Source organism: Klebsiella pneumoniae subsp. pneumoniae HS11286 (assembly GCF_000240185.1).
GTDB classification, from domain to species: domain Bacteria; phylum Pseudomonadota; class Gammaproteobacteria; order Enterobacterales; family Enterobacteriaceae; genus Klebsiella; species Klebsiella pneumoniae.
This window is the reverse complement of the sequence record NC_016845.1, coordinates 4,708,007-4,762,581: the sequence shown is the minus strand read 5'-3', so window position 1 is coordinate 4,762,581 and position 54,575 is coordinate 4,708,007. Positions and strand designations below refer to the sequence as shown.

Here is a 54,575-nt window from a genome sequence, read left to right as displayed (position 1 = left end):
GCCTTTTACCGGCTTGCCGTTATCCTGCATCTGATAGAAAGTAGCCGGGTTACCGAAACCTTCGATCACCTCTTTGCCTTTCTCGTTGCCCGGACGGGTGACCACCACTTTATCAGCGTTAATCTTGATCGTCCCCTGGGTCACGACCACGTTACCGGTGAAGGTGACGACATTGCCCTGCATGTCCAGCGACTGCTGATCGGACTCGATATGGATCGGCTGATCGGTATCGCCCGTCTTGGCGAGGGCCGGCAGGCTGGCGGCCAGTAACGCGCCGGCGAGCGCAATCTTAAGGCTGAGTTTGTTTGTTCTGAATTTCATAAGAGGTTCTCACCTTTTCAATCAGCTCGGCATTTTTGCTGCGAAGGTTTCCACGCATTTTCAGGCCGCTGGAATTAAATGTGGTGCCGTATAACGTCACCATGTCATCGGAGGTAACGTCCTGCGTTACCAGATTTATCTGGGCGTTATCCGTCGTAATTTTGCGCAGTTGAGAATCTGGAGCGAGCGCATTCACCTCAACGTGCCCGTAAAGATAGAGCATCCGGTCATTCGTCAGCTTCGCTTTGTCTGCTCTGACCGACCAGGTAGGCACCTTGTTAGTATCAAAGGTGGTCATCACCGGTTTGGTAAACCAGGAGACCTCCTGATCGGAAAAATATTCCACGTGCTCGGCAATCAGCCGATAGCTCAGGGCGCCTTCCGGACTGTATACCACGGTGTCGGTATGTTCGCTTTTATACGTAGGGTCGTTAGGATTGACCTCCGGCTGGGCCGTGTCGTCCGTATTCGCCAGATTCAGGCCGATAAGGATCAGCGCGAGCAGCGACAGTAAAATGATAACCCAACGTCTGGTTTTACTCATATTGATTGCCCTTTGGCCTCATCCAGCTTGCCCTGCGCCAATAGTAACAAATCGCAGACTTCGCGTACCGCGCCGCGTCCGCCGTTAATTCGCGTGACATAATTCGCCCGCGGTAGCAGCAGCGGATGCGCATCGGCGACGGCGACGCTAAGGCCCACTTCGGCCATCACCGGCCAGTCAATAAGATCGTCGCCGATGTAGGCGACTTCTTCCGGCCGCACGTGCAGTTTGTCCGTCAGATCGCGGAACGCCAGCAGCTTGTCCGACTGCCCCTGGTACAAATGCGTAATGCCCAGCGTCTGACAGCGATCTTCTACCAGTTTAGCTTTTCGCCCGGTAATAATCGCCACTTCAATACCCGAGGTCAGCGCGCAGCGGATACCATAGCCATCGCGGACGTTAAACGCTTTCAGCTCCTCGCCGTGATTACCCATATAGATAAGCCCGTCGGATAATACACCGTCGACATCAAGGATCAGTAGACGGATCTTCGCCGCGCGATCGACAAACGCCTGGCTTACCGGCCCGTAGCAGGTCGCTAACTGAGCATCAGCATTATTCATTATTTTTTCCTTACTTACACTACGCCCGCGCGCAGCAGATCGTGCATATGTACCACACCCAGCAGATGGTCGCCATCGGCAACCAGCACGCAGGTGATATGACGGGATTGCATCAGGTTTAACGCATCCACCGCCAGAGTGCCGGGGCGGATGCGGATACCTCCCCGGGTCATGACGTCGGCAATGCTGGCATCGCGCATATCAACGCCGGTATCGAAGACCCGGCGCAGGTCACCGTCGGTAAAAATACCGATGATGTTCATATCGTCATCGCAGATAGCGGTCATGCCTAAATTTTTACGCGTGATTTCCAGCAGCGCATCGCGCAGGGTCGCCTGCAGGCCGACGTGCGGGATTTCATCACCGGTATGCATAATATCATTGACCCGCAGCAACAGCTTACGGCCGAGTGCGCCGCCCGGATGCGACAGGGCGAAATCCTCAGCGGTAAAGCCGCGGGCTTCCAGCAGGGCGACGGCGAGGGCATCACCCATCACCAGCGCGGCGGTGGTGCTCGACGTGGGCGCCAGTCCTAACGGGCAGGCCTCCTTCGGCACTTTCACGCACAGATGGATATCCGCCGCGCGCGCCATGCTGCTCTCCGGCCGGCTGGTGATACAGATAAGCTTCACCTGCTGGCGCTTGAGGACCGGGATCAGCGCGAGGATTTCATTCGATTCGCCGGAGTTCGACAGCGCAATTACCACATCCTGCGGCGTGACCATACCTAAATCACCGTGCGCCGCTTCGCCGGGGTGGACAAAAAATGCCGAGGTGCCGGTACTGGCGAAGGTTGCCGCCATTTTGCGGCCGATGTGGCCGGATTTGCCCATCCCCATCACCACGACTTTCCCGCCGCAGCGGAAAATCGTTTCGCAGGCATGGGTAAAGTCTTCATTTATGTATTGATCGAGCTGGGCCAGACCTTCACGTTCAATTTCCAGCACCTGACGGCCTGCCTGTTGAAAGTCAAAATCCGTGGGCAAATCTATTTGCGACATGATGTTATCCCGAATCATTCAACGAAGAGCGGTGCTGTCCAAAACAGCATCGCCAACCAAACCACAAAGCCGCCGACCAGCAGCGCGCCAACCAGTCGTCCCGGCTGCTGCTGACGGCGCCAGCACAGCACTGCGAAGATCAGGCTGACCAGCAGCATCACGCCATAATCGCGAGTGAAGGCTTCGGTCGCAAAGCTCCCCGGCGCGATCAGCGCCGGTAAACCCAGCACCAGTGCGATATTAAGGATATTGGCGCCGATGATATTGCCGATGGCAATATCATCTTCCCCTTTCCGCGCCCCGGCGATGGCGGTGGCCAGCTCCGGCAGGCTGGTGCCTATCGCCACCACCGTCAGGCCGACGGTCAGTTCGCTGATGGCGAAATAGTTTGCCAGCACTGTACTGTTATCCACCACCATGCGGGTCGCCATCGGCATGACGATCATCGCTACCCCTAACCAGAGCAGGGCGACCGGCAGCGACCCTTCGCGTGGCAGCTCCGCCAGCTGTTCGCGGGTCAGGCTATCGCTTCCCTGGCGCTCCGCCAGGCGAGCGATTTTGATGGTGAACAGCAGCCACAGAAGCGCTAACGCCAGTAAAAATAGCCCGTCGAGACGGGTCAGTTGTCCATCGTAGAGCACCAGTCCCGCCAGCACGCTGACCAGCAACATTAGCGGTAATTCGCGGCGCAGAATATCAGAATGCACGGTAAATGGCCTGAGTAAGGCGGCGAGACCGAGGATCAATAAGATATTGGTGATATTAGATCCGAGCGCGGTGCCGACCGCCAGATCGGTCTGCCCGTGCAGCGAGGCCGCGGTGGCGACCATGATCTCAGGCAGGCTGGTGCCGATACTGACCACTGTCATGCCGATGATCAGCGGCGGGATCCCCAACATACGACACAGGATGGAGGCGGCATAGACCAGACGATCGGCGCTGTAGACAACCAGCAATAAACCAATAATTAACAGAGCCGTCGCTAAGAGCATCTAAAGTCCTTTCTTCAGGTATAATCGTCGCCTCGCTGGGTTATCCCTACGCAGCGTAACGAATTCTTAATTTTGACTTTATGTGTGCCAAAAGTAAAACAAATGCCAGCTTTCGCTAACCTGTGCAGGTAAGATTCTGTAAAAATGTTGTGATTGTGGCGCAAGAAAGGGCCATGCTTGCCCGTCAGGTGTTTAGTAAGGATGATTTTATGAGCCAAACTCAGGCGAATTTAGTTGAAGTGCGCGGTATCCGCTTTTCACGCGGCGATCGTGTGATCTTCGACGACATCTCGCTGTCGGTGCCGCGCGGTAAAATTACTGCGATCATGGGACCTTCGGGGATCGGCAAGACTACCCTGTTACGCCTGATCGGCGGCCAGATCCCGCCGGACAGGGGAGAGATCCTGTTTGATGGCGAGAACGTGCCGCAGATGACGCGTTCGCGTCTTTATACGGTGCGTAAGCGGATGAGCATGCTGTTCCAGTCCGGCGCGCTGTTCACCGATCTCAATGTCTTTGACAACGTTGCCTATCCGCTGCGCGAACATACGCATTTGCCGCCTGCGCTGCTGCATACGACGGTGATGATGAAGCTGGAAGCGGTGGGGCTACGCGGTGCGGCGAAGTTAATGCCTTCTGAGCTTTCCGGTGGGATGGCGCGCCGCGCCGCCCTGGCGAGAGCCATTGCCCTGGAGCCGGATCTGATTATGTTCGACGAACCGTTCGTCGGGCAGGATCCCATCACTATGGGCGTGCTGGTGAAGCTGATTTCTGAACTCAACAGCACGCTGGGTGTCACTTGCATCGTGGTTTCGCACGATGTGCCCGAGGTGCTTAGCATCGCGGACTACGCGTATATCGTGGCGGATAAAAAGATTGTCGCCCACGGTAGCGCCCAGTCGCTACGGGAGAATACCGATCCTCGGGTTCGTCAGTTCATTGATGGTATTGCCGACGGTCCGGTGCCGTTCCGTTATCCTGCTGGCGACTATCACCATGATTTATTAGGCATAGGGAGTTGAGCGACTCATGCTGTTTAATGCGCTGGCCGCGCTAGGTCATCGCGGTATTAAAACCACCGCGACGTTTGGACGCGCCGGATTAATGCTTTTCAACGCCGTTGTCGGCAAACCAGAGTTTCGCAAGCACGCGCCGCTGCTGGTTCGTCAACTCTATAACGTCGGCGTCCTGTCGATGCTGATTATCATTGTATCGGGCTTGTTTATCGGTATGGTGCTCGGGCTGCAGGGGTATCTGGTGTTAACCACCTACAGCGCAGAGACCAGTCTTGGCATGCTGGTGGCGCTGTCGCTGCTGCGTGAGCTGGGGCCGGTGGTCGCCGCGCTGCTGTTTGCCGGCCGCGCCGGGTCGGCGCTGACCGCCGAGATTGGCCTGATGCGGGCCACGGAACAGCTCTCCAGTATGGAGATGATGGCGGTGGATCCGCTGCGTCGCGTCATTTCCCCACGCTTCTGGGCCGGTGTCATTTCGCTGCCGCTGCTGACGATTATCTTCGTCGCGGTAGGGATCTGGGGCGGTGCGCTGGTGGGGGTGAGCTGGAAAGGCATTGACGGTGGTTTTTTCTGGACCGCGATGCAAAATGCCGTCGACTGGCGAATGGATCTGGTGAACTGCCTGATTAAGAGTCTGGTGTTCGCTATTACGGTAACCTGGATTGCGTTATTTAATGGTTATGACGCTATCCCCACTTCCGCCGGGATTAGCCGGGCGACAACGCGTACCGTGGTGCATGCGTCGCTGGCGGTTCTGGGGCTGGATTTTGTGCTGACTGCGCTGATGTTTGGGAATTGAGTTCATGCAAACGAAAAAAACTGAAATCTGGGTAGGGGTGTTCTTACTGGTGGCGCTGCTGGCGGCGCTGTTTGTCTGCCTGAAGGCGGCGAACGTCACCTCGCTACGCACCGAGCCGACTTATCGCCTTTATGCGACTTTCGATAACATCGGCGGCCTGAAGGCGCGCTCGCCGGTGCGCATCGGCGGCGTGGTAGTGGGGCGGGTAGCGGACATTACGCTCGATCCGAAAACCTATCTGCCACGCGTGGAGCTCGATATCGATGAGCGCTACAACCATATCCCGGATACCAGTTCGTTGGCGATCCGCACCTCTGGCCTGCTGGGCGAGCAGTACCTGGCGCTGAACGTCGGTTTTGAAGACCCGGACCTCGGGACGACTATCCTTAAAGACGGCGGCACTATCCAGGACACCAAGTCCGCCATGGTGCTGGAAGATCTGATTGGTCAGTTCCTTTATAACAGTAAGGGCGGCGACAATCAGAATTCTGGCAATGATAAGGCCGAGGCAGAAGGTCATACTGACGCGACGCCGGCAGCCGGCACGACGCATTAATTTCAGGAGAAATACGATATGTTTAAACGCTTACTCATGGTCGCCATGCTGGTGATTGCCCCGCTGACCGCCGTCCAGGCCGCAGATCAGTCCAATCCGTATAAGCTGATGAATGAAGCGGCGCAGAAAACCTTCGATCGCCTGAAGAATGAACAGCCGAAGATTAAAGCTAATCCTAACTATCTGCGCGACATCGTCGACCAGGAGTTATTGCCGTATGTACAGGTGAAATATGCCGGCGCGCTGGTGCTGGGCCGCTATTACAAAGAAGCGACCCCTGCGCAGCGTGAGGCCTATTTTGCCGCCTTCCGTGAATACCTGAAGCAGGCCTACGGTCAGGCGCTGGCGATGTACCATGGGCAGACTTACCAGATTGCTCCGGAGCAGCCGCTGGGCAGCGCAACCATCGTTCCGATCCGCGTCACTATCATCGACCCGAACGGTCGTCCGCCGGTACGTCTTGACTTCCAGTGGCGTAAAAATACCCAGACCGGCAACTGGCAGGCCTACGATATGATCGCGGAAGGGGTGAGCATGATCACCACCAAACAGAATGAGTGGAGCGATCTGCTGCGCACCAAGGGCGTTGATGGCCTGACCGCGCAGCTGAAAGCGATCTCTGCGCAGCCGATCACCCTGGAACAGAAAAAATAATGAGCGGGCAGCTGAGCTGGACTAGCGAGGGCGAGACGCTGGCGCTGCACGGGGAGCTGGATCAGGATCTGCTGGTCCCGCTCTGGGAGGCGCGCGCCCAGGCGACGGCGGGAACGGCGATCATCGATCTCAGTCAGACCACGCGCGTGGACACTGCGGGCCTGGCGCTGTTAGTGCATTTTGTGGCGCTGATTCGCCGTCAGGGCCGGGAAGCGCAGCTGGTCGGCAAGAGCGAAAACCTGCAAACGCTGATCGGTCTTTACAACCTGCCTGCCGATCTGATCTCATAATCTTTTCAGTGCCTTAGCACTGAAGCTATTCCGAAAGCCCTGGCAATCTTTTCGCCGGGGCTTTTTGCTTGTTTAAGACCGCGCCACTTTCCTCTAAGATGTTGGGCTGTTTTCACTATCAGATAAATTTGAGCCCATGGAAAATCATGAAATTCAGACCGTGCTGATGAACGCACTCCCCCTCCAGGAAGTCCACGTCTCTGGCGATGGCAGCCACTTTCAGGTTATTGCTGTGGGTGAGATGTTCGATGGCATGAGTCGGGTGAAAAAGCAGCAGAGCATCTACGCGCCGCTGATGGAATATATTGCCGACAACCGCATCCATGCGCTGTCGATCAAGGCCTTTACTCCGCAGGAGTGGGCGCGAGACCGCAAACTCAATGGCTTCTAAGCTGTGGGGGATCCCCTGCAGCGTATGTGAATTTTTAATAGAGAACAGAATCAATGGATAAATTCCGTGTTCAGGGGCCGACTCGCCTTCAGGGTGAAGTCACCATCTCCGGGGCAAAAAACGCCGCCCTGCCAATCCTCTTTTCCGCGCTGCTTGCCGAAGAGCCGGTAGAGATCCAAAACGTACCTAAGCTGAAAGACATCGATACCACCATGAAGCTGCTGAGCCAGCTGGGCGCGAAGGTCGAGCGCAATGGTTCGGTATGGATTGACGCCGGCCCGGTCGATGTATTCTGTGCTCCGTACGATCTGGTGAAAACCATGCGCGCCTCTATCTGGGCGCTGGGCCCGTTGGTGGCGCGTTTCGGTCAGGGTCAAGTTTCTCTGCCTGGCGGCTGCGCTATCGGCGCGCGTCCGGTCGATCTGCATATTAGTGGTCTGGAGCAGCTAGGCGCCGAGATCAAACTGGAAGAAGGTTATGTCAAAGCCTCGGTCAGCGGTCGCCTGAAAGGCGCGCATATTGTGATGGATAAGGTGAGCGTCGGCGCCACCGTAACCATCATGAGCGCAGCGACGCTTGCGGAGGGAACGACGATTATTGAAAACGCCGCTCGCGAGCCGGAGATTGTCGATACCGCCAACTTCCTGAACGCGCTGGGCGCAAAAATCACAGGCCAGGGTAGCGATCGCATTACCATCGAAGGCGTGCAGCGCCTGGGCGGCGGCGTCTACCGTGTGCTGCCTGACCGTATTGAAACCGGGACTTTCCTGGTGGCCGCGGCGATTTCCGGCGGCAAGATCCTCTGCCGTAACGCGCAGCCGGATACCCTGGATGCCGTACTGGCGAAGCTGCGCGACGCCGGGGCTGACATCGAAACGGGCGAAGACTGGATCAGCCTCGATATGCACGGCAACCGTCCGAAAGCGGTCAACGTGCGTACCGCGCCGCACCCGGGCTTCCCGACCGATATGCAGGCCCAGTTCACGCTGCTTAACCTGGTAGCGGAAGGGACCGGCGTGATCACCGAAACGATCTTTGAAAACCGCTTCATGCACATTCCGGAGCTGATCCGTATGGGCGCGCACGCGGAGATCGAGAGCAATACCGCTATCTGTCACGGCGTTAAGCAGCTTTCTGGCGCGCAGGTGATGGCGACCGATTTGCGCGCGTCGGCGAGCCTGGTGCTGGCCGGCTGTATCGCTGAAGGGACCACCATCGTCGATCGCATCTATCATATCGATCGCGGCTATGAGCGTATCGAAGATAAACTGCAGGCCCTGGGCGCCAATATTCAACGCGTGAAGGGCGAGTAACCGCGTCCTGACAGCGCCCCGGGACGTTGTTCCGGGGCGCTGTCGAGCAATCACATCACTTGTCGATCTTCTTCTGACGCATCATCTGCGTTCTGTCGATAAACTCATGAGTCACCGGGTCGTGGTAGCGTGACGGCCAGATGACCCACGGCTGCGTTTCCAGCGCTGTGGCGATAATCAATTCGCCTTTCGGCCAGGGGCGGGTCAGGGCGTTCGCCAGCGTTGAAGAACTTAGTCCGTGCCGTCGCGACTCTGCCGCCAGCGATGTTCCCCGTTTACGTAATCCCGCAACAATATCTGCGGGATGCCAGTCGATGAACTTATCCATAAATTCTCCTGGTGTTAAAGGTCCAGATCGTCCCACATGGGCGATAGAGACACTATACCCGCGTACTATGTAGGGTTCTAACAAGTTCTGTTAAAGCGCCGGAATATTCAGAATCTATCAAGATATTCGGAAGTTTAGGGAGAGAAATGGCATTTTACTGGAACTTTCCCGCGCGTCGCGCGGGAAAGGAGGGGGGATTAATGATCGCGCTGGACTGCAATATGCGCCAGCCCAATCAAGGCTTCGCGCCAGGGCGTGTCCGGGAGGATCTGCAGCGCGGCAATGGCTTTGTCAGCTTCGTCTTCGGCACGCTTCTGCGTCCATTCCAGCGAACCGCAGGTCGCCATCGTTTCCAGCACAGCATCCAGTAGATGGCGGCCGTTGCCTTGCTCGATCGCACCGCGGATCATCGCTGATTGATCGGGTGTGCCATGGTGCATGGCGTGCAGCAGCGGTAGCGTGGGTTTACCTTCGTTCAGGTCGTCACCGACGTTTTTACCGAGCCGCTCGCCGTCAGAGCTATAATCGAGTAAATCGTCGATTAGCTGGAAAGCGGTGCCGAGATAGCGGCCATAATCCTGCAACGCGCGCTCTTCTTCCGCAGTGCAGTCGGCCAGCAGTCCCGCACACTGCGAGGCAGCTTCAAACAGGCGCGCCGTCTTACTGTAGATAACGCGCATGTAGTTCTCTTCGGTGATATCCGGGTCATTGACGTTCATCAGCTGCAGCACTTCGCCTTCGGCAATGACGTTCACCGCTTCCGACATGACCTCAAGGATCTTCAGCGAGCCCAGCTGGGTCATCATCTGAAAGGCGCGGGTATAGATAAAATCGCCGACCAGCACGCTGGCGGCATTGCCAAACGCCGCATTGGCCGTGGCTTTGCCGCGACGCATATCAGACTCATCGACGACGTCGTCATGCAGCAGGGTGGCGGTATGAATAAATTCAATCAGCGCGGCAATGGTGACATGCGCGCTCCCCTGATAGCCCACCGCGCGTGCGGCGAGCACAGCAATCATCGGGCGAATGCGTTTGCCGCCGCCGCTGACGATGTAATAGCCTAACTGATTGATAAGCTGAACATCGGAGTTGAGTTGCTCAAGAATCGTCGCATTGACACCCGCCATATCTTGCGCGGTTAACTCATTGATTTTTTCTAAATTCATCGCAAAAGCCGGGCCAAATGTCCTGTTACCATGAATCCAGGTGGGATCACAGAAGGATTAAGACAGAATTAAAAGAAGATATGATTGTACTGAAAAATTGCCGTAGATAAACGTTGTCGTGAAAGTTGTGTTTTTTTTCTGCATTGATCGCTAATCGCTCTTGTCAAAGGCTCGCGTTTTGCGTAATATTCGCGCCCTATTGTGAATATTTATAGCGCACTCTGAATCACATAAAGAGGTGCGCGGAAGCGGAGTTTTATATGTACGCGGTTTTCCAAAGTGGTGGTAAACAACACCGAGTAAGCGAAGGTCAGACCGTTCGCCTGGAAAAGCTGGACATCGCAACTGGCGAAGCTGTTGAATTCGCTGAAGTGCTGATGATCGCAAACGGTGAAGAAATCAAGATCGGCGTTCCTTTCGTTGAGGGCGGCGTAATCAAAGCTGAAGTTGTTGCTCACGGTCGTGGCGAGAAAGTTAAAATCGTTAAGTTTCGTCGTCGTAAACACTATCGTAAGCAGCAGGGCCATCGTCAGTGGTTCACTGATGTGAAAATCACTGGCATCAGCGCCTAAGACCTGAGGAGTAGATTTAAATGGCACATAAAAAGGCTGGCGGCTCGACTCGTAACGGTCGCGATTCAGAAGCTAAACGTCTGGGCGTAAAACGTTTCGGCGGTGAAGCAGTTCTGGCAGGTAGCATCATCGTTCGTCAACGTGGTACTAAATTCCACGCTGGTACCAACGTTGGTTGCGGCCGTGACCACACTCTGTTCGCTTTGACTGACGGTAAAGTCAAGTTCGAAGTTAAAGGCCCGAAAAACCGTAAATTCATCAGCATCGTTGCTGAATAAGTTTTTCGCGTCCCGGTAACGGATGAAAGCCCCGCAACACGTTGCGGGGCTTTTTACATTCGTCTACCGGAAAATTTTTGCAGGGAAACAGGCATGAAGCAGCAGGCTGGGATTGGCATTATTCTGGCGCTTACCACCGCAATGTGTTGGGGAGCGTTGCCGATTGCAATGAAACAGGTTCTCGAGGTGATGGCGCCGCCTACGGTGGTCTTTTATCGCTTCCTGATGGCCAGCATTGGGCTTGGCGCGATCCTCGCGATCAAAGGCAAACTGCCGCCGATGCGAATTTTTCGCAAGCCGCGCTGGCTGGTGTTATTAGCGATTGCCACCGGCGGTCTGTTCGGTAACTTCATCCTGTTTAGTTCTTCCCTGCAATACCTCAGCCCCACGGCTTCTCAGGTCATCGGCCAGCTATCGCCGGTGGGGATGATGGTGGCTAGCGTCGTAATTCTGAAAGAGCGCATGCGCGGCACCCAGGTGGTGGGCGCGTTGATGCTGCTCTGCGGGCTGGTGATGTTCTTCAATACCAGTCTGATTGAAATCTTTACCCGCCTGACGGACTACACGTGGGGGGTAATTTTCGGCGTTGCTGCCGCTACGGTGTGGGTAAGCTACGGCGTCGCGCAAAAGGTGTTATTGCGCCGTCTGGCATCACAGCAGATACTATTTTTGCTGTACACTTTGTGTACGATTGCATTACTGCCGCTTGCTGAGCCCGGAGTGATTTCCCGGTTAAGCAGTTGGCAATTGGCATGCCTGATTTTTTGCGGGCTGAATACCCTGGTCGGCTACGGGGCGCTGGCGGAAGCCATGGCGCGCTGGCAGGCGGCGCAGGTCAGCGCGTTAATCACCTTGACGCCACTGTTTACGCTACTGTTTTCTGATTTATTATCAATGGCCTGGCCCGATGTTTTCGCCAGACCGATGTTAAACCTGATTGGTTATCTCGGTGCGTTTGTCGTGGTTGCGGGCGCGATGTATTCCGCCATCGGTCATCGTCTTTGGGGACGTTGGCGTAAGCGAGAGGCGGTAGTACCGCTGCCCCGCTCAGGCGAATGATTTACGGAGAGTAAAATGAAGTTTGTAGATGAAGCAACGATCCTGGTCGTAGCAGGTGACGGCGGCAATGGTTGCGTAAGCTTCCGCCGCGAAAAGTATATTCCGAAAGGCGGTCCGGACGGCGGCGATGGCGGTGATGGCGGCGATGTCTGGCTGGAAGCGGACGAGAACCTGAACACCCTGATCGACTACCGTTTTGAAAAATCGTTCCGCGCCGAACGTGGGCAGAATGGTCAAAGCCGCGACTGTACCGGTAAGCGCGGTAAAGACGTGACGGTAAAAGTGCCGGTCGGCACCCGGGTTATCGATCAGGGCACCGGCGAGACCATGGGCGATATGACCAAACACGGTCAGCGTCTGATGGTGGCGAAAGGCGGCTGGCACGGTTTGGGCAACACCCGTTTCAAATCGTCCGTTAACCGTACGCCGCGTCAGAAAACCATGGGTACCCCGGGTGATAAACGCGACCTGCAGCTGGAGCTGATGCTGTTGGCCGATGTCGGGATGCTGGGCATGCCGAACGCCGGCAAATCCACCTTCATCCGTGCGGTCTCCGCCGCCAAGCCGAAAGTGGCTGACTATCCGTTTACCACCCTGGTGCCAAGCCTGGGCGTGGTGCGTATGGACAATGAAAAGAGCTTCGTAGTTGCCGATATCCCGGGGCTGATTGAAGGCGCAGCGGAAGGGGCAGGCCTCGGTATCCGCTTCCTCAAGCACCTCGAGCGCTGCCGCGTACTGCTGCACCTCATCGATATCGATCCGATCGACGGCTCCGATCCGGTTGAGAATGCGCGCATTATCATCGGCGAGCTGGAGAAATACAGCGAGAAGCTAGCCTCCAAACCACGCTGGTTAGTTTTCAACAAGATTGACCTGATGGACAAGGCCGAAGCCGAAGCCAAAGCCAAAGCGATTGCCGAAGCGCTGGGTTGGGAAGAGAAATTCTACCTGATCTCCGCGGCCAGCCAGCAGGGCGTGAAAGAGCTATGCTGGGACGTGATGACCTTCATCATCGAAAACCCGATCGTGCAGGCGGAAGAAGAGCAGAAGCCGGAGAAAGTCGAGTTTATGTGGGACGACTATCACCGTCAGCAGCTTGAAGAGGCCGAAGCCGAAGCAGAAGATGACGAAGACTGGGATGACGACTGGGATGAGGACGACGAAGAAGGCGTCGAATTCATCTACAAACGCTAATCCTGACTTCTCTGGATCAAAAAGGGCCGCATCTGATGCGGCCCTTTTGTTTTAATTGTTCTGGTACAAATCTTTATACAAGCGGCTTTCAAAGCGGACCAGTGGGATGCGGCGATTGCGCTGATCAGCTGGCTCCACGGCGTATCCGGAGAGATATTGCACGAAGGCCATCTTTTGTCCGCTGGCGGTAGTGATGAAGCCTGCGAGGTTATAAACCCCCTGGAGCGACCCGGTTTTCGCCGAAACTTTACCATCGACGCCCGCCTGATGAAGACCGGCGCGATACTGCAGCGATCCGTCATGGCCCGCCAGCGGCAGCATGGAGATGAAGTTGAGCTCGGTATCGTGCTGGGCGATATACTGCAGCACCTGCATCATGGTCGCCGGGGCGATCAGGTTGTGGCGCGACAGGCCAGAGCCGTCGGCGATGATAGTGTTGCCGAGATCGACCCCAGCCTGTTGACGCAGGATCTGCCGTACGGCATCGGAGCCCGCCCGCCAGGTGCCAGGTACGCCGAACCGGGCGTGGCCGATGGTGCGAAAGACGGTGTCGGCAATCATGTTGTCTGACTTCTTCAGCATGATCCGCAGCAGATCGTGCAGCGGAGCCGACTGGCTGGTTGCCAGCACGGTGCCGGGCTCATTGGCCAGCGTCTGGCGGAGCAGCGTGCCGCTGTAGGTGATTCCCGCCTGGGCCAGCTCCGCTTTGAGGATCGCTCCGGCATAGCTGGCGCCATCCTGAATGGCGAAGGCCAGAGGCAGCGGCTCGCTACGCTGCGGCAGGCAGCCGGTGAGAGTATAGCGATTGAGATCGCCCGGCACCACGTCGAGCTCGCAATACTGGGCTTCCGATGAGCCACGCGCTAGCGTTCGCACCTGGCTGAACATGGTGACCGGATAATAGGATGCAACGCGAATGAAGGCGACATCGCCCGGTTTCTGCGCGCTATACAGCGAGACAGAGAAGCAGTTACGGTCGACAATCGCCGCCGCCGGCGGGGCGCTGAAGCACTGCGTCAGGTCGTTCCACGGCCAGCCGGGCGCTTTGTCATGGCTGGCGAAGACCGAGGTATCGATGAGCACATTGCCTTCGATACGCTGCACGCCGGCTTTTTTCAGCGTCGCCACCATATTGCGAATATCCTGCCGTTTAAGCGTCGGATCGCCGCCGAAGCGCGCAATCAGGTCGCCTTTCAGCACGCCGCCGTCAAGGGAACCTTTGGTTTCCAGCGTGGTGGTAAAGCGAAAATCGGGCCCCAGTTGCAGCAGTGCCGCCAGCGCGGTGATGACCTTTTGCGTACTGGCCGGGAGCGCCATTTGCTGGCTGTGATAGTCGATTTCCGGCGTCGATGCGCCGACCTTTTGCGCCATAAAGGCAAGGTTCGCACCGGCGGGAAGCTGGTTGATGTACTCGTCAATATTCGCCGCCTGAGCGCTAAGCGCTATACCGGCGGTCAATCCGATGATAAATCTGGGAAATCGCATAATCTCGCGCTAACAACCTGAAGCCAGGCCGTCATACTACGGTGCAACGCCCAGTAAAGTAAACGATGACCCATAATGAACTTCGGGGTAAAATACCCATCAAATGAAAAATTGCTGCTGACCTGGGGAGTGTTTCCCGGGTCGGTTTCTTTTTGCTCGTGTCCTGCCCGTGGGCAGGACAGGTGGCGGAGCGGAGCTATCCGTTCCCTGAAGGAATGATAAAGAGGTATAACTAATGCAAGCGATTCCGATGACCTTACGTGGCGCTGAAAAACTGCGCGAAGAACTGGATTATCTGAAGTCTGTGCGTCGTCCTGAAATCATTGCCGCTATTGCTGAGGCCCGTGAACACGGCGATCTGAAAGAGAATGCCGAGTATCACGCCGCGCGTGAGCAGCAGGGTTTCTGCGAAGGGCGTATCAAGGATATCGAAGCGAAGCTGTCTAATGCGCAGGTTATCGATATCACCAAAATGCCGAACAACGGCCGGGTGATTTTTGGTTCTACCGTCAGCGTGCTGAACCTCGATACCGACGAGGAACAGACCTACCGCATCGTGGGCGATGACGAAGCTGATTTTAAGCAGAATCTGATCTCCGTGAACTCGCCGATCGCCCGCGGTCTGATCGGCAAAGAGCAGGATGACGTCGTGACTATCCGTACCCCGGGTGGGGAAGTGGAATACGAAATTACCAAGGTTGAATACCTGTAAGGCGTATTTCCCGCTACGATGTTTATAGATTGTAAAGAAAGGAAAAAGGCCGCATAGCGGCCTTTTATCAACGTCAGGAGCATGGCATTTTGCTCGCCTGGCCGCAGAAATCCCTCGTTTTACACAAAGTTGTGTCGAGATTCAGGATATTCTTAGCGTGGCAGCGAGATTTTACGCTCTGGTGTTGGGCGGTACAGAACCAGCGTTTTACCGATGACCTGTACGTTACAGGCGCCGGTTTCGCGTACGATGGCTTCCACGATCAAGGCTTTTGTTTCGCGATCTTCTGAGGCGATCTTCACCTTGATGAGTTCATGGTGCCCTAACGCTTGTTCGATCTCGGCCAGTACCCCTTCGGTCAAACCATTGTTGCCAAGCATAACTACCGGCTTGAGCGGATGTGCCAGACCTTTCAGGTGCTGTTTTTGTTTAGTACTCAGATTCATCGTATTTTTTTGCTTACGTTGGGATTGAAAACGGGTCATTCTACCGCCATCTCCCATATATCGCCAAACTACCGCGTCGATTTTTACGCAGTAAAGTACGATGAACCCGAACGGGAATGTTAAATGACAGGTAAAAAGCGTTCTGCCAGCTCAAGCCGCTGGCTTCAGGAACACTTTAGCGATAAATATGTTCAACAGGCACAGAAAAAGGGGTTACGTTCCCGTGCCTGGTTTAAACTTGATGAAATACAGCAAAGTGACAAAATTTTTAAGCCGGGGATGACGGTAGTCGACCTCGGTGCTGCTCCCGGTGGCTGGTCGCAGTATGCGGTCACGCAGATCGGCAACAGCGGCCGCATCATCGCTTGCGATCTTTTACCAATGGATCCAATCGTTGGTGTGGACTTCCTTCAGGGCGATTTTCGTGATGAATTAGTCCTGAAAGCGTTACTTGAGCGAGTGGGCGACAGTAAAGTCCAAGTTGTCATGTCCGATATGGCGCCGAATATGTGCGGAACACCGGCGGTGGATATTCCCCGGGCTATGTATCTGGTAGAACTGGCGCTTGAAATGTCTCGTGATGTATTAGCGCCAGGTGGTAGTTTTGTAGTGAAGGTGTTCCAGGGCGAAGGCTTCGATGAGTATCTTCGAGAAATTCGCTCCCTGTTTACGAAGGTCAAAGTTCGTAAGCCGGACTCTTCCCGCGCTCGTTCGCGTGAAGTGTATATTGTAGCGACCGGGCGTAAACCATAACCGGCAGATTTCAAACGAAAGTTTGAAAGAAACTGGATATAGAGTATCCTGACGCTGTTTTTAACACAGTTGTAATAAGAGGTTAATCCCTTGAGTGACATGGCGAAAAACCTAATACTCTGGCTGGTCATTGCCGTTGTGCTGATGTCAGTATTCCAGAGCTTTGGGCCCAGCGAGTCGAATGGCCGCAAGGTGGATTATTCTACCTTCCTGCAAGAGGTCAATCAGGACCAGGTTCGCGAAGCGCGTATCAACGGACGTGAGATCAACGTTACCAAGAAAGATAGTAACCGTTACACGACTTACATTCCGGTTAACGATCCGAAGCTGCTCGATAACCTGTTGACTAAAAACGTCAAAGTTGTTGGCGAACCACCAGAAGAGCCGAGCCTGCTGGCTTCCATCTTCATCTCCTGGTTCCCAATGCTGCTGCTGATCGGCGTCTGGATCTTCTTTATGCGGCAAATGCAGGGCGGCGGCGGGAAGGGCGCGATGTCCTTCGGCAAAAGCAAAGCCCGTATGTTGACGGAAGACCAGATCAAAACCACTTTTGCAGACGTTGCCGGGTGTGACGAAGCGAAAGAGGAAGTCGGCGAGCTGGTAGAATACCTGCGTGAGCCGAGCCGCTTCCAGAAACTGGGCGGTAAAATCCCGAAAGGCGTCCTGATGGTCGGCCCTCCGGGTACCGGTAAAACGCTGCTGGCGAAAGCGATCGCTGGTGAAGCGAAGGTACCGTTCTTTACCATTTCCGGTTCTGACTTCGTCGAAATGTTCGTCGGTGTGGGCGCTTCTCGTGTGCGTGACATGTTCGAACAGGCTAAGAAAGCCGCGCCTTGCATCATCTTCATCGATGAAATCGACGCCGTCGGCCGCCAGCGTGGCGCAGGCCTGGGCGGTGGTCACGATGAACGTGAGCAGACCCTGAACCAGATGCTGGTTGAGATGGACGGCTTCGAAGGTAACGAAGGTATCATCGTTATCGCGGCGACTAACCGTCCGGACGTTCTTGACCCCGCGCTGTTGCGTCCGGGCCGTTTTGACCGCCAGGTGGTGGTTGGCCTGCCGGATGTTCGCGGTCGTGAGCAGATCCTGAAAGTGCATATGCGTCGCGTTCCGCTGGCGCCGGATATCGATGCGGCAATCATTGCGCGCGGTACCCCGGGCTTCTCCGGTGCGGATCTGGCCAACCTGGTCAACGAAGCGGCGCTGTTTGCTGCCCGCGGTAACAAACGCGTTGTGTCGATGGTTGAGTTCGAGAAAGCGAAAGACAAAATCATGATGGGTGCGGAACGTCGCTCCATGGTGATGACGGAAGCGCAGAAAGAGTCTACTGCTTATCATGAAGCGGGCCACGCGATTATTGGTCGCCTGGTGCCGGAGCACGATCCGGTGCACAAAGTGACGATTATCCCGCGCGGTCGTGCGCTGGGTGTGACCTTCTTCCTGCCGGAAGGCGATGCAATCAGCGCCAGCCGTCAGAAACTGGAAAGCCAGATCTCCACCCTGTACGGCGGTCGTCTGGCGGAAGAGATTATCTACGGTCCGGAACATGTTTCTACCGGTGCGTCCAACGATATTAAAGTGGCGACGAACCTGGCGCGTAACATGGTGACCCAGTGGGGCTTCTCCGACAAACTCGGTCCGCTGCTGTATGCGGAAGAAGAGGGTGAAGTCTTCCTCGGCCGTAGCGTCGCGAAAGCGAAGCATATGTCCGATGAAACCGCGCGTATCATCGACCAGGAAGTGAAATCGCTGATTGAGCGTAACTACGGTCGTGCTCGCCAGCTGCTGAACGACAACATGGACATTCTGCACGCGATGAAAGATGCGCTCATGAAGTATGAGACCATCGATGCGCCGCAGATTGACGACCTGATGGCTCGTCGCGAAGTTCGTCCGCCAGCGGGTTGGGAAGAACCAGGTTCTTCTAACAACTCTGACAACAATGGCACGCCTCGTGCGCCGCGTCCGGTTGATGAACCGCGTACGCCGAACCCGGGCAACACCATGTCAGAGCAGCTGGGCGACAAGTAAGCTACCGCTGTTGATGCTTGTTTAACCTTAAAACCCCGGGCGTCCGCTCCGGGGTTTTTCTTTTTTAACCTCTTCAGTCTCAGGGATTTTGTGATGAAACTTGTAGCCCAGGGCTCAACCCTCGATCTCTCTCACCCTCACGTGATGGGTATTCTAAATGTGACGCCTGACTCCTTCTCCGATGGCGGCGCCCATAATTCGCTGATTGAGGCGGTGAAGCATGCCAATCTGATGATCAACGCCGGCGCGACCATCATTGATATCGGCGGTGAATCGACGCGGCCAGGGGCGGCTGAGGTTAGTGTGGAAGAGGAGCTTGCGCGGGTGATACCGGTGGTTGAAGCCATTGCCCAGCGCTTTGAGGTATGGATCTCAGTGGATACCTCCAAGGCGGAGGTTATTCGCCAATCGGCCAGGGCCGGGGCGCATATCATCAACGATATTCGTTCGCTGACCGAGCCCGGCGCGCTGCAGGCCGCCGCGGAAACCGGACTGCCGGTGTGTCTGATGCATATGCAGGGACAACCAAAAACCATGCAGGAGGCGCCGAAGTATGAGGACGTCTTCGCCGATGTTGAGCGTTTTTTTAATGAGCACATTGTGCGCTGCGAACAGGCAGGGATCGCAAAAGAAAAATTGCTGCTCGACCCGGGATTCGGTTTCGGTAAAAATCTCTCCCACAATTACCAACTGTTGGCCAGGCTTGGGGAGTTTCATCACTTTGGTCTGCCGCTGCTGGTCGGTATGTCACGTAAGTCGATGGTAGGTCAGTTGCTGAACGTCGGGCCGTCGGAGCGGCTGAACGGCAGCCTGGCGTGTGCCGTCATTGCAGCAATGCAGGGCGCGCAGATTATCCGCGTCCATGATGTCAAAGAAACGGTAGAAGCGCTGCGCGTGGTGGAAGCCACCCTCGCCGCTAAGGGAAAAAAACGTTATGAGTAACCGCAAGTATTTTGGCACCGATGGTATTCGTGGCCGCGTCGGCGATGCGCCGATCACTCCGGAGTTTGTGCTCAAGCTGGGCTGGGCGGCGGGCAAAGTGTTAGCGCGTCACGGTTCGCGTAAAATTATCATCGGCAAGGATACCCGTATTTCGGGCTATATGCTGGAATCGGCGCTGGAAGCTGGACTGGCGGCAGCGGGGCTCTCTGCGTCGTTCACCGGGCCTATGCCGACACCGGCCATCGCCTACCTGACGCGCGCCTTCCGCGCCGAGGCGGGGATTGTTATCTCTGCTTCACATAACCCTTTCTACGACAACGGCATTAAATTCTTCTCCATTGAGGGCACCAAACTGCCGGATGATGTCGAAGAGGCGATTGAAGCCGAAATGGAGAAAGAGCTCACCTGCGTGGATTCGGCTGAGCTGGGCAAAGCCAGCCGTATCGTCGATGCGGCGGGGCGCTACATTGAATTTTGTAAGGGTACCTTTCCCAACGAACTGAGCCTGGGAACGCTGAAAGTGGTGGTGGATTGCGCGCACGGCGCGACCTATCACATCGCCCCTAATGTCTTCCGCGAGCTGGGAGCCCAGGTTATCGCGATGGGCTGCGAGCCAGACGGTCTCAACATCAACGAAGAGGTCGGCGCCACTGACGTGCGGGCGCTGCAGGCGCGCGTGCTGGCGGAAAAAGCCGATCTGGGTATTGCCTACGACGGCGATGGCGATCGGGTGATTATGGTTGACCACGAAGGCAATAAAGTCGATGGCGACCAGATCCTCTATATCATAGCCCGGGAAGGATTGCGTCAGGGGCAGCTGCGCGGCGGCGCCGTCGGCACGCTGATGAGTAATATGGGGCTGGAGCTGGCGCTCAAGCAGTTAGGCATCCCGTTTGCCCGCGCGAAGGTCGGTGACCGCTATGTACTGGAGATGCTCCAGGAAAAAGGCTGGCGCATCGGTGCGGAAAACTCCGGCCATGTGATCCTGCTGGATAAAACCACCACCGGCGATGGCATTGTCGCCAGCCTGCAGGTGGTCGCGGCGATGGTCCGCAACCACATGAGCCTGCATGACCTGTGCAGCGGGATGAAAATGTTCCCTCAGCTGCTGGTGAATGTCCGCTTTACCGAGGGCAGCGGTAACCCGCTGGAGAATGAGCATGTCAAAGCGGTGACCGCGGAAGTGGAGGCGGCGTTAGGAAAACGCGGCCGTGTCCTGCTGCGTAAATCGGGTACGGAGCCGCTGATCCGCGTGATGGTGGAAGGCGAGCATGAAGATCAGGTGCACGAGTTTGCGCACCGCATCGCTGAGGCGGTAAAAAGCGTTTAGCTTTGCCGGCTAAGTGGTTAAAAAGGCGGCGCTTGCCGCCTTTTTTATGATCGAAAATTGGCTTTTTGCTGTTTTTTTCTGCAGTTGATACAATGTGTCGAAATTGCCCTTGCGAAGGTCATTCGCTTTGGTTAGTATTCACACCCGCTTCAGTGGGAAACGTTAAAACGTCCCGCTTTATTGGTCGAAGCACTTGGTATGCGGCGAATCCGCAAGGAACAGGTTGATTATGTACGAAGCTCTTTTGGTTGTTTTCCTTATTGTAGCGATTGGCCTTGTAGGTCTGGTTATGCTGCAGCAAGGTAAAGGCGCTGATATGGGAGCCTCCTTCGGTGCAGGCGCTTCCGGCACACTGTTTGGGTCCAGCGGTTCTGGCAACTTTATGACCCGTATGACCGGCATCCTGGCTGCGCTGTTCTTCATCATCAGTCTGGCGCTGGGTAATATCAACAGCAACAAGACCAGTAAAGGAAGTGAGTGGGATAATCTGAGCGCGCCGAAAACGGAGCAAACTCAGCCAACTGCGCCGGCTCAGCCGACCAGCGATATCCCGCACTAAGTATTCTGTACCGAGGTGGTGGAATTGGTAGACACGCTACCTTGAGGTGGTAGTGCCCTAACGGGCTTGTGGGTTCGAGTCCCATCCTCGGTACCAATATTCCAGAAAAAAGACGCTGAAAAGCGTCTTTTTTTGTTTTTGTCCCCGCTGGACATTTATTTATAAACATCTCTTCGCTGGTTGCCTCCTTTTACTGTCGTTAAAGTCGCCTCGTCAAATTAACAGAGGTGAAGTGACACAATGAACAAGATCGGGTTGCTTATCGTCGCCGGCGTGCTCGGTTTAGCTGGGTGCAGTTCAACATCGCCCTCCCAAACGGTGGAGACGATTAATGCGCTAACCGTACCGGTATCGCCCAGTGAGTCTGGGACTACAGCGAATCATGCCCAGGCGGTGAGGCGCTATTTCCAGGACAATACGGCACTGATTAGTCGCCTTAACCATTCGTTGAAAAGTCATTATCTGCAGGACGTGGAGCGCCGCGATGTGTTCGACAGACACAGCGAGGCGTATAAGGTGTATGGCGCCCTGACCCGCCTGGAGCAGATGGCGTCCATGAATGAGGTTTACCGCAAAGAGAATAATATTGCAGGCCTACAAGAGATCAACCGCGTACTGAAAAGCGTGCCGCTGACCAGCTGAGAATGAAACAGGGACTGCCGACCGGCAATCCCTGTGAAGAGTTAAAAGCGGAAGTTAACCCCGGCGTAAGCGCCGTCGGCCAGCGTGTTATCGCGATTGCCATCTTTCCCTGCCATATCAATATAGCGATAGCCAGCTTCGATATTCAGAGAGGGGAGCACGTTAAGGCGTACCCCGGCATTGGCCTCCACATAATCCTCAACGCCGCTGGACATTGAGTCCGGTGAGTAATAGCCCTCGCCGAAAAGCGTGAAATACTGACCAAGGGGGAGTTCAGCGCCACCACCGGCGGCGATGGCGTAACCTTCATCACCATCTTTTGGGTTCAGATAGACCGCCTTACCGCCCAGGGTCATCAGAAAAGGGCCAAGGTTAAAGTTATAACCCATTCCCAGTCCTACACTATCTCCGTCGTTGTCGCTATGAGCCCACTGAGAACTGAACGTCATACCCGGTTCCCCGGCGCCAAAGCTGGCGGACAGATTGGTAAACTCGGCGCCAGCTTCTCCATGCAGGTTAACGGCTGCGCAGGCAGCGCTGCTGGCTCCCAAAGCGATCGTTACGGCAACCATTTTTGCAGCAATAGACTTCATTATTAAATTCCTTCAGATAAAAAAAAGCCCGATATGGGCGTTCGGGCATAATTAACGGGTTCGTGCATCTCATTGTTATGGTCGCGGCAGGCGAGGGGGCAACTCTCGCTACCGCCGCACACGTCTGGCCGATTTCCGCTGGCATATCCTGAGCCGGTGCAGGCCCGGCGGTTAACGCCGTTTGTGGTCGTCTGCTGGCGAACTCAGGAATAGATTGTCTTCCGGGAAACCCAGGCGCTTAGCATAAAATTTTTGTTCTTTTAGCGGTAACGGTTATTGGTTTAAATTTAAACATCTTCCCCGCTGCAGCAAATAACAATAAATGATAGGAGGAGTGCAGGTCAGAATTTTTCAGGAAGTGAGACGATATTTTGTAAATAACCGCCGCGGGCAAAGGCAATATAACCGCCTTTCTTTAATGCTGACAATACATTGAGAATACTGCTACGCGACAGAAGGGTCCTGTCCTGAATATACTCAAGAATAGATACTCGCTGTCGGGTCTCTTCGCTTAATAGCATCATCTCCAGCAGCTGGTTACGGATGACCGAATAGGTACGCTGCTGCAGGACCAGATCGTCACGATACACCATATACGAGGTATGATAAGCCAACAGGCTGGTCACCTCTTCCCACAGGTTATGCTGACGAAAAAGCGCCGAAGCCAGGTCGTGGTCGATCCGTAGCAGTTCGCATGATACCTCGGCTCGCAGGCTGTGGCTGCGGCTGGGCTGCAGCATTTCCGCCACGCCGAAAAGATGCGGCTCATAGACGGTCACCATCAGTAGCCTGTCGGAATTACGAATAATCGACAGCTCGCCTTTTTTAAAAATAAAGAGCTGGGTTTTGCCTTTATATTCCCATGTCAGTCTTTTTCTGGCGATCGCGTTAACGGGGGTCGCGTGTGGCTCAAGTACATCGATCAGCCGGTCAATGGTCTTTTGCGGCCTGATCGGCGGTTTAATATTCATGATGTGTATCACCAGATATGAATTAATCAATTGAGGCTATTATAGTCAACAGTTTTGCTGGTCTGGCGATAAGGAAAAAATGCGTCATGGCATTTTTTTTACGTTGGTGGGTCATTCAAAATAAAAAGCCGGCGGTGAGCCGCCGGCGGAAAGCAACATTGTCAGGCGATTATTTACCTTTGTTTTCCAGATTTTCAACCTGCGGTAAACCGGTTGCCGAGGAGGCGCTCAGCAGGCCAGACTGGGCATAGCCGAACAGCTTCTCGCGGGTATCGGTGATGTCCAGATTACGCATGGTCAGCTGGCCGATACGGTCTTCGGCAGTAAACATGGAATCGCCTTTTTCCATGGTCAGACGCTCCGCTTTATAGGTCAGGTTGTCTGATACCGTATTAAGGATCGAGTAGTCGTTACCGCGACGCAGTTCGAGGGTGACTTCGCCGGTGATCTGGCTGGCGACCCAGCGCTGCAGCGAATCACGCAGCATCAGCGCCTGGGAATCAAACCAGCGGCCCTGATACAGCAGGCGGCCCAACTGGCGACCGTGGGCGTGATATTGCTCAATCGTATCTTCGTTATGGATACCGGTCAGCAAACGCTCGTAGGCAATATGCAGCAGCGCCATCCCCGGAGCTTCATAAATGCCGCGGCTTTTCGCTTCGATAATCCGGTTTTCAATCTGGTCGCTCATGCCCAGGCCGTGACGACCGCCGATGCGGTTGGCTTCCAGCATCATCTCGACGTCATCGGCAAAGGTTTTACCATTCAGCGCCACCGGATGGCCCTGCTCAAAGCGTACGGTGACCTCTTCCGCAGGGATCTTCACGTTTTCGTCCCAGAACTTCACGCCCATAATCGGGTTGACGATCTTGACGCTGGAGTTCAGGAATTCGAGATCTTTCGCTTCATGGGTCGCGCCGAGCATATTGGAGTCGGTGGAGTAGGCTTTCTCGACCGACATCTTGTAATCAAAGCCGCAGGCGATCATAAATTCGGACATTTCGTGACGACCGCCGAGCTCATTGATAAAGTCGCTGTCCAGCCACGGTTTGTAAATCTGCAGTTCAGCGTTGGTCAGCAGGCCGTAACGATAGAAACGTTCAATATCGTTGCCTTTATAGGTGCTGCCATCGCCCCAAATGTTAACGCCGTCTTCTTTCATCGCCGCCACCAGCATGGTGCCGGTGACCGCGCGGCCTAGCGGCGTGGTGTTGAAGTAGGTCAACCCACCGGTGGTGTTATGGAAAGCGCCACACTGAATCGCGGCGATCCCTTCTGCGACCAGCTGTTTGCGGCAGTCGATCAGACGGGCGCCTTCAGCGCCGTACTCTTTCGCGCGGCGCGGGATAGCATCGTAGTCGTCTTCGTCCGGTTGACCCAGGTTAGCGGTATATGCATAAGGCACGGCGCCTTTTTTGCGCATCCATAACAGCGCGGCGCTGGTATCCAGTCCACCAGAGAAAGCGATACCAATACGTTGACCAACCGGGAGATGCTTGAGAATCGTCGTCATAAAATAAAACCCTGCTCGATAGACTGTGGTGAGTTCGACCCAACAACCTTAACTGCATTTTTATGCATTAATTGTGAGTATTCATTTAACCATCTTTTACTGGCGACAGGAAGTGCTTCATCATCTTTTTGCTAAAAAAGCCTGAAATACCAGCACAAACGGCAATCGGGGGCGCTAAAAAGCATGTTGACAAAATATACTAATCGCCGTTACAATTCATCCCGATTTTATGTCCCGTCTTCGGTACCAAATCCCAGCAGTATTTGCGTCTTTTGCTCAAAAAGAGTAAAATATGCCACGTTTCAGGCGCGGGGTGGAGCAGCCTGGTAGCTCGTCGGGCTCATAACCCGAAGGTCGTCGGTTCAAATCCGGCCCCCGCAACCACTTTCCCATTAAGTACTTTTTCAAATATACTGTGAGGACTAGGTGTCCTTCGTAGCCGAATTTGAAAGAATTCTTGCGGAAGGTGTTCCAGATCGCCATGGCGATCTCAGGGTTCAGTTATCTAAAGCCCCGATTTATCGGGGTTTTTTGTTATCTGACTTCAGAATAACTGGGCTATACGCCCTTTTTTTATGTCTTGGGGGTGGGTTTGTCCACATTAGAGCAAAAATTGACAGAGATGCTCACTGCGCCGGTTGAAGCGCTTGGCTTTGAGCTGGTCGGCATCGAATTTATTCGCGGTCGCACATCCACACTGCGCATCTATATTGATAGTGAAGATGGCATCAACGTTGATGATTGTGCTGATGTGAGCCACCAGGTAAGCGCCGTCATGGATGTCGAAGACCCGATCACTGTCGCTTACAACCTGGAAGTCTCTTCGCCTGGTCTTGACCGTCCGATGTTCACCGCCGAACACTATCAACGTTTCACCGGCGAAGAAGTTGCGCTGGTGCTGCGCATGGCGGTTCAGAACCGCCGCAAATGGCAGGGCATTATCAAAGCGGTAGACGGTGAGATGATCACGGTAACCGTCGAAGGCAAAGATGAAGTGTTCGCGCTGAGTAACATCCAGAAGGCGAACCTGGTTCCCCACTTTTAACAGTCTGGATTGAGGTGAAAGGCCCCGATGAACAAAGAAATTTTGGCTGTTGTTGAAGCCGTTTCCAACGAAAAAGCGCTGCCGCGTGAGAAAATTTTCGAAGCGCTGGAAAGCGCGCTGGCAACGGCCACCAAGAAAAAATACGAACAAGAGATCGACGTTCGCGTTGAAATCGACCGCAAGAGCGGCGATTTCGATACCTTCCGTCGTTGGCTGGTTGTAGAAGAAGTCACCCAGCCGACGCGCGAGATCACGCTGGAAGCAGCGCGTTTCGAAGATGAAAGCATGAACGTCGGCGACTATGTCGAAGATCAGATCGAATCTGTTACCTTCGACCGTATCACCACCCAGACCGCTAAGCAGGTTATCGTGCAGAAAGTCCGCGAAGCCGAGCGCGCGATGGTGGTCGATCAGTTCCGCGAGCACGAAGGTGAGATCATCACCGGCGTGGTGAAAAAAGTGAACCGCGACAATATCACACTGGATCTGGGTAACAACGCTGAAGCCGTGATCCTGCGTGAAGATATGCTGCCGCGTGAAAACTTCCGTCCGGGCGACCGCATTCGCGGCGTACTGTACGCTGTCCGTCCGGAAGCGCGTGGCGCCCAGCTGTTCGTCACCCGTTCCAAACCTGAGATGCTGATCGAACTGTTCCGCATCGAAGTGCCGGAAATCGGTGAAGAAGTGCTGGAGATCAAAGCGGCGGCTCGCGATCCGGGCTCTCGTGCCAAAATCGCGGTGAAAACCAACGACAAGCGCATCGACCCGGTTGGCGCTTGCGTCGGTATGCGCGGTGCGCGTGTGCAGGCCGTGTCGACTGAGCTGGGTGGTGAACGCATCGATATCGTCCTGTGGGATGATAACCCGGCGCAGTTCGTGATTAACGCTATGGCGCCGGCAGACGTCGCGTCCATCGTGGTGGATGAAGATAAACACACCATGGATATCGCGGTAGAAGCGGGCAACCTGGCGCAGGCGATCGGCCGTAACGGTCAGAACGTCCGCCTGGCTTCACAGCTCAGCGGCTGGGAACTCAACGTCATGACCGTTGACGATCTGCAGGCTAAGCACCAGGCGGAAGCGCATGCCGCTATCGATACCTTCACCAAATATCTTGATATTGATGAAGATTTCGCGACAGTGCTGGTTGAAGAAGGCTTCTCCTCGCTGGAAGAGCTGGCCTATGTGCCGATGAAAGAACTGCTGGAAATCGACGGTCTGGATGAAGCCACCGTTGAAGCACTTCGTGAGCGTGCGAAAAACGCACTGACTACGCTGGCGCTGGCTCAGGAAGAAAGCCTGGGAGATAACAAACCTGCCGATGATCTGTTGAATCTCGAAGGTCTGGATCGTGCCCTGGCATTCAAACTGGCTGCCCGTGGTGTTTGTACGCTGGAAGATCTCGCCGAGCAGGGCGTTGATGACCTGGCTGATATCGAAGGGATGACCGACGAGAAAGCTGGCGAGCTCATCATGGCCGCTCGCAACATTTGTTGGTTCGGCGACGAAGCGTAATAAACTGTAGCAGGAAGGAACAGCATGACAGATGTGACTATTAAAGCGCTGGCCTCAGAGATTCAGACCTCTGTGGATCGCCTGATACAGCAATTTGCTGACGCAGGCATCCGCAAATCGGCTGATGATTCTGTGACCTCGCAAGAGAAACAAACTTTGTTGACGCACCTGAACCGTGAACACGGCTCGGCGCCAGACAAGCTGACGTTACAGCGTAAGACGCGCAGTACGTTGAATATTCCAGGTACCGGTGGAAAGAGTAAATCGGTACAAATCGAAGTCCGCAAGAAACGCACCTTTGTGAAACGCGATCCGCAAGAGGCTGAACGCCTGGCCGCGGAAGAGCAGGCGCAGCGTGAAGCGGAAGAGCAGGCCCGTCGTGAAGCTGAAGAAGCAGCGAAACGCGAGGCGCAATTAAAAGCTGAACGTGAGGCCGCAGAACAAGCTAAACGTGAAGTCGCTGATAAAGCGAAACGTGAAGCTGCGGAAAAAGACAAAGTGAGCAATCAACATACCGACGAAATGACCAAAACCGCCCAGGCTGAAAAGATCCGTCGCGAGAACGAAGCCGCGGAATTGAAGCGCAAATCGGAAGAAGAAGCACGCCGCAAACTTGAAGAAGAAGCGCGCCGTGTAGCGGAAGAAGCACGCCGTATGGCTGAAGAAAACGAAAAAAATTGGTCTGAAACCTCAGACAGCCCGGAAGATAGCAGCGACTATCACGTCACCACATCACAGCATGCTCGTCAGGCTGAAGATGATAACGATCGTGAAGTCGAAGGCGGTCGCGGCCGTAGCCGTAGCAGCAAAGCGGCTCGTCCGGCGAAGAAAGGCAACAAACACGCTGAATCGAAAGCTGATCGTGAAGAAGCCCGCGCGGCCGTGCGCGGCGGTAAAGGCGGTAAGCACCGTAAAGGTTCCGCTCTGCAGCAGGGCTTCCAGAAGCCAGCGCAGGCCGTTAACCGTGACGTCGTAATCGGCGAAACCATCACCGTTGGCGAACTGGCTAACAAGATGGCGGTGAAAGGTTCTCAGGTCATCAAAGCGATGATGAAGCTGGGCGCCATGGCGACCATCAACCAGGTCATCGACCAGGAAACCGCACAGCTGGTTGCCGAAGAGATGGGCCACAAAGTTATCCTGCGTCGTGAAAACGAACTGGAAGAAGCCGTAATGAGCGACCGTGACACCGGCGCGGCGGCTGAACCGCGCGCACCGGTCGTGACCATTATGGGTCACGTTGACCACGGTAAAACCTCGCTGCTGGACTACATTCGTTCTACCAAGGTTGCCTCCGGCGAAGCGGGTGGTATTACCCAGCACATCGGTGCTTACCACGTCGAAACCGACAACGGCATGATCACCTTCCTGGATACCCCGGGCCACGCCGCGTTTACCTCCATGCGTGCTCGTGGCGCGCAGGCGACGGATATCGTGGTTCTGGTGGTGGCGGCAGACGACGGCGTGATGCCGCAGACTATCGAAGCTATCCAGCACGCTAAAGCGGCGCAGGTACCGGTGGTAGTGGCGGTGAACAAGATCGATAAGCCAGAAGCCGATCCGGATCGCGTGAAGAACGAACTGTCCCAGTACGGCATCCTGCCGGAAGAGTGGGGCGGCGAGAGCCAGTTTGTCCACGTTTCCGCGAAAGCGGGTACCGGCATCGACGACCTGCTGGACGCGATCCTGCTGCAGGCTGAAGTTCTTGAGCTGAAAGCGGTCCGCAACGGTATGGCGAGCGGCGCGGTCATCGAATCCTTCCTTGATAAAGGTCGTGGTCCGGTAGCTACCGTTCTGGTTCGCGAAGGTACTCTGCACAAGGGCGACATTGTTCTGTGCGGCTTCGAATATGGCCGTGTGCGCGCGATGCGTGACGAACTGGGTCGCGAAGTGCTGGAAGCGGGTCCGTCCATTCCGGTGGAAATCCTCGGCCTGTCCGGTGTGCCGGCTGCCGGTGATGAAGTGACCGTAGTGCGTGACGAGAAAAAAGCGCGTGAAGTGGCGCTGTATCGTCAGGGCAAATTCCGTGAAGTTAAGCTGGCGCGTCAGCAGAAATCTAAACTGGAAAACATGTTCGCTAACATGACCGAAGGCGAAGTTCACGAAGTGAACATCGTACTGAAGGCGGACGTACAGGGTTCTGTCGAAGCGATTTCCGATTCCTTACTGAAACTGTCTACCGACGAAGTGAAAGTGAAGATCATCGGTTCCGGCGTAGGTGGTATCACCGAAACCGACGCTACCCTGGCAGCAGCATCCAACGCGATTCTGGTTGGCTTCAACGTTCGTGCCGATGCCTCTGCGCGTAAAGTTATCGAAGCGGAAAGCCTGGATCTGCGTTACTACTCCGTCATCTATAACCTGATCGACGAAGTGAAAGCGGCGATGAGCGGCATGCTGTCTCCGGAACTGAAACAGCAGATCATCGGTCTGGCTGAAGTGCGTGATGTCTTCAAATCGCCGAAATTCGGCGCCATCGCGGGCTGTATGGTTACCGAAGGGACGATCAAACGTCACAACCCAATCCGCGTTCTGCGTGACAACGTGGTTATCTATGAAGGCGAGCTGGAATCCCTGCGCCGCTTCAAAGATGACGTTAACGAAGTCCGTAACGGCATGGAATGTGGTATCGGCGTGAAGAACTACAACGACGTTCGCGTTGGCGATATGATCGAAGTGTTCGAAATCATCGAAATCCAGCGTAGCATCGATTAATCATTTGATGGCTAAGCAGCCGGGGAAGCGAAGCGCCACCCGGCAATCATTTTAAAAAGGGGCTTTTGGCCCCTTTTTTGTCTTTATTCTGGAGAACTTATTATGGCGAAAGAATTTGGTCGCCCGCAGCGTGTGGCCCAGGAGATGCAAAAAGAGATTGCCATCATCCTGCAGCGTGAAATTAAAGATCCGCGTCTGGGCATGATGACCACCGTTTCCGGTGTGGAAATGTCCCGTGACCTGGCCTATGCCAAGGTGTATGTCACCTTCCTTAACGACAAAGATGAAGCCGCGGTGAAAGCGGGCATCAAAGCGCTGCAGGAAGCTTCTGGCTTTATCCGCTCTCTGCTGGGGAAAGCGATGCGTCTGCGCATCGTACCGGAACTGACTTTCTTCTACGACAACTCACTGGTCGAAGGGATGCGTATGTCCAACCTGGTCACCAGCGTGGTGAAACACGACGATGAGCGTCGTGTGAACCCGGACGACAGCAAGGAGGACTGATGAGTCGTCCTCGTCGTCGCGGCCGCGACGTGCATGGCGTATTGTTGCTGGACAAGCCTCAGGGCGCCTCCAGTAACGATGTGCTGCAAAAAGTAAAACGTATTTATAACGCCAACCGCGCCGGGCATACCGGCGCGCTGGATCCGCTGGCGACCGGTATGCTGCCGATCTGCCTTGGCGAAGCGACCAAGTTTTCCCAGTATCTGCTGGACTCCGATAAGCGTTACCGCGTGATCGCCAAACTTGGCCAGCGCACGGATACCTCCGATGCCGACGGTCAGGTGGTGGAAGAGCGCCCGCTGACTTTTTGCGACGAACAGCTGGCGGCGGCGCTGGACAGCTTCCGCGGCGAGACGCAGCAGGTGCCGTCGATGTATTCGGCGCTGAAATATCAGGGCAAGAAGCTATACGAATATGCTCGCCAGGGTATTGAAGTTCCGCGGGAAGCCCGGCCGATAACCGTCTATGAGCTGCTGTTTATTCGCCGCGAAGGCGATGAGCTGGAGCTGGAGATCCACTGCTCGAAAGGCACCTACATCCGGACGATTATCGATGATTTAGGTGAGAAGCTCGGCTGCGGCGCGCACGTGATTTTCCTGCGTCGCCTGGCGGTAAGCAAATACCCGGTCGAGCGGATGGTGACCCTCGAGCAGCTGCAGGCGCTGGTCGATGAGGCGGCGGCGCAGGATATTCCTGCCGCTCAGTTGCTTGATCCGCTGCTGATGCCGATGGACAGCCCGGCCTCGGATTACCCGCTGGTTAATATTCCAGAAACCTCCGCAGTCTACTTTAAGAACGGCAACCCGGTACGTCAGTCAGGCGCGCCGCTTAACGGGCTGGTGCGGGTGATGGAGAGCGAGTCCGGCAAGTTTCTCGGCATGGGCGAAATTGACGATGAAGGCCGCGTGGCCCCGCGTCGTCTGGTGGTGGAATACCCGGCGTAAGCGCTTTTCTTGCGATAAAAGCCTGCTACGAGTAGAATATCGCCGCTTAACGTCCGCTAACGTGTTTTAACATTTTCGGGCGTTGCATCAGGGGTCGCTGAATTAGAGATCGGCACCCTTTCTTTCTTTTAATTTTTGGAGTTATAAAATGTCTCTAAGCGTTGAAGCTAAAGCAAAAATCGTTTCTGAGTTTGGTCGTGGCGAAAACGACAGCGGTTCTACCGAAGTTCAGGTTGCACTGCTGACCGCACAGATCAACCACCTGCAGGGCCACTTTGCAGAGCACAAAAAAGATCACCACAGCCGTCGTGGTCTGCTGCGCATGGTTTCTCAGCGTCGTAAACTGCTCGACTACCTGAAACGTAAAGATGTTGCCCGTTACTCTGCGCTGATTGAGCGTCTGGGTCTGCGTCGCTAATTCTGCGAGTTTCAGAAAAAGGGGCCTGACGGCCCCTTTTTTCGACCGGGCGGCAGCAATTCATTCAAAACTCATGTATTGTTGCTAGTAATGATCTTCATGCAGAGGTTCGCGCGGCTAATGAGAGGCTTCATCCGCAGGGGCGGGTAAAGGTTGTCATTAGTCGCGAGGATGCAGAAGATCGGGTCAATAGACGCTATGTCGTGGATATGGCGTGATTTATAGATAAAAAGGATAGAATTTTGCTTAATCCGATCGTTCGTAAATTCCAGTACGGCCAGCATACCGTGACCCTGGAAACCGGCATGATGGCGCGCCAGGCAACGGCCGCTGTGATGGTTAGCATGGATGACACTGCGGTATTCGTTACCGTTGTGGGTCAGAAAAAAGCGAAGCCAGGCCAGGACTTTTTCCCGCTGACCGTTAACTACCAGGAGCGTACCTACGCTGCCGGTAAAATCCCGGGTGGTTTCTTCCGTCGTGAAGGCCGTCCAAGCGAAGGCGAAACCCTGATCGCGCGTCTGATTGACCGCCCGGTTCGCCCGCTGTTCCCGGAAGGCTTCGTTAACGAAGTTCAGGTTATCGCCACCGTCGTTTCCGTTAACCCGCAGGTTAACCCAGACATCGTCGCGATGATCGGTGCTTCCGCTGCGCTGTCGCTGTCTGGTATTCCGTTCAATGGCCCAATCGGCGCTGCGCGCGTGGGTTACATCAACGACCAGTACGTACTGAACCCAACCCAGGAAGAACTGAAGTCCAGCAAACTGGACCTGGTGGTTGCCGGTACCGAAGCGGCCGTGCTGATGGTGGAATCCGAAGCGGAACTGCTGAGCGAAGACCAGATGCTGGGCGCGGTGGTCTTCGGCCACGAGCAGCAGCAGATTGTTATTCAGAACATCAACGACCTGGTGAAAGAAGCCGGTAAACCGCGTTGGGACTGGCAGCCGGAAGCGGTCAACGAAGCGCTGAACGCGCGCGTGGCTGCGCTGGCTGAATCCCGTCTGAGCGATGCTTACCGTATCACCGACAAACAAGAGCGTTACGCTCAGGTTGACGTGATCAAATCTGAAACCATCGCCACGCTGGTTGCTGAAGATGAAACCCTGGACGCTAACGAGCTGGGTGAAATCCTGCACGCCATCGAGAAAAATGTGGTTCGTAGCCGCGTACTGGCCGGCGAGCCGCGTATCGATGGCCGTGAAAAAGATATGATCCGTGGTCTGGACGTTCGTACCGGCGTTCTGCCGCGTACTCACGGTTCCGCGCTGTTCACCCGTGGCGAAACGCAGGCGCTGGTTACCGCGACTCTGGGTACCGCACGCGATGCGCAGAACATCGACGAACTGATGGGCGAGCGCACCGACTCCTTCCTGTTCCACTACAACTTCCCTCCGTACTCCGTAGGCGAAACTGGCATGGTGGGGTCTCCGAAGCGTCGTGAAATCGGTCACGGTCGTCTGGCGAAGCGCGGCGTACTGGCCGTGATGCCGACTATTGAAGAATTCCCGTACACCGTGCGCGTGGTATCGGAAATCACCGAATCTAACGGTTCCTCTTCCATGGCTTCCGTCTGCGGCGCCTCTCTGGCGCTGATGGACGCCGGCGTGCCGGTAAAAGCCGCTGTGGCGGGTATCGCAATGGGTCTGGTGAAAGAAGGCGACAACTTCGTCGTGCTGTCTGACATCCTCGGTGACGAAGATCACCTCGGCGATATGGACTTCAAAGTTGCGGGTTCCCGCGACGGTATCTCTGCGCTGCAGATGGATATCAAAATTGAAGGTATCACCAAAGAAATCATGCAGGTTGCATTGAACCAGGCTAAAGGTGCGCGTCTGCACATCCTGGGCGTGATGGAGCAGGCGATTAACGCGCCGCGCGGCGATATCTCTGAATTCGCACCGCGTATCCACACCATCAAGATCAACCCGGACAAGATCAAAGACGTTATCGGTAAAGGCGGTTCTGTTATCCGTGCCCTGACCGAAGAGACCGGTACTACCATCGAGATCGAAGATGACGGTACCGTGAAGATCGCAGCGACCGACGGCGACAAAGCGCAGCATGCTATCCGTCGTATCGAAGAGATCACCGCTGAGATCGAAGTTGGCCGCATCTACAATGGTAAAGTGACCCGTATCGTTGACTTTGGCGCATTCGTTGCCATCGGCGGCGGTAAAGAAGGTCTGGTTCACATCTCGCAGATCGCTGACAAGCGCGTTGAGAAAGTGACTGACTACCTGCAGATGGGTCAGGAAGTACCGGTTAAGGTTCTGGAAGTTGACCGCCAGGGCCGTGTCCGTCTGAGCATTAAAGAAGCAACTGAACAGACTCCGTCTGCCGCAGCGCCGGAAGCTCCGGCTGCCGAGCAGGGCGAGTAAGGTTGCCGTTAGCCCTCCGCTTTTGCGGAGGGCGTTTTACGGGCAGGACGCCTCGTTTGCAGCCGGGGAACAGGACGTTCATCCAATCGTTGTCTTCGGGAGTGGGAAATGAAGCCTTTTTTGCGCTGGTGTTTCGTGGCGACAGCTCTCACGCTGGCAGGATGCAGTAGCACCGCCTGGCGTAAGGACGCCGTCCTCGCAGTACCATTGCAACCGACTTTACAGCAAGAAGTGATTCTGGCACGCATGGAACAAATTCTTGCCAGTCGGGCTTTATCCGATGACGAACGCGCACAGCTTTTATATGAGCGCGGAGTGTTGTATGATAGTCTCGGTCTGAGGGCACTTGCGCGAAATGATTTTTCACAAGCGCTGGCAATCCGACCCGATATGCCGGAAGTATTCAATTACTTAGGCATTTACTTAACGCAGGCAGGCAATTTTGATGCTGCCTATGAAGCGTTTGATTCTGTACTTGAGCTTGATCCAACTTACAACTACGCGCACTTGAACCGCGGTATCGCCCTGTATTACGGCGGCCGGGCTAAGTTAGCGCAAGATGATCTGCTGGCGTTTTATCAAGACGATCCCAATGATCCTTTCCGTAGCCTGTGGCTTTATATCGCCGAGCGTAAACTCGACGAGAAGCGGGCGCTTGAAGCACTCAGAGAGCGCTTAAACAAGTCGGATAAAGAGCAATGGGGATGGAACATTGTCGAGTTCTACCTTGGCGACATTAGCGAAAAAGAGCTGATGACTCGTCTGAAGGCAGACGCAACGGATAACACCTCGCTCGCTGAGCATCTCAGTGAAACCAACTTCTATTTAGGTAAGTACTACCTAAGTCTGGGGGACAAGGACAGCGCTACGGCACTGTTCAAACTGGCGGTCGCCAACAACGTACACAACTACGTTGAGCACCGATACGCATTGTTGGAATTATCGCTCTTGGGCCAGGAGCAAGATGACCTGGCAGAATCGGACCAGCAATAGCTGACGAACACATCAGCCCATAGTTTTTTGCTTGCCATCACCTTCGCGGGTGAGGGCGTTGTTGTTCGTTAATACACCTACTTTGAGCCGGTTCACACTTTTCAATGAAAATTACCGTAAATTTTCACGATGAGTTATGTAGACTGGCCGCCATTAATTTTGAGGCACACGTACTACATGGCTGAATTCGAAACCACTTTTGCAGATCTGGGCCTGAAGGCTCCTATCCTTGAAGCGCTCACCGATCTGGGTTACGAAAAACCATCTCCGATCCAGGCTGAGTGCATTCCGCATCTGCTGGACGGCCGCGACGTTCTGGGTATGGCCCAGACCGGTAGCGGTAAAACCGCAGCATTCTCTTTACCGCTGCTGAACAACATCGATCCTGAGCTGAGAGCACCGCAGATTCTGGTGCTGGCGCCGACCCGCGAGCTGGCGGTACAGGTTGCTGAAGCAATGACGGAATTCTCTAAACATATGCGCGGCGTGAACGTGGTTGCCCTGTACGGCGGCCAGCGTTATGACGTGCAGCTGCGCGCCCTGCGTCAGGGTCCGCAGATCGTCGTCGGTACCCCGGGTCGTCTGCTGGACCACCTGAAGCGCGGCACCCTGGACCTCTCCAAACTGAGCGGCCTGGTACTGGATGAAGCAGATGAAATGCTGCGCATGGGCTTTATCGAAGACGTAGAAACCATTATGGCGCAGATCCCTGAAGGGCATCAGACCGCGCTGTTCTCCGCCACCATGCCGGAAGCTATCCGTCGCATTACCCGTCGCTTTATGAAAGAGCCGCAGGAAGTGCGCATTCAGTCCAGCGTGACGACTCGCCCGGATATCAGCCAGAGCTACTGGACTGCCTACGGCATGCGTAAAAACGAAGCGCTGGTGCGTTTCCTGGAAGCGGAAGACTTTGATGCGGCGATTATCTTCGTCCGTACCAAAAACGCGACCCTGGAAGTAGCTGAAGCGCTGGAGCGTAATGGCTACAACAGCGCGGCGCTGAACGGCGACATGAACCAGGCGCTGCGTGAGCAGACTCTGGAACGCCTGAAAGATGGTCGTCTGGATATCCTGATTGCGACTGACGTTGCGGCCCGTGGCCTGGACGTTGAGCGTATCAGCCTGGTGGTGAACTACGACATCCCAATGGATTCTGAATCCTACGTTCACCGTATCGGCCGTACTGGTCGTGCCGGTCGTGCTGGCCGCGCGCTGCTGTTCGTTGAGAACCGCGAGCGTCGTCTGCTGCGCAACATCGAACGCACCATGAAGCTGACCATTCCTGAAGTGGAACTGCCTAACGCGGAGCTGCTGAGCAAGCGTCGTCTGGAAAAATTCGCCGCGAAAGTTCAGCAGCAGCTGGAAAGCAGCGATCTGGATCAGTACCGTGCACTGCTGGCGAAAATCCAGCCGACGGCGGAAGGTGAAGAGCTGGACGTGGAAACGCTGGCTGCTGCGCTGCTGAAGATGGCTCAGGGCGAACGTTCGCTGATCGTTCCGCCGGACGCGCCGATGCGTCCACGTCGTGAATTCCGCGATCGTGACGATCGTTTCGACCGTCGTGGCGACCGTAATGATCGCGGCCCGCGCGGCGATCGCGAAGATCGTCCGAAGCGTGAGCGTCGTGACGTGGGTGACATGGAGCTGTATCGCATTGAAGTGGGTCGCGATGACGGCGTTGAAGTGCGTCATATCGTTGGCGCGATCGCCAATGAAGGCGATATCAGCAGCCGTTACATCGGTAACATCAAGCTGTTCGCTTCTCACTCCACCATTGAGCTGCCGAAAGGGATGCCGGGCGAAGTGCTGCAGCACTTTACTCGTACCCGTATCCTGAACAAGCCGATGAACATGCAGCTGCTGGGCGATGCGCAGCCGCGCACCGAACGTCGTGGCGGCGGTGAGCGTCGCGAAGGCGGCCGTGGCTTTGGCGGCGAGCGTCGTGAAGGCGGCCGTGGCTTCGGTGGCGAACGTCGTGAAGGCGGTCGTGGTGAAGGACGTCGTTTCAGCGGCGAACGTCGTGAAGGCCGTGCGCCGCGTCGTGACGATGCATCCGCGCCGCGCCGCGATGACTCAGCCGGCCGCCGTCGCTTCGGTGGCGATGCGTAATCAACGCCGCCCGCTAGCGTAAACTAAATAATACAGCCCCGATCGTCATGATTGGGGCTTTTTTTATTCCCTTTGTACTCGTGTACTGGTACAGTGCGTCATGCTCAACGTGAGCGAAGTATTTTCGACTGGAGAAATCGGTAAATGGCGACACTAACCACTACGGCAACCCGTCCGTCTCTGTTTGGCGGCGTGGTGATTATCGGCGGCACGATTATCGGCGCGGGCATGTTCTCGCTGCCGGTGGTGATGTCCGGCGCGTGGTTTTTCTGGTCGCTGGCGGCGCTGGTCTTCACCTGGTTCTGCATGCTGCACTCCGGTTTGATGATCCTCGAGGCCAATCTTAACTACCGCATCGGCTCCAGCTTCGACACCATTACCAAAGACCTGCTCGGCAAGGGCTGGAACCTGGTGAACGGTGTATCAATCGCCTTTGTGCTCTATATCCTGACCTACGCCTATATTTCGGCGAGCGGTTCGATCCTCCACCACACCTTCAGTGAACTGTCGCTGAAGGTGCCGGCGCGCGCGGCGGGCTTCGGCTTTGCGCTGCTGGTGGCGTTTATCGTCTGGATGAGCACCAAAGCGGTGAGCCGCATGACGGCTATCGTACTGGGCGCTAAGGTGATCACCTTCTTCCTGACCTTCGGTAGCCTGCTCGGGCACGTCGAGCCGACGACGTTATTTAACGTTGCGGAGAAGAATGCCTCCTATGCGCCATACCTGCTGATGACGCTCCCGTTCTGCCTGGCCTCGTTTGGCTATCACGGCAACGTGCCGAGCCTGATGAAATACTACGGAAAAGATCCGCGCACCATCATCCGCTGCTTAACCTACGGTACGCTGCTGGCGCTGGGTCTGTATGTCGTTTGGCTGCTGGTGACGATGGGTAACATCCCTCGTCCGCAGTTTATCGACATCGCGCAGAAGGGCGGCAACATTGATGTGCTGGTGCAGGCGCTGAGCGGCGTGCTGAATAGTCGGAGTCTGGATCTGCTGCTGGTGGTGTTCTCGAACTTTGCTGTCGCCAGTTCGTTCCTCGGCGTAACGCTGGGGCTGTTCGACTACCTGGCGGATCTGTTTGGCTTTGACGATAGCGCGATGGGACGCTTTAAAACCGCGCTGCTGACCTTTATCCCGCCGATGATTGGCGGACTGGTCAAACCCGATGGTTTCCTCTACGCCATCGGCTATGCTGGCCTGGCGGCGACGATCTGGGCGGCGATTGTACCGGCGCTGCTGGCTCACGCCTCACGCAAACGCTTCGGCAGCCCACAGTTCCGCGTTTGGGGCGGAACGCCAATGATTGTGCTGATCCTGCTCTTTGGCCTCGGCAATGCGGTTGTACATATCCTGTCGAGCGTCAATCTGCTGCCGGTTTATCAGTAAAGCTATTGCCCGGTGGCGCGACGTCCACCGGGCTGACGTGTGTGTTACCCCAACAGCTCCTCTTTCACCTGCATCGCTAAATCGAAAGAATGCAGACGCGCCTGGTGGTCGAAGATCTGGCCATTGACCATGATTTCGTCCGCCTCGGTTTCACGCAGAATCGACTCTAGCCCATGGCGGACTTTAGTTTTATCGCCGACCAACGACATGCTCAGTGCCTGCTGCACACCATACTGCTCGGACGCTGACCACAGCTGATGCATATTTTCCACCGGCGGCGGCAACTGACCGGTCTCGCCGCGACGCAGCTTCACAAACGCCTGTTGCATGGAGGTGAAGAGAAACTCCGCATCGCGGTTGCTGTCGGCGGCGATGATATTGATACACACCATCGCGTACGGTTTTTCCAGCCGCGCCGAAGGTTTGAAATTGCTGCGATACAGATGCAGGGCCTGGAACAACATATCCGGCGCGAAGTGCGAGGCGAAGGCAAACGGCAGGCCGAGCTGCGCCGCCAGTTGCGCGCTATAGAGGCTTGAGCCCAGCAGCCATACTGGAATGCGCTCCCCGTAGCCGGGAACCGGGCGCACGTGCGGGTTCGGATCGCGGGCGTCAAACCAGTCCACCAGTTCCGCTACATCGCGCGGGAAATTATCGACATCGCCGCTCATATGGCGACGCAGGGCGCGCATGGTCGGCTGATCGCTGCCCGGCGCGCGGCCAAGGCCGAGGTCGATCCGCCCGGGGTAAAGGGTGTTCAGGGTGCCGAACTGCTCAGCTATCACCAGTGGAGAGTGGTTAGGCAGCATCACGCCGCCGGACCCGAGATGCAGGGTGGTGGTGTTGGCGGCGAGATAGCCAATCAGCACCGAGGTCGCTGCGCTGGCAATGCCGACCATATTATGATGCTCCGCCAGCCAGTAGCGATGATAGCCGCGCGATTCGGCCAGCCGGGCGAGATCCAGAGAGTGGGTAAAGGCTTCTTTGGCAGAAGATCCTTGCGGGATCGGCGCCAGATCGAGCACCGAGAATGGAACAGATTTGTCAGTCATAAAGGCTCACTTTGCTACAGCATCGTCATCAGATTGAAGGTCTTCTTCCAGCCTGGCGCATCCTGGACGCGCCAGCCAGAAAAGCTGCATCTTTAATAATGCATTAAAATCTGAGCACTGTTGTTAACAAAGTGAGCGGTTTATCAGGCCTGAAGCACCAGTCCTGGCAATCGTTTCCAGTAGCCGTTGCAATCGCTATTGCTGGTGAGATCCAGCGGCGCAGCGCCGTTTTCGTTGGCGCGGAAGGCCTCGAGCATGGCGAAGGTCTCGTTGCCCATCGGCGACAGGCGCACCATATCCACCAGGCCGTGCATGGAGGTCAGCTCATTGCCCAGGTTATAGACGTAGCCGCTCATGGTCTGAATACCATTGAGCACGAACACCTGCTGGTTCTCCTGCGACAGCATGCTGCGCCCGGTTGGGTACTTGATGCAGCAGGTTTCGCACTCGTCCTTTGGCCGGTCTTCCGAGCGGGCGGTAAAGCAGCGCGCGGAATAAGCCAGCGGCAGATGGCCGTAGCTCAGCACTTCGACTTCAAACTGGTTGCGGATACCCAGCTCTTCGCACTGGGTCAGTAAATTAGCCAGCCAGTCGCGGGAGAGTTCCACCGGCATGCACCAGCGCACCATGCCCTGTTTCCGCAGCAGGCGCAGGGTGACGGCGTTGTAGCAGTTCAGCGCATGCCCGGCGACGAACGGTAGCTTGCGTTCGGCGCAGAGATTTACCACGCCCAAATCACTAGCCTCAATCAGAAATTCGCCGTTATCGACATAGCGCTTCAGCTCGCCCAGTTCAGAAGAGGCCTGCACCAGCGCGAGGGTGGAGAGCACCACCTGCTTGCCGCTAGCGGCCAGCGTTTTCGCCATTTCGATCCAGTCGCCAACTTTGGTGGCGCGGCGTTTGCTGCATACCGCTTCGCCGAGATAAATGGTGTCGGCGCTGCAGTTTGCCGCCTGCTGGTAAAAATCTTCCAGCGTCTCTTTTGGCCAGTAGTACAGCACCGGCCCTAATGAATATTTCATGTTTCTCACTGCCATTTACGGTGATAAGCGCCAAGGGTAGTTTGTGTCCCCTCGGACATGGCGCCCAGGGTCTCCATCCAGGCGGACTGCGGTACGAAATTCTGCGGATCGGCTTTGCAGCGATCGATCGCCTGGCGCCAGACTTTCGCCACCTGGGTCACGTAAGCCGGGCTGCGCTGACGGCCTTCGATTTTCACCGAGGCGATATTGGCGGCCATCAATTCCGGCAACAGTTCCAGGGTGTTGAGGCTGGTGGGCTCCTCCAGCGCGTGATAGCGCTCGCCATCAACCAGGTAGCGGCCTTTGCACAGCGTCGGATAACCGGCATTTTCGCCATCCTGATAACGGTCAATCAGCACTTCATTGAGACGCGATTCCAGCCCCTGCGGCGTTTGCTGCCAGCGTACGAAGCGGGCAGGCGAACAGGCGCCGACGGTGTTGGGCGATTCGCCGGTCAGGTAGGAAGAGAGATAGCAGCGGCCTTCCGCCATGATGCACAGGCTGCCGAAGGCGAAGACTTCCAGCGGCACCGGCGTGGCGCGGGCCAACTGTTTCACCTGATGAATAGACAACACGCGCGGCAGTACGACGCGCGCGACGTCGAAGTTGCGATGATAGAAGCGAATGGCCTCTTCATTGGTGGCGGAAGCCTGCACCGAAACGTGACGCTCAATGTGTGGGTAACGCTCCGCAGCGTACTCCAGCATGGCGATATCGGCCAGAATGAGCGCATCGGCGCCCAGTTGAGCGGCCATATCCACTGCTCGCTGCCAGCGGGCGTAGCCGTCGGGATGAGCGAAGGTATTGATGGCGATATGCAGCTTACGACGGTGCTGATGCACAAAGCTGACGGCTTCCTGCAGTTTCTTTTCGGTGAAATTAAGGCCGGCAAAGTGGCGGGCGTTGGTGTCATCTTTCAGCCCGATATAGACGGCATCGGCGCCGTTTTCGATGGCCGCCTTAAGCGCCGGAAGGTTACCGGCTGGGCAGAGCAGCTCCATAATTTTTCCTGAAAAATGCGGCCCGTCAGGGACGCTGAATGGTTAACGAGCAGGGATTTTAGTTAACCTTCTGGTGACAATTTTTGATTTGAGGCAGTTAAAAGTGTATTGGCGGCGCCAATAACTGGCGGCCGTCATCGCGTTTTTGTTGATTTACGCCGCTATGTTGTTTATGTGATATGGCACAATAGCGGAACTATTGCATTCATGGAGTAAAGCTTGTGTTGGATAAACTGCGTTCCCGGCTGGTCCACTTTGGCCCGTCTTTAATGAGCGTGCCGGTTAAGCTGGCGCCTTTTGCCCTCAAGCGCCAGGTGCTGGAGCAAGTGCTGAGCTGGCAGTTTCGCCAGGCGCTGGCGGAGGGGGAGCTGGAGTTTCTTGAGGGGCGTTGGTTAAGTATTCATGTGCGTGACATCGGTCTGCTGTGGTATACCTCGGTAGTCGATGGTCGACTGGTGGTCAGCCAGCAGGCCGACGCCGACGTCAGCTTCAGCGCCGACGCCAGCGATCTGTTAATGATCGCCGCGCGCAAGCAGGATCCGGATACGCTATTCTTCCAGCGTCGTCTGGTCATTGAAGGCGATACGGAGCTGGGGCTGTATGTAAAAAATTTGATGGACGCCATTGAGCTCGAGCAGATGCCAAAAGCGCTGCGCGTGATGTTGCTGCAACTGGCGGATTTTGTCGAAGCTGGACTGAAGAGCCCGCAGAAACCTGAACAGACATCGGTAGGTGAGGCATGCTGATTCGAGTGGAGATTGGGATTGATGCACCGGGAATCGACGCGCTGCTGCGTCGTACCTTCGGCCGCGATGCCGAAGCGCAGCTGGTGCACGATCTGCGTGAAGATGGACTGATCACGCTGGGGGTAGTGGCGACGGATGATGAAGGCCAGGTGATCGGCTACGTTGCCTTCAGCCCGGTGGCGGTGGAAGGTGAGGAGCTGCAGTGGGTCGGCCTGGCGCCGCTGGCGGTAGATGAACGCTACCGCGGACAGGGCATTGGCCGGCAGCTGGTTTATGAAGGGCTGGACTCGCTGAATGAGTTTGGCTACGCCGCGGTGGTGACGCTGGGCGACCCGGATTTATACCGTCGCTTCGGCTTTGAACCGGCCGCGCGCTTCGATCTCCGCTGCCGCTGGCCGGACAGCGCCGAGGCGTTCCAGGTTCACCGTCTGGCGGATGACGCCCTCGACGGCGTCCATGGCCAGGTAGAATACAGCGAGCACTTTAATCGTCTTTAAGCCTTGCCAGCAGGGTTTCGAAGGCATCCTCTCCGGCAACGAGGCGCTCTTTTTCGCGCTTCGTTAGCTGCTTGACGCGATATTCCAGTCGCAATGCAAGTGAGTGTTCACCAACTTCGTGGCTAAAGGCCAGCTGCAGGTCGCCTTTGCCGCGCAACGCCTTTGCGCCTTTTCCCGCCTGATGCTGGCGAAAGCGGCGTGGCACGTCGGTGGTGATGCCGGTATAAAGGCGATTATCCGCGGTTCGAATGAGATACAGAAACCAGCACACGGTCACAAAGTCACTATGGTAAGGTGTGTGCACCATAGCATAATGGAGAAGAAAGATGGATACGCTTGCCGCCATTGGTCGCTGGCTGAGTAAACAGCACGTCGTCACCTGGTGCGTCTCCCGTGAAGACGAGCTGTGGTGCGCGAATGCCTTTTACGTCTATGACCCGGATACCGTGGCCTTTTATCTGCTCAGCGAGGAGCACACCCGCCATGGCCAGATGACCGGACAGAGGGCGAAGGTGGCCGGCACGGTTAACGGCCAGCCAAAAACCGTGGCCCTGATCCGCGGCGTGCAGTTCAAAGGCGAGATCCGTCGTCTGAGCGGTGACGAAGAGGCGCGAATGCGCCAGCGCTACGTCAAGCGCTTCCCGGTGGCCCGCATGCTGTCGGCGCCGGTATGGGAGATTCGTCCGGACGAAATCAAATTTACCGACAACACGCTGGGTTTCGGGAAAAAATTACACTGGCGGCGTGATGCCGGCGCCGAGCAGGCGTAGCGCTTCGCGATTGAAGGCCGGCAGATCGTCCGGCGTTCTGCTGGTGACCAGCTGTTCGTTATCGACCACCACCTCCTGGTCGTAAAACTCGCCCCCGGCGTTTTTCACATCCACCACAATCGGTTTCACCGCCGTGAGCTTACGTCCGCGGATCACATCGGCGCTGATCAGCAGCTGCGGACCGTGGCAGATGGCAAACACCGGCTTACCGCCGTTGACAAAATCGCGGGTAAAGGTGACGAAGCGTTCATCACCACGCAGCTGGTCGGGAGAGTAGCCCCCGGGCAGCAATAAGGCATCAAATTCACCCGGTGTGACGTCATCGATGGCTCTGTCGATGGCGACCTCGGCTTCTCCCTGCTTACCCTTCACCGTTTTGCCAGCCTGCTTTTCGATCGTGATGACCTGATGCCCGGCGAGCTTAAAGGCTTCGGCGGGAGAGGTAAATTCAGAATCTTCAAAGTCGTCGGTAATGAGGACGGCTATCTTTTTACTCATGCTTCCTCCACTGTCTGGATGGTCAATGAGGTAATTCCATGATGATGGTGGATACTTACCTTGTAAGGTATTAAGCCTGGAACATGAGCCTGAAAGTGCAAGGCGGAGAATTCTGTAAAGGAGAACCAATGAGTCAGGTATTATTAACCGGCGCGACCGGGTTAGTTGGCGGTCACTTACTCCGGCTGCTGCAGAATGAGCCCCGTATAAGCACCATCGCCGCGCCGACGCGTCGCCCGCTGGCGCCAGCGGAAGGTGTCTTTAATCCTCACGATCCCCAGCTGACCGATGCCCTGGCGCAGGTGGTTGACCCGGTGGATATCGTCTTCTGTTGCCTGGGAACGACGCGCCGGGAGGCCGGGAGCAAAGAGGCCTTCGTCCATGCTGACTACACGCTGGTGGTTGATACCGCGCTGACCGGCAAACGACTGGGTGCGCAACATATGCTGGTGGTTAGCGCGATGGGCGCCAACGCCCACTCGCCGTTTTTCTACAATCGGGTGAAGGGAGAAATGGAGGCGGCGCTGATTGAGCAAGACTGGCCGCGGCTGACCATCGCCAGGCCGTCGATGCTGTCAGGCGAGCGGGAAAAAAAGCGGGCCAATGAGACCTTCCTCGCACCATTGTTCCGGCTCTTGCCGGGGAACTGGAAATCCATTGCGGCCCGCGATGTGGCGATCGCCCTGCTGGCGGAGGCGCTGTCGCCCACCCACGAAGGGGTGCGAATTCTGACATCATCGGAACTACGGGAGCGCGCCGCGCGGCAGGCTGAATAGCGGTTTGCAAACGCAGGCTTCCGGCGTAGTATTCACGGCTTCAATTCATATCCACATTTCTTGCTGGGGAATGCTATGGCTGGTCAGTCTTCATCTCAGGCGGCGTCACCATTTCAATGGTGGAAACCCGCGCTTTTCTTTCTCGTCGTGATTGTTGGTCTGTGGTACGTCAAATGGCAGCCGTACTACGGGAAAGCCTTCACCGCTGCGGAAACCCACAGTATCGGTAAATCTATTCTCGCCCAGGCCGACGCTAACCCGCTGATGGCGGCGTGGGACTATGCGATGGTTTACTTCCTTGCCGTCTGGAAAGCGGCGGTGCTCGGCGTGCTGCTCGGGTCATTGATTCAGGTTCTCATTCCGCGCGACTGGCTGCTACGCACCCTTGGACAATCGCGGTTTCAGGGCACGCTGCTGGGAGCGATTTTCTCGCTGCCCGGCATGATGTGCACCTGCTGCGCCGCGCCGGTCACGGCCGGGATGCGCAAACAGCAGGTGTCGATGGGGGGGGCGCTGGCGTTCTGGATGGGGAACCCGCTGCTCAATCCGGCGACGCTGGTGTTTATGGGTTTTGTTCTGGGCTGGCAGTTTGCGCTGGTTCGCCTGGTGGCGGGTCTGGCGACAGTATTAACTGTGGCGACGCTGGTGCAGAAATGGGTGAAAGAGGCGGCGACGCAGCCGGTAGCGGTGCCAGATGTACAGGCGGAGGCGAGCCAGGGCGGCTTCTTTAGTCGCTGGCTGCGGGCGCTGTGGACGCTGTTCTGGAACACGATCCCGGTTTATATCCTCGCGGTGCTGGTGCTGGGAGCGGCGCGCGTCTGGCTGTTCCCGCACGCCGATGGCGTGGTGGATAATACGTTGTTCTGGGTTATCGCGATGGCGATCGCCGGCTGCCTGTTTGTGATCCCTACCGCGGCGGAAATTCCGATTGTGCAGACAATGATGCTGGCGGGTATGGGGACGGCGCCCGCGCTGGCGCTGCTCATCACACTGCCGGCAGTGAGCGTGCCGTCGCTGATTATGCTGCGTAAAGCCTTCCCAGCCAAAGCGCTGTGGCTGACGGGCGGACTGGTGGCGCTGTGCGGGGCGATTGTCGGTGCGCTGGCGCTGGTGTAGTTTGCCGTAAACGTACGCATAGCCGGATTGGATGCCGGGTGGCGGCTACGCCTTACCCGGCACACAACGTACAGGGGGCGGTAGCCCGGCTAAGCGCAGCGCCAGCCGGGAAACTGCAGCTTTATTTAATGTAGGTAAAGGCGGTGGTCACCCGGGATACGCCGCTTACCCGGCTGGCAATATCCGCCGCCGCCCGGCCTTCGCGGTCGGTCACCAGCCCCATCAGGAAGACTTCGCTGTTTTCCGTGGTTACTTTCACGTTCGAGGATTTGACCTGATCGGTGCTCAGGAGCTGCGAACGCACCTTGGTGGTAATCCAGGTATCAGACGAGGCGGTGCCTAAACCAATCGGCTGGCCCTGGCGCACTTCATTAAACACTTCCGTGGTCCCTTCCACGCCCATGGCGATTTGCTTGGCGCGCGCGGAGAGGTCCGGCGTCGGCGACTGGCCGGTCAGCAGGACTTTGCCCTGATAAGCGGTGACGTTGATACGGGCCTGTTTCTTAATCTGTTCATCTTTCGACAAGGCGCTATTGACGCGCAGTTCCAGGGTACTGTCATCGACCTGGGTTCCCACCGTACGCGGGTCCGTTGCGGCTTTGGTGCCGACTGCTGCCGTTCCGACTACCGCGGCGGCAACGCAGCCCTGCAGCAGTAGTGCAGAAAGCAGGATGGCGAGGGGCGAGAGAGCCTTCATGTGTTCTCCTTAATCGTCCTGGTGTGGAAAAAGAGTGTTATCTATCAAATCGCACAGACAGTTGACGGTCAGCATGTGCATCTCCTGGATACGCGCGCTGCGATGGGAGGGGATGCGGATTTCGACATCCTGTTGACCTAACAGGCCCGCCAGCTCACCGCCGTCATAGCCGGTTAACGCGACGATGGTCATGTCGCGGGTCACGGCGGCTTCCACCGCCTTGACGATGTCCCGACTGTTTCCGCGCGTAGAGATCGCCAGCAGCACATCGCCGGCGTGTCCCAGGGCGCGCACCTGCTTGGCGTAGATCTCGTCATGCAAGCGATCGTTAGCGATGGCGGTTAAGACCACATTATCGGTATTTAGTGCAATGGCAGGTAAACCAGGGCGTTCCGTTTCAAAGCGATTAATCATGCTGGCAGCAAAATGCTGTGCGTTGGCGGCGGAGGTGCCATTACCACAACAGAGGATTTTGTTGCCGTTAAGCAGGGACTGGACGAGCGTCATCGCCGCCCGGGAGATGGCGTCCGGGAGTGCTTCCGCTGCGGCAATTTGGGTTTGAATGCTTTCGGTAAAGCAGGCTTTGATTCTGTCGAGCACGGGATCCCTTACTTCTGGTATTACGCTATTCGCCAAAGGCGTTTTTTAGCCATTGGATGTCGTTTCCGGTGAAGGCTACCACATCGAAACGGCAATCCACAGTCTCAAAGCTCCCATTCTGTCGGCAGAGCCACAAACGGGCGGCTTTAAGCAGTCGTTGTTGTTTTTGCGGAGTGACGCTGGCTGCCGCATCACCGTACCGGGCGCTACGGCGGTAGCGCACTTCGATAAAAACGGTGACCGTGCCGTCGCGCATGATAAGGTCAATTTCGCCGCCACGCTCGCGGGCATTGGCGGCGATAAAACGCAGGCCCTGGCCTTCCAGCCAGCGGCGAGCCTGGTTTTCCCAGGCATCACCGGTCTGTTTGCTTAGCTGGCCGGAACGATTTTTCCCTGCTGGTACTTGAGCCATGACAGTTTCCTGTTAATCACGCAATCCTGGTTGGCCGTCAGATCGCCGGTATTGCCGTTCAGCTCGAAGCCAGGCGTCTGGCTCATTTGCGTGAAGTGATTTGCCAGTGACCAGGCGTCAGCGCCCATGGCATACAGGCGCGCCAGCGAGTAGTCATTACGCACCGCGGACAGCGCTTGCTGCATTAGCGACGGATTGCTGCCGGCCAGCATTGGGATCTCACTATACTGCAAGCCTTCCATCTCCAGACGGAAATCCGGCCCCGCGGTGCCCTGGGCGCTGCGCGAGCTGGCGTACAGGGTGACATTGCTCTGGCTGCCGTTGCGCATGGCGATCATCGGTTTGATATAGGCAATCTGTTCCGGGGTGGCGAGGATATAGGCCGCATCGACGCTGCCGCCGCTGCTTACCGGCATCTCATCCGCACTGCCGAGGATGCTATTCTGCGCTGATGGCAGGGTGGAGACCGGGGTGCCGCTCAGCGCAATGCCCCCGCCGCCGTTCACACCGGCGCGCAGCTCGGCCGTGGATCCAAAACGCTGCTGCAGGACGCTGGCGCCGCCCAGCTTCAGCCACTCGTCGGCAAAAGCGCTAACCACACGATCGCCCAGCGCGCCGCGCGGAACCAGCAGCAGCGGGGTCTGTTTCCCCTGTTGGTGGATATGTCGGGCGGCGTCACGCGCTTCGTCTTCCGGAGAAAGCGCGAAATAGCAGAGGTTAGCGCGGCTTTCGACTTTTTCCGGCTGGTTGAGGGCCAGCACATTGAGCGGCGTGTTGCTCTTGATAACCTCTTCAACGTTTTCTTTCAGCAACGGCCCAACCACCAGGGTGGCGCCATCCTGCTGCGCCTGGGCGAGCAGCTGGCTTATCGGCTGGCTGGTGGTGTCGTAAATTTTCAGTTCCGCAGAAGGGTTGGCGGCGGTTGCGACCACGGGCTGCGGCTGTGCGGCCGGCGCGGTAACCGGCTGGGTGGCCGGGGAAGCGGTAGTCTGCGGCGTGGCGGATGTTGCCGGCGCCTGGGCTGCCGGTTCCGCAGCAGGCGCTGCCTGGTCCTGCGTCGGGGCCTGAACCGGATCAGCGCGGCTTCCGGCGGCGGTAAGATCGCTGATTTCTGCCTGCGACGGACTCACCACATCATCATTACCGGACACATTCGCCGCCTGGGCGACCTGGGCGACCTGGGCGGGAACCGCGCTGCCCGTCACCGACGGCGCGCCGTTTTTGGCGGCTTCAAAGCCCTGCTGGATAGTGCGGCCGAAGATCGACGCCTGACCGTTTAGCGGCAGAAAAAGCGCAATCTTGTTGATGGACGCGGGCTTATAGTTTTGCATATTCACAAGCGCCGTCGGCAGCATTTTAGCGCCCGGGTTTTGCGGATAGCGCGTCTGCCAGTCTTTAACGCCCGCTTTCAGTAGCGTCGGATCGTTGCGGTTGTCAAACCACATCCGCTGCAGATCCAGCCAGCCCTGGAGGATATTTTCATCGGCGTTGATCACCAGCGCATTGGCCTGGTCCTGGGGCATCGAGGTGAGCGCTTGCCAGGTCGCATCAATATTTTTCTGACGCTGTTTGGCGTCACTCAGCAGCGGCTGCTGGGCGATTAAGGCGCGCAGCAGGGTCAGCGATGGTTTACCCTGGCTGGCATCGATTTGCGCCTGCCAGTAGCGCGCCTGCTGAGGCTGCTCAAGGTTTGTCGGATCGATCTTAGCCAGCAGATTACGGGCGGCCTGATAATCGTTCTGCGCCAGCTTCACTTCCACCGCCAGCAGCGACTGTTCACGGGCCTGAGTGCTGTTCAGGTTCGCCGGCAGCTGGTTAAACAGGTCGATAGCCTGCTGCTTCTTCCCTTCCTGCAGTAGTGCACGAATGGCGAGTAATTGCCAGTTGGTCTTGCTATCATTCGTGCTTTGCTGCATCTGCTGTAAGTAGAAACTGGAGTTGGCCTGCGACGTACCCTGCATAAACGCCGCGCTTTGATCCTGCGTGTGGGTGCCGCAGCCAGCAAAAATAAGAGTCGCCAGCAATATGGGCAGGCAGCGCGCGGGCTTAGAACGAAGAAATGTTGACGGTACCATAAGTGTCCAGTGATATTTTTTTGGCTCAATGCTCAATATTAAATCGGCAATACGGACGAGACAATGAAACAACACGAATCAGCGGATAATTCTCAGGGGCAGCTCTATATTGTGCCCACTCCGATAGGAAATCTGTCTGATATCACGCAGCGTGCACTGGAAGTGCTGCAAGCTGTTGATTTAATTGCAGCGGAAGATACCCGTCATACCGGTTTGCTGCTGCAACATTTTGCGATAAACGCCCGTTTGTTTGCGCTTCACGACCATAATGAGCAGCAAAAGGCGGAAACCCTGCTTGCCAAACTGAAAGAAGGGCAAAACATCGCGCTGGTTTCCGATGCCGGCACGCCGCTGATTAACGATCCTGGTTACCATCTGGTGCGCACCTGTCGCGAAGCGAATATTCGCGTGGTGCCGCTGCCGGGCCCCTGTGCGGCTATCGCCGCCCTGAGCGCCGCCGGCCTGCCTTCCGACCGTTTCTGTTATGAAGGCTTCCTGCCGGCGAAATCGAAAGGCCGCCGCGATACCCTGAAAGCGCTGGAAGAAGAGCCGCGCACCCTTATCTTCTATGAGTCGACCCACCGTCTGGTGGAGAGTCTGGAGGATATCTGCGCGGTACTGGGAGAATCCCGCTATGTGGTGCTGGCTCGTGAGCTGACCAAAACCTGGGAGTCGATCCATGGCGCGCCGATTGGTGAGCTGGTGGCGTGGGTGAAGGAAGATGAAAACCGTCGTAAAGGCGAGATGGTGCTGATCGTCGAAGGTTTCAAGGCTCAGGAAGAGGCGCTGCCGGCGGCCGCGCTGCGTACTCTGGCGCTGCTGCAGGCGGAGCTGCCGCTGAAGAAAGCCGCCGCGCTGGCCGCGGAAATCCACGGCGTGAAGAAAAATGCGTTGTATAAGTACGCCCTGGAGCAGCAGGGGGAGTAAACGATGAGTCGTTACCAACCGCCGTTTAGCATCACACCCTCGGTCCTCAACCTTGTCGTTGAGATTGGGGAATTGCTTGGGCATTGGTCGGCGAAACGTGGAGAAGCATCGCCGTTGCTGCGTAAAGAAAACCGCATTCGTACTATTCAGGCGTCACTCGCGATTGAACATAATAGCCTGAGCATGGAACAGGTAACGGCGCTGCTGGAAGGCAAACGGGTTCTGGCGCCGGCTAAGGATATTCAGGAAGTGAGAAATGCCATTCGTGCTTATGAATTAATGCCCGGATGGCATGCGGCAAACATTAGCGATCTTCTGACGGCGCATAAAACGCTGATGACCGGGCTGGTTGATCGTCCAGGCGCTTTACGTGGCGGAAACGTCGGCATTTATCGCGGTACGCAGGTGATACATATGGCTCCGCCTGCTGCCCAGGTCCCAAGATTGATCGCTGATTTACTCAGTTGGCTGGAACACACCGAGCTACATCCTTTAATTGCCAGTTCAGTTTTTCACTACGAGTTTGAGTTCATTCACCCTTTCGCTGATGGCAATGGTCGGATGGGGCGTTTATGGCAGACGTTGATTCTAAGCCAGTGGCGTCAGGAATTGGCCTGGCTGCCGGTTGAAACGCTGATCCACCATCAGCAAGAACGTTATTACGACATTTTAGGTGCTTGTGATAAAACCAGTGATTGCACGCTATTCGTGACCTGGATGTTGCAAAATATCCTGGCGGCGCTGAAAGAAGGTCTGGAAACTTCATTCATCGTGTCGGAAGAAATGTCGGAAGAAATGTCGGAAGAAATCGACGTCAAATTAGCCCCACCGGAAAACGCAATTTTGCGTTTGCTAACCGAAAAGCCGGAATTAACGGCGAGAGCGCTGGCGGAGATCTTGGGGATATCAGCACGTACGGTTGAGCGTCATCTGCAAGGGCTACAGGCGAAAGGGAGATTGATTCGCATAGGCGCCAAAAAAGGTGGAAGCTGGCTGGTTAAGTAGAACCAGCCGCCATGATGTTCCACTCAGCGTGCAATTACACTATCTTCAGTTCCACCTTTTTGCTGCTTAACGCTGCACGGTCATTTTCACTAATGCCGTCGTCGGTGATCACGCAGTCTATCTTTTCCATCGGCAGTACCTGGTTAAAGCCCCGGCGATTGAATTTGCTGGCGTCGAGCACGGCGATCACCTGATGCGCGGCGGCGGCCATCACGCTGCTGATGGAGTAGCCTTCGTTAAAGGTGGTGATGCCATTGGTGGCGTCGATACCGTCGGCGCCGACAAACATCAAATCGGCGCAAATACCTTGCAGCGAACGTTCGGCAATCGTGCCGTGCATCGAATGCGTTTTGTGCCGCACGGTACCGCCGCACACCACCAGGGTGATATCTTTATTTTCTGCCAGAGTAAACGCGGCGGGCAGGCTGTTGGTGATGACGGTGATATTGGTCATCCGTACTAATGCTTCGGCGATAAGAAGAGTGGTGCTACCGCTATCGAGGATCACCGTCATACCTTCACGGATCATCGCTGCCGCGGCATGGGCGATGCGCTTTTTGGGATCGCTGGCAAGCTGATAGCGGTCTTCAAGCACCACTTCCTGATTCTCGGCGTCGGTCAGGTCGCTACCCGCACGGGCGGCGCCGCCGTGAAAACGGGTTAACAGTCCTTTTTCTTCCAGTAAGCGGAGATCGGCGCGGATCGTTACCTCAGAGATGCCAAAGAGATTCGAAAGGTCTAGAACCAATACGCTACCCTGCGTATTCACCATATCGACAATTTTGTTCCTTCGTTCAAATGAGTTCATCTTGATTTGCCTGATAATTAACTCATCTCAGTGTAATCGAAGGGTAACGAAAGGTGAACGATAATTTTCGAAAGGTTGGATGAGCCAGCGCTGATGGCTGGCTCGGGCGGTCAAGAGAGTTTGAGCAGGATTTTGCCTTGCATTGGCGCGCCGTTGAGCGCCTGCACTGCACGAGCGAAGCTTTCTGCGTCGCCACGATGGGCGATCAGCGGCGCCAGCTGCAGGCGTTTTTCAGTCAGCAGACGGGTGGCCGTTTGCCACTCTTCTCCCGGCCACGGGCCAGAGTAGTTCATCCAGCTACCCACAATATTCAACTCCTTACGCAGAATCTGCCCGAAGGTGGCTGCCAGGAGGGTTAAATCGTGATGAAGCGTGCCAACCAACGCCAGCTGCGCCCGCGGACCGGCGGCCTCAATCGCCAGCGCGACGGTCTGCGGCGTACCGGCGGTCTCGAGGACTAACTGGTCGAACTGAATGGATTCCAGCGCCTGCTGAATCGCCTGGCCGCTCATCTCGCGACTGTTGAACACATGGGTTGCGCCGAGGGTTTTGGCCAGCTCCAGCTTCTGCGGATTGATATCGATCGCCGTGACGCTGTTGGCGCCCAGTTCGCGGGCGCACTGTAGCGCCAGCAGGCCGATGGTGCCGGCGCCGATAATAATCACGTTTTTACCTTCACAGCCCTGCGCCAGATGAAAAGCGTGCAGGCCAACGGTTATCGGTTCGATAAACGCGCCATCATCAATTGGCATCTGGTCCGGCAGGCGGAACAGGTTGGCGCGCTTTACCACCACATATTCGGCGTTGCCGCCTTCGCTGCGTGAGCCGACGAACTGATACTGTTTACATAAAGAGAAATACTCGCGCTGGCATTGCGGGCACTGGAAGCAAGGCAGCAGCGGCACGCAGGCGACGGCATCGCCGGGCTGCAGGTCGGTTACCGCCGCGCCGTAGGATTCCACATAACCGCTGAATTCGTGCCCCAGCGTAATAGGGTAGTAATGCGCCCCTTTGGCGAAAATGCGCGGGATATCGGAGCCGCATAACCCGGAACTGACCACTTTGACCAGGACATCGTTTTCCGTTTGCAGCGTGGGGATAGGGCGTTCTTCAACGCAGACGTTCCCCTCAGCATGGATTACCACTGATTTCATAACATTCTCCAGCTATAAGATTCAGGGGAGCGAACGCTCCCCTTTTAGATCAAGACATGCCTGTACTTTGTTGCGGGGCAGCGCTTTTTTCTGCTTTTTCCGCGGCGATGAAGCCGCGAGCGCGACGCCAGGTCAGTAGAACGCCGGCCAGATAGATGATGCCGATGACCGCGAAGCCAACCACATTTTGCCAGGTAAAGAGCTGGATCAGCAGCCAGGTAATCGGCGAACCACCCTGGTCCATTGAGGCCACCATGCCGCCGGCTTTCAGGGCCCCGGCGTTTGCCGCCAGCTGGGTGTGCAGGCCAATGGTCTGGGTGGCGATCCACAGGGTGATTCCCATAATGATGACCCCGGAAATCAACGTGCGGAACAGATTGCCCTGATGTACA

At 56.2% G+C, this 54,575-nt stretch carries 63 protein-coding genes and 2 tRNA genes (2 of these 65 running past the window's edge); 37 read left to right on the top strand and 28 right to left on the bottom strand.

Annotated features, from left to right (window positions below; genetic code table 11):
* The 5 genes in view from KPHS_47490 to KPHS_47450 are tightly spaced (at most 14 nt apart) and all read right to left on the bottom strand, a layout consistent with a single transcriptional unit that may run on beyond the window.
* Window positions 1–321: the 5' portion of a lipopolysaccharide ABC transporter substrate-binding protein LptA gene (locus KPHS_47490; protein YP_005229049.1), read on the bottom strand. 225 nt of this gene lie to the left of the window's left edge; 321 of the gene's 546 nt are visible here — the first part of the coding sequence; its start codon is at window positions 319–321; the stop codon falls past the left edge of the window.
* The gene (locus KPHS_47480; RefSeq protein YP_005229048.1) at window positions 290–865 is read right to left on the bottom strand and encodes an LPS export ABC transporter periplasmic protein LptC; all 576 of its coding nucleotides are present in this window, start codon (window positions 863–865) and stop codon (window positions 290–292) included. The genes KPHS_47490 and KPHS_47480 overlap by 32 nt, the downstream gene beginning before the upstream one ends.
* Window positions 862–1,428: a 3-deoxy-D-manno-octulosonate 8-phosphate phosphatase gene (locus KPHS_47470; protein YP_005229047.1), complete on the bottom strand. Its 567-nt coding sequence runs from the start codon at window positions 1,426–1,428 to the stop codon at window positions 862–864. Before KPHS_47470 ends, KPHS_47480 begins: the two co-directional genes overlap by 4 nt.
* A 14-nt stretch (window positions 1,429–1,442) precedes the next feature.
* Window positions 1,443–2,447: a D-arabinose 5-phosphate isomerase gene (locus tag KPHS_47460; RefSeq protein ID YP_005229046.1), complete on the bottom strand. Its 1,005-nt coding sequence runs from the start codon at window positions 2,445–2,447 to the stop codon at window positions 1,443–1,445.
* Window positions 2,444–3,421, bottom strand: a complete 978-nt coding sequence (locus KPHS_47450) for a calcium/sodium antiporter (protein ID YP_005229045.1) — start codon at window positions 3,419–3,421, stop codon at window positions 2,444–2,446. Before KPHS_47450 ends, KPHS_47460 begins: the two co-directional genes overlap by 4 nt.
* 173 nt (window positions 3,422–3,594) lie before the next feature.
* Here KPHS_47450 and KPHS_47440 point away from each other — a divergent pair, with 173 nt between their 5' ends.
* The 7 genes from KPHS_47440 to KPHS_47380 all read left to right on the top strand — a co-directional run bounded on the left by KPHS_47440 (window position 3,595) and on the right by KPHS_47380 (window position 8,437).
* A complete protein-coding gene (locus tag KPHS_47440) occupies window positions 3,595–4,443 on the top strand; it encodes a putative ABC transporter ATP-binding protein YrbF (protein YP_005229044.1) in 849 nt (282 codons plus the stop codon).
* 7 nt (window positions 4,444–4,450) lie between these two features.
* Window positions 4,451–5,233 carry an ABC transporter membrane protein gene (locus KPHS_47430; protein ID YP_005229043.1) on the top strand — a complete coding sequence of 261 codons (783 nt, stop codon included), beginning with the start codon at window positions 4,451–4,453 and terminating at the stop codon, window positions 5,231–5,233.
* 4 nt (window positions 5,234–5,237) lie between these two features.
* On the top strand, window positions 5,238–5,789 hold the full coding sequence (locus KPHS_47420) for an ABC transporter substrate-binding protein (protein ID YP_005229042.1): 552 nt from the start codon (window positions 5,238–5,240) through the stop codon (window positions 5,787–5,789).
* An 18-nt stretch (window positions 5,790–5,807) separates the two neighbouring features.
* Complete coding sequence (locus KPHS_47410) at window positions 5,808–6,443, top strand: toluene tolerance protein Ttg2D (RefSeq protein ID YP_005229041.1); 636 nt, start codon at window positions 5,808–5,810, stop codon at window positions 6,441–6,443.
* Entirely contained in the window at window positions 6,443–6,733 is a 291-nt protein-coding gene (locus tag KPHS_47400) for a lipid asymmetry maintenance protein MlaB (protein YP_005229040.1), read from the top strand. Before KPHS_47410 ends, KPHS_47400 begins: the two co-directional genes overlap by 1 nt.
* Before the next feature lie 136 nt (window positions 6,734–6,869).
* On the top strand, window positions 6,870–7,124 hold the full coding sequence (locus tag KPHS_47390) for a BolA family transcriptional regulator (protein YP_005229039.1): 255 nt from the start codon (window positions 6,870–6,872) through the stop codon (window positions 7,122–7,124).
* 53 nt (window positions 7,125–7,177) lie between these two features.
* Window positions 7,178–8,437, top strand: a complete 1,260-nt coding sequence (locus KPHS_47380; RefSeq protein YP_005229038.1) for a UDP-N-acetylglucosamine 1-carboxyvinyltransferase — start codon at window positions 7,178–7,180, stop codon at window positions 8,435–8,437.
* Window positions 8,438–8,492: 55 nt separating this feature from the next.
* Here the strand turns inward: KPHS_47380 and KPHS_47370 are convergent, their stop codons facing one another.
* From KPHS_47370 to KPHS_47350, 3 genes are all read right to left on the bottom strand, one after another.
* Complete coding sequence (locus tag KPHS_47370) at window positions 8,493–8,765, bottom strand: maltose metabolism regulator (protein ID YP_005229037.1); 273 nt, start codon at window positions 8,763–8,765, stop codon at window positions 8,493–8,495.
* A gap of 197 nt (window positions 8,766–8,962) precedes the next feature.
* Window positions 8,963–9,934, bottom strand: a complete 972-nt coding sequence (locus tag KPHS_47360; protein YP_005229036.1) for an octaprenyl-diphosphate synthase — start codon at window positions 9,932–9,934, stop codon at window positions 8,963–8,965.
* A 209-nt stretch (window positions 9,935–10,143) separates the two neighbouring features.
* Window positions 10,144–10,461, bottom strand: coding sequence for a hypothetical protein (locus KPHS_47350; RefSeq protein YP_005229035.1), 318 nt, complete (start codon window positions 10,459–10,461; stop codon window positions 10,144–10,146).
* A 65-nt stretch (window positions 10,462–10,526) separates the two neighbouring features.
* On the opposite strand from KPHS_47350, the gene KPHS_47340 reads away from it, so the two are divergent.
* The 3 genes from KPHS_47340 to KPHS_47320 all read left to right on the top strand — a co-directional run bounded on the left by KPHS_47340 (window position 10,527) and on the right by KPHS_47320 (window position 13,037).
* Entirely contained in the window at window positions 10,527–10,784 is a 258-nt protein-coding gene (locus KPHS_47340; RefSeq protein YP_005229034.1) for a 50S ribosomal protein L27, read from the top strand.
* A gap of 93 nt (window positions 10,785–10,877) precedes the next feature.
* Window positions 10,878–11,843 carry a DMT family transporter gene (locus tag KPHS_47330; RefSeq protein ID YP_005229033.1) on the top strand — a complete coding sequence of 322 codons (966 nt, stop codon included), beginning with the start codon at window positions 10,878–10,880 and terminating at the stop codon, window positions 11,841–11,843.
* A gap of 15 nt (window positions 11,844–11,858) precedes the next feature.
* Window positions 11,859–13,037: a GTPase ObgE gene (locus KPHS_47320; protein ID YP_005229032.1), complete on the top strand. Its 1,179-nt coding sequence runs from the start codon at window positions 11,859–11,861 to the stop codon at window positions 13,035–13,037.
* 51 nt (window positions 13,038–13,088) lie between these two features.
* Here the strand turns inward: KPHS_47320 and KPHS_47310 are convergent, their stop codons facing one another.
* The gene (locus tag KPHS_47310; protein ID YP_005229031.1) at window positions 13,089–14,495 is read right to left on the bottom strand and encodes a D-alanyl-D-alanine carboxypeptidase; all 1,407 of its coding nucleotides are present in this window, start codon (window positions 14,493–14,495) and stop codon (window positions 13,089–13,091) included.
* A gap of 262 nt (window positions 14,496–14,757) precedes the next feature.
* On the opposite strand from KPHS_47310, the gene KPHS_47300 reads away from it, so the two are divergent.
* Window positions 14,758–15,234, top strand: coding sequence for a transcription elongation factor GreA (locus tag KPHS_47300; RefSeq protein YP_005229030.1), 477 nt, complete (start codon window positions 14,758–14,760; stop codon window positions 15,232–15,234).
* 152 nt (window positions 15,235–15,386) lie between these two features.
* Here the strand turns inward: KPHS_47300 and KPHS_47290 are convergent, their stop codons facing one another.
* Window positions 15,387–15,719, bottom strand: a complete 333-nt coding sequence (locus KPHS_47290; protein ID YP_005229029.1) for a ribosome assembly RNA-binding protein YhbY — start codon at window positions 15,717–15,719, stop codon at window positions 15,387–15,389.
* A gap of 84 nt (window positions 15,720–15,803) precedes the next feature.
* Here KPHS_47290 and KPHS_47280 point away from each other — a divergent pair, with 84 nt between their 5' ends.
* From KPHS_47280 to KPHS_47230, 7 genes are all read left to right on the top strand, one after another.
* The gene (locus KPHS_47280; protein YP_005229028.1) at window positions 15,804–16,433 is read left to right on the top strand and encodes a 23S rRNA methyltransferase J; all 630 of its coding nucleotides are present in this window, start codon (window positions 15,804–15,806) and stop codon (window positions 16,431–16,433) included.
* A gap of 99 nt (window positions 16,434–16,532) precedes the next feature.
* Window positions 16,533–18,467 carry an ATP-dependent metallopeptidase HflB gene (locus KPHS_47270; protein YP_005229027.1) on the top strand — a complete coding sequence of 645 codons (1,935 nt, stop codon included), beginning with the start codon at window positions 16,533–16,535 and terminating at the stop codon, window positions 18,465–18,467.
* A gap of 93 nt (window positions 18,468–18,560) precedes the next feature.
* A complete protein-coding gene (locus KPHS_47260) occupies window positions 18,561–19,409 on the top strand; it encodes a dihydropteroate synthase (RefSeq protein ID YP_005229026.1) in 849 nt (282 codons plus the stop codon).
* Entirely contained in the window at window positions 19,402–20,739 is a 1,338-nt protein-coding gene (locus KPHS_47250; RefSeq protein YP_005229025.1) for a phosphoglucosamine mutase, read from the top strand. Before KPHS_47260 ends, KPHS_47250 begins: the two co-directional genes overlap by 8 nt.
* Window positions 20,740–20,968: 229 nt before the next feature.
* A complete protein-coding gene (locus KPHS_47240) occupies window positions 20,969–21,298 on the top strand; it encodes a preprotein translocase subunit SecG (RefSeq protein ID YP_005229024.1) in 330 nt (109 codons plus the stop codon).
* A gap of 9 nt (window positions 21,299–21,307) precedes the next feature.
* A tRNA-Leu gene (locus tag KPHS_t00590) sits at window positions 21,308–21,394 on the top strand.
* 297 nt (window positions 21,395–21,691) lie between these two features.
* The gene (locus KPHS_47230) at window positions 21,692–21,940 is read left to right on the top strand and encodes a hypothetical protein (protein YP_005229023.1); all 249 of its coding nucleotides are present in this window, start codon (window positions 21,692–21,694) and stop codon (window positions 21,938–21,940) included.
* 41 nt (window positions 21,941–21,981) lie between these two features.
* Here the strand turns inward: KPHS_47230 and KPHS_47220 are convergent, their stop codons facing one another.
* The 4 genes from KPHS_47220 to KPHS_47190 all read right to left on the bottom strand — a co-directional run bounded on the left by KPHS_47220 (window position 21,982) and on the right by KPHS_47190 (window position 25,017).
* Complete coding sequence (locus KPHS_47220; protein YP_005229022.1) at window positions 21,982–22,329, bottom strand: hypothetical protein; 348 nt, start codon at window positions 22,327–22,329, stop codon at window positions 21,982–21,984.
* Between the two features lie 127 nt (window positions 22,330–22,456).
* The gene (locus tag KPHS_47210; protein ID YP_005229021.1) at window positions 22,457–22,582 is read right to left on the bottom strand and encodes a hypothetical protein; all 126 of its coding nucleotides are present in this window, start codon (window positions 22,580–22,582) and stop codon (window positions 22,457–22,459) included.
* 292 nt (window positions 22,583–22,874) lie between these two features.
* Window positions 22,875–23,504 (bottom strand): winged helix-turn-helix transcriptional regulator, encoded by a 630-nt coding sequence (locus KPHS_47200; protein ID YP_005229020.1) that lies wholly within the window; start codon window positions 23,502–23,504, stop codon window positions 22,875–22,877.
* Window positions 23,505–23,673: 169 nt separating this feature from the next.
* Window positions 23,674–25,017: an argininosuccinate synthase gene (locus tag KPHS_47190; RefSeq protein YP_005229019.1), complete on the bottom strand. Its 1,344-nt coding sequence runs from the start codon at window positions 25,015–25,017 to the stop codon at window positions 23,674–23,676.
* On the opposite strand from KPHS_47190, the gene KPHS_47180 reads away from it, so the two are divergent.
* Window positions 24,997–25,152, top strand: coding sequence for a hypothetical protein (locus KPHS_47180; RefSeq protein ID YP_005229018.1), 156 nt, complete (start codon window positions 24,997–24,999; stop codon window positions 25,150–25,152). The genes KPHS_47190 and KPHS_47180 overlap by 21 nt on opposite strands.
* 172 nt (window positions 25,153–25,324) lie before the next feature.
* A tRNA-Met gene (locus tag KPHS_t00600) sits at window positions 25,325–25,401 on the top strand.
* Between the two features lie 217 nt (window positions 25,402–25,618).
* Here KPHS_t00600 and KPHS_47160 read toward each other — a convergent pair.
* Window positions 25,619–25,777 (bottom strand): hypothetical protein, encoded by a 159-nt coding sequence (locus tag KPHS_47160; protein YP_005229017.1) that lies wholly within the window; start codon window positions 25,775–25,777, stop codon window positions 25,619–25,621.
* Between the two features lie 15 nt (window positions 25,778–25,792).
* Here KPHS_47160 and KPHS_47170 point away from each other — a divergent pair, with 15 nt between their 5' ends.
* From KPHS_47170 to KPHS_47110, 6 genes are all read left to right on the top strand, one after another.
* Complete coding sequence (locus KPHS_47170; RefSeq protein YP_005229016.1) at window positions 25,793–26,062, top strand: ribosome assembly cofactor RimP; 270 nt, start codon at window positions 25,793–25,795, stop codon at window positions 26,060–26,062.
* Window positions 26,063–26,089: 27 nt separating this feature from the next.
* On the top strand, window positions 26,090–27,577 hold the full coding sequence (locus tag KPHS_47150; protein YP_005229015.1) for a transcription elongation factor NusA: 1,488 nt from the start codon (window positions 26,090–26,092) through the stop codon (window positions 27,575–27,577).
* Between the two features lie 24 nt (window positions 27,578–27,601).
* Window positions 27,602–30,292 (top strand): translation initiation factor IF-2, encoded by a 2,691-nt coding sequence (locus KPHS_47140; protein ID YP_005229014.1) that lies wholly within the window; start codon window positions 27,602–27,604, stop codon window positions 30,290–30,292.
* Between the two features lie 102 nt (window positions 30,293–30,394).
* Entirely contained in the window at window positions 30,395–30,796 is a 402-nt protein-coding gene (locus tag KPHS_47130) for a ribosome-binding factor A (RefSeq protein YP_005229013.1), read from the top strand.
* Window positions 30,796–31,740, top strand: a complete 945-nt coding sequence (locus KPHS_47120; RefSeq protein ID YP_005229012.1) for a tRNA pseudouridine synthase B — start codon at window positions 30,796–30,798, stop codon at window positions 31,738–31,740. The genes KPHS_47130 and KPHS_47120 overlap by 1 nt, the downstream gene beginning before the upstream one ends.
* Before the next feature lie 148 nt (window positions 31,741–31,888).
* Window positions 31,889–32,158 (top strand): 30S ribosomal protein S15, encoded by a 270-nt coding sequence (locus KPHS_47110; protein ID YP_005229011.1) that lies wholly within the window; start codon window positions 31,889–31,891, stop codon window positions 32,156–32,158.
* 71 nt (window positions 32,159–32,229) lie between these two features.
* Here KPHS_47110 and KPHS_47100 read toward each other — a convergent pair whose 3' ends face one another.
* Window positions 32,230–32,442: a hypothetical protein gene (locus KPHS_47100; RefSeq protein ID YP_005229010.1), complete on the bottom strand. Its 213-nt coding sequence runs from the start codon at window positions 32,440–32,442 to the stop codon at window positions 32,230–32,232.
* On the opposite strand from KPHS_47100, the gene KPHS_47090 reads away from it, so the two are divergent.
* From KPHS_47090 to KPHS_47060, 4 genes are all read left to right on the top strand, one after another.
* Window positions 32,401–34,536, top strand: coding sequence for a polynucleotide phosphorylase/polyadenylase (locus KPHS_47090; RefSeq protein YP_005229009.1), 2,136 nt, complete (start codon window positions 32,401–32,403; stop codon window positions 34,534–34,536). The two genes, KPHS_47100 and KPHS_47090, sit on opposite strands and share 42 nt — an antisense overlap.
* Window positions 34,537–34,644: 108 nt before the next feature.
* Complete coding sequence (locus KPHS_47080) at window positions 34,645–35,529, top strand: lipoprotein NlpI (protein ID YP_005229008.1); 885 nt, start codon at window positions 34,645–34,647, stop codon at window positions 35,527–35,529.
* A 177-nt stretch (window positions 35,530–35,706) separates the two neighbouring features.
* Entirely contained in the window at window positions 35,707–37,638 is a 1,932-nt protein-coding gene (locus tag KPHS_47070) for an ATP-dependent RNA helicase DeaD (RefSeq protein YP_005229007.1), read from the top strand.
* 144 nt (window positions 37,639–37,782) lie between these two features.
* Window positions 37,783–39,027: a tryptophan permease gene (locus KPHS_47060; RefSeq protein ID YP_005229006.1), complete on the top strand. Its 1,245-nt coding sequence runs from the start codon at window positions 37,783–37,785 to the stop codon at window positions 39,025–39,027.
* 44 nt (window positions 39,028–39,071) lie between these two features.
* Here KPHS_47060 and KPHS_47050 read toward each other — a convergent pair whose 3' ends face one another.
* From KPHS_47050 to KPHS_47030, 3 genes are all read right to left on the bottom strand, one after another.
* The gene (locus KPHS_47050; RefSeq protein ID YP_005229005.1) at window positions 39,072–40,079 is read right to left on the bottom strand and encodes an LLM class flavin-dependent oxidoreductase; all 1,008 of its coding nucleotides are present in this window, start codon (window positions 40,077–40,079) and stop codon (window positions 39,072–39,074) included.
* Window positions 40,080–40,222: 143 nt separating this feature from the next.
* Window positions 40,223–41,101, bottom strand: a complete 879-nt coding sequence (locus KPHS_47040) for a putative protease (protein YP_005229004.1) — start codon at window positions 41,099–41,101, stop codon at window positions 40,223–40,225.
* A gap of 5 nt (window positions 41,102–41,106) precedes the next feature.
* Complete coding sequence (locus KPHS_47030; RefSeq protein YP_005229003.1) at window positions 41,107–42,102, bottom strand: peptidase, U32 family; 996 nt, start codon at window positions 42,100–42,102, stop codon at window positions 41,107–41,109.
* A 221-nt stretch (window positions 42,103–42,323) separates the two neighbouring features.
* Here KPHS_47030 and KPHS_47020 point away from each other — a divergent pair, with 221 nt between their 5' ends.
* Both KPHS_47020 and KPHS_47010 read left to right on the top strand, forming a co-directional pair.
* Window positions 42,324–42,848 carry an SCP2 domain-containing protein gene (locus KPHS_47020; RefSeq protein ID YP_005229002.1) on the top strand — a complete coding sequence of 175 codons (525 nt, stop codon included), beginning with the start codon at window positions 42,324–42,326 and terminating at the stop codon, window positions 42,846–42,848.
* Window positions 42,849–42,853: 5 nt separating this feature from the next.
* Window positions 42,854–43,345, top strand: a complete 492-nt coding sequence (locus tag KPHS_47010) for an N-acetyltransferase (protein ID YP_005229001.1) — start codon at window positions 42,854–42,856, stop codon at window positions 43,343–43,345.
* Here the strand turns inward: KPHS_47010 and KPHS_47000 are convergent.
* The gene (locus KPHS_47000) at window positions 43,332–43,622 is read right to left on the bottom strand and encodes a GIY-YIG nuclease family protein (RefSeq protein ID YP_005229000.1); all 291 of its coding nucleotides are present in this window, start codon (window positions 43,620–43,622) and stop codon (window positions 43,332–43,334) included. The two genes, KPHS_47010 and KPHS_47000, sit on opposite strands and share 14 nt — an antisense overlap.
* Before the next feature lie 49 nt (window positions 43,623–43,671).
* Between KPHS_47000 and KPHS_46990 the strand changes: the two genes are divergently transcribed.
* Window positions 43,672–44,115: a YhbP family protein gene (locus tag KPHS_46990; RefSeq protein ID YP_005228999.1), complete on the top strand. Its 444-nt coding sequence runs from the start codon at window positions 43,672–43,674 to the stop codon at window positions 44,113–44,115.
* On the opposite strand, the gene KPHS_46980 is transcribed toward KPHS_46990, so the two are convergent.
* Window positions 44,077–44,613 (bottom strand): putative intracellular proteinase, encoded by a 537-nt coding sequence (locus KPHS_46980; protein YP_005228998.1) that lies wholly within the window; start codon window positions 44,611–44,613, stop codon window positions 44,077–44,079. The two genes, KPHS_46990 and KPHS_46980, sit on opposite strands and share 39 nt — an antisense overlap.
* 128 nt (window positions 44,614–44,741) lie before the next feature.
* On the opposite strand from KPHS_46980, the gene KPHS_46970 reads away from it, so the two are divergent.
* Together KPHS_46970 and KPHS_46960 are read left to right on the top strand one after the other, a co-directional pair.
* Entirely contained in the window at window positions 44,742–45,389 is a 648-nt protein-coding gene (locus KPHS_46970; RefSeq protein YP_005228997.1) for a putative NADH dehydrogenase, read from the top strand.
* Window positions 45,390–45,464: 75 nt separating this feature from the next.
* Window positions 45,465–46,505, top strand: coding sequence for a permease (locus tag KPHS_46960; RefSeq protein ID YP_005228996.1), 1,041 nt, complete (start codon window positions 45,465–45,467; stop codon window positions 46,503–46,505).
* Window positions 46,506–46,626: 121 nt separating this feature from the next.
* Here KPHS_46960 and KPHS_46950 read toward each other — a convergent pair whose 3' ends face one another.
* The 4 genes from KPHS_46950 to KPHS_46920 are packed head-to-tail and all read right to left on the bottom strand — an operon-like array spanning window position 46,627 to window position 50,289.
* Window positions 46,627–47,202: a divisome-associated lipoprotein YraP gene (locus KPHS_46950; protein YP_005228995.1), complete on the bottom strand. Its 576-nt coding sequence runs from the start codon at window positions 47,200–47,202 to the stop codon at window positions 46,627–46,629.
* 9 nt (window positions 47,203–47,211) lie between these two features.
* On the bottom strand, window positions 47,212–47,802 hold the full coding sequence (locus KPHS_46940; RefSeq protein YP_005228994.1) for a putative phosphoheptose isomerase: 591 nt from the start codon (window positions 47,800–47,802) through the stop codon (window positions 47,212–47,214).
* A 25-nt stretch (window positions 47,803–47,827) separates the two neighbouring features.
* Entirely contained in the window at window positions 47,828–48,214 is a 387-nt protein-coding gene (locus KPHS_46930) for a YraN family protein (RefSeq protein ID YP_005228993.1), read from the bottom strand.
* The gene (locus tag KPHS_46920) at window positions 48,172–50,289 is read right to left on the bottom strand and encodes a penicillin-binding protein activator (protein YP_005228992.1); all 2,118 of its coding nucleotides are present in this window, start codon (window positions 50,287–50,289) and stop codon (window positions 48,172–48,174) included. The genes KPHS_46930 and KPHS_46920 overlap by 43 nt, the downstream gene beginning before the upstream one ends.
* 63 nt (window positions 50,290–50,352) lie before the next feature.
* On the opposite strand from KPHS_46920, the gene KPHS_46910 reads away from it, so the two are divergent.
* Window positions 50,353–51,216, top strand: coding sequence for a methyltransferase domain-containing protein (locus tag KPHS_46910; protein ID YP_005228991.1), 864 nt, complete (start codon window positions 50,353–50,355; stop codon window positions 51,214–51,216).
* Between the two features lie 114 nt (window positions 51,217–51,330).
* Window positions 51,331–52,221, top strand: coding sequence for a Fic family protein (locus KPHS_46900; RefSeq protein YP_005228990.1), 891 nt, complete (start codon window positions 51,331–51,333; stop codon window positions 52,219–52,221).
* A 34-nt stretch (window positions 52,222–52,255) separates the two neighbouring features.
* Here the strand turns inward: KPHS_46900 and KPHS_46890 are convergent, their stop codons facing one another.
* From KPHS_46890 to KPHS_46870, 3 genes are all read right to left on the bottom strand, one after another.
* Complete coding sequence (locus tag KPHS_46890; protein ID YP_005228989.1) at window positions 52,256–53,029, bottom strand: putative DEOR-type transcriptional regulator; 774 nt, start codon at window positions 53,027–53,029, stop codon at window positions 52,256–52,258.
* Between the two features lie 110 nt (window positions 53,030–53,139).
* On the bottom strand, window positions 53,140–54,183 hold the full coding sequence (locus KPHS_46880; protein YP_005228988.1) for a galactitol-1-phosphate dehydrogenase: 1,044 nt from the start codon (window positions 54,181–54,183) through the stop codon (window positions 53,140–53,142).
* 49 nt (window positions 54,184–54,232) lie between these two features.
* Window positions 54,233–54,575: the 3' portion of a PTS system galactitol-specific transporter subunit IIC gene (locus KPHS_46870; RefSeq protein YP_005228987.1), read on the bottom strand. Its footprint extends 1,040 nt past the window's final position; the window shows 343 of its 1,383 coding nt (coding positions 1,041–1,383); its start codon lies beyond the right edge, outside the window; it ends in the stop codon at window positions 54,233–54,235.

Excerpts from the sequence above, each read along its gene's own strand:
- KPHS_47480 (YP_005229048.1), bottom strand. The coding sequence starts at position 865 with ATGAGTAAAACCAGACGTTGGGTTATCATTTTACTGTCGCTGCTCGCG.
- KPHS_47470 (YP_005229047.1), bottom strand. The coding sequence starts at position 1,428 with ATGAATAATGCTGATGCTCAGTTAGCGACCTGCTACGGGCCGGTAAGC.
- KPHS_47460 (YP_005229046.1), bottom strand. The coding sequence starts at position 2,447 with ATGATTCGGGATAACATCATGTCGCAAATAGATTTGCCCACGGATTTT.
- KPHS_47450 (YP_005229045.1), bottom strand. The coding sequence starts at position 3,421 with ATGCTCTTAGCGACGGCTCTGTTAATTATTGGTTTATTGCTGGTTGTC.
- KPHS_47440 (YP_005229044.1), top strand. The coding sequence starts at position 3,595 with ATGCTTGCCCGTCAGGTGTTTAGTAAGGATGATTTTATGAGCCAAACT.
- KPHS_47430 (YP_005229043.1), top strand. The coding sequence starts at position 4,451 with ATGCTGTTTAATGCGCTGGCCGCGCTAGGTCATCGCGGTATTAAAACC.
- KPHS_47420 (YP_005229042.1), top strand. The coding sequence starts at position 5,238 with ATGCAAACGAAAAAAACTGAAATCTGGGTAGGGGTGTTCTTACTGGTG.
- KPHS_47410 (YP_005229041.1), top strand. The coding sequence starts at position 5,808 with ATGTTTAAACGCTTACTCATGGTCGCCATGCTGGTGATTGCCCCGCTG.
- KPHS_47400 (YP_005229040.1), top strand. The coding sequence starts at position 6,443 with ATGAGCGGGCAGCTGAGCTGGACTAGCGAGGGCGAGACGCTGGCGCTG.
- KPHS_47390 (YP_005229039.1), top strand. The coding sequence starts at position 6,870 with ATGGAAAATCATGAAATTCAGACCGTGCTGATGAACGCACTCCCCCTC.
- KPHS_47380 (YP_005229038.1), top strand. The coding sequence starts at position 7,178 with ATGGATAAATTCCGTGTTCAGGGGCCGACTCGCCTTCAGGGTGAAGTC.
- KPHS_47370 (YP_005229037.1), bottom strand. The coding sequence starts at position 8,765 with ATGGATAAGTTCATCGACTGGCATCCCGCAGATATTGTTGCGGGATTA.
- KPHS_47360 (YP_005229036.1), bottom strand. The coding sequence starts at position 9,934 with ATGAATTTAGAAAAAATCAATGAGTTAACCGCGCAAGATATGGCGGGT.
- KPHS_47350 (YP_005229035.1), bottom strand. The coding sequence starts at position 10,461 with ATGGCCCTGCTGCTTACGATAGTGTTTACGACGACGAAACTTAACGAT.
- KPHS_47340 (YP_005229034.1), top strand. The coding sequence starts at position 10,527 with ATGGCACATAAAAAGGCTGGCGGCTCGACTCGTAACGGTCGCGATTCA.
- KPHS_47330 (YP_005229033.1), top strand. The coding sequence starts at position 10,878 with ATGAAGCAGCAGGCTGGGATTGGCATTATTCTGGCGCTTACCACCGCA.
- KPHS_47320 (YP_005229032.1), top strand. The coding sequence starts at position 11,859 with ATGAAGTTTGTAGATGAAGCAACGATCCTGGTCGTAGCAGGTGACGGC.
- KPHS_47300 (YP_005229030.1), top strand. The coding sequence starts at position 14,758 with ATGCAAGCGATTCCGATGACCTTACGTGGCGCTGAAAAACTGCGCGAA.
- KPHS_47290 (YP_005229029.1), bottom strand. The coding sequence starts at position 15,719 with ATGACCCGTTTTCAATCCCAACGTAAGCAAAAAAATACGATGAATCTG.
- KPHS_47280 (YP_005229028.1), top strand. The coding sequence starts at position 15,804 with ATGACAGGTAAAAAGCGTTCTGCCAGCTCAAGCCGCTGGCTTCAGGAA.
- KPHS_47270 (YP_005229027.1), top strand. The coding sequence starts at position 16,533 with ATGGCGAAAAACCTAATACTCTGGCTGGTCATTGCCGTTGTGCTGATG.
- KPHS_47260 (YP_005229026.1), top strand. The coding sequence starts at position 18,561 with ATGAAACTTGTAGCCCAGGGCTCAACCCTCGATCTCTCTCACCCTCAC.
- KPHS_47250 (YP_005229025.1), top strand. The coding sequence starts at position 19,402 with ATGAGTAACCGCAAGTATTTTGGCACCGATGGTATTCGTGGCCGCGTC.
- KPHS_47240 (YP_005229024.1), top strand. The coding sequence starts at position 20,969 with ATGTACGAAGCTCTTTTGGTTGTTTTCCTTATTGTAGCGATTGGCCTT.
- KPHS_47220 (YP_005229022.1), bottom strand. The coding sequence starts at position 22,329 with ATGGGTTATAACTTTAACCTTGGCCCTTTTCTGATGACCCTGGGCGGT.
- KPHS_47210 (YP_005229021.1), bottom strand. The coding sequence starts at position 22,582 with ATGCCCGAACGCCCATATCGGGCTTTTTTTTATCTGAAGGAATTTAAT.
- KPHS_47200 (YP_005229020.1), bottom strand. The coding sequence starts at position 23,504 with ATGAATATTAAACCGCCGATCAGGCCGCAAAAGACCATTGACCGGCTG.
- KPHS_47180 (YP_005229018.1), top strand. The coding sequence starts at position 24,997 with ATGCTTGAGAATCGTCGTCATAAAATAAAACCCTGCTCGATAGACTGT.
- KPHS_47190 (YP_005229019.1), bottom strand. The coding sequence starts at position 25,017 with ATGACGACGATTCTCAAGCATCTCCCGGTTGGTCAACGTATTGGTATC.
- KPHS_47170 (YP_005229016.1), top strand. The coding sequence starts at position 25,793 with ATGGATGTCGAAGACCCGATCACTGTCGCTTACAACCTGGAAGTCTCT.
- KPHS_47150 (YP_005229015.1), top strand. The coding sequence starts at position 26,090 with ATGAACAAAGAAATTTTGGCTGTTGTTGAAGCCGTTTCCAACGAAAAA.
- KPHS_47140 (YP_005229014.1), top strand. The coding sequence starts at position 27,602 with ATGACAGATGTGACTATTAAAGCGCTGGCCTCAGAGATTCAGACCTCT.
- KPHS_47130 (YP_005229013.1), top strand. The coding sequence starts at position 30,395 with ATGGCGAAAGAATTTGGTCGCCCGCAGCGTGTGGCCCAGGAGATGCAA.
- KPHS_47120 (YP_005229012.1), top strand. The coding sequence starts at position 30,796 with ATGAGTCGTCCTCGTCGTCGCGGCCGCGACGTGCATGGCGTATTGTTG.
- KPHS_47110 (YP_005229011.1), top strand. The coding sequence starts at position 31,889 with ATGTCTCTAAGCGTTGAAGCTAAAGCAAAAATCGTTTCTGAGTTTGGT.
- KPHS_47100 (YP_005229010.1), bottom strand. The coding sequence starts at position 32,442 with ATGCTGGCCGTACTGGAATTTACGAACGATCGGATTAAGCAAAATTCT.
- KPHS_47080 (YP_005229008.1), top strand. The coding sequence starts at position 34,645 with ATGAAGCCTTTTTTGCGCTGGTGTTTCGTGGCGACAGCTCTCACGCTG.
- KPHS_47070 (YP_005229007.1), top strand. The coding sequence starts at position 35,707 with ATGGCTGAATTCGAAACCACTTTTGCAGATCTGGGCCTGAAGGCTCCT.
- KPHS_47060 (YP_005229006.1), top strand. The coding sequence starts at position 37,783 with ATGGCGACACTAACCACTACGGCAACCCGTCCGTCTCTGTTTGGCGGC.
- KPHS_47050 (YP_005229005.1), bottom strand. The coding sequence starts at position 40,079 with ATGACTGACAAATCTGTTCCATTCTCGGTGCTCGATCTGGCGCCGATC.
- KPHS_47040 (YP_005229004.1), bottom strand. The coding sequence starts at position 41,101 with ATGAAATATTCATTAGGGCCGGTGCTGTACTACTGGCCAAAAGAGACG.
- KPHS_47030 (YP_005229003.1), bottom strand. The coding sequence starts at position 42,102 with ATGGAGCTGCTCTGCCCAGCCGGTAACCTTCCGGCGCTTAAGGCGGCC.
- KPHS_46990 (YP_005228999.1), top strand. The coding sequence starts at position 43,672 with ATGGATACGCTTGCCGCCATTGGTCGCTGGCTGAGTAAACAGCACGTC.
- KPHS_46980 (YP_005228998.1), bottom strand. The coding sequence starts at position 44,613 with ATGAGTAAAAAGATAGCCGTCCTCATTACCGACGACTTTGAAGATTCT.
- KPHS_46970 (YP_005228997.1), top strand. The coding sequence starts at position 44,742 with ATGAGTCAGGTATTATTAACCGGCGCGACCGGGTTAGTTGGCGGTCAC.
- KPHS_46960 (YP_005228996.1), top strand. The coding sequence starts at position 45,465 with ATGGCTGGTCAGTCTTCATCTCAGGCGGCGTCACCATTTCAATGGTGG.
- KPHS_46950 (YP_005228995.1), bottom strand. The coding sequence starts at position 47,202 with ATGAAGGCTCTCTCGCCCCTCGCCATCCTGCTTTCTGCACTACTGCTG.
- KPHS_46930 (YP_005228993.1), bottom strand. The coding sequence starts at position 48,214 with ATGGCTCAAGTACCAGCAGGGAAAAATCGTTCCGGCCAGCTAAGCAAA.
- KPHS_46920 (YP_005228992.1), bottom strand. The coding sequence starts at position 50,289 with ATGGTACCGTCAACATTTCTTCGTTCTAAGCCCGCGCGCTGCCTGCCC.
- KPHS_46910 (YP_005228991.1), top strand. The coding sequence starts at position 50,353 with ATGAAACAACACGAATCAGCGGATAATTCTCAGGGGCAGCTCTATATT.
- KPHS_46890 (YP_005228989.1), bottom strand. The coding sequence starts at position 53,029 with ATGAACTCATTTGAACGAAGGAACAAAATTGTCGATATGGTGAATACG.
- KPHS_46880 (YP_005228988.1), bottom strand. The coding sequence starts at position 54,183 with ATGAAATCAGTGGTAATCCATGCTGAGGGGAACGTCTGCGTTGAAGAA.